Source organism: Micromonospora sp. NPDC047620 (assembly GCF_043205005.1).
Classification (GTDB): Bacteria; Actinomycetota; Actinomycetes; order Mycobacteriales; family Micromonosporaceae; genus Micromonospora.
Map to the genome: position 1 here is coordinate 1 of NZ_JBIDDG010000036.1, position 57298 is coordinate 57298.

Genomic DNA, 57298 nt, shown 5'->3' on the forward strand with positions numbered 1-57298 from the left:
GCGGCGGTGGCGGGGCCGGCGATGGCGCCGCCGGTGAAGGCGAGGCCGGCAGCGGTCAGGGCGGCCTTACGGATCAGATCGGTACGCATGATGAAGCACCTTTCGATCGGGGGTACGCGGCACACACCGGAAGGGGGCGGGTGTGCTGCGGGTAAGGAAAGGTCACGCCGGAAGGGGGGTGCGCCCTCTCGCTCGGGGGGCGCGGTCCCGGGGGGATGTAACCGGCTGGGCGGGCCGCATATTCCAGCGGGCCATCACTCCAGCGATCCCGGTCCGGGGATGTAACGACGCGGGCCCGGCCGGCATTCCGGCCGTCGCCCCGGGCCGCCGAAACGGTCCCGGGGTCACGCGCTCACGATGGTTACAACGCCCCGGCCCCCCGACCCATGCCCGGCGGGCCGGTGGCCCCCGCCACCGCAACCCACCACGAACCCGACATGACGCCCCAGGCCACACCCTGGTGCCGTCGCGGAACCGGACACGCGGCGCAGGCAGGCATGCACCCGGCAGCCGCCATGATGGGGTTCATGGGGTGCGGCGCCCCTGTGTGGCGTCGGCTGCACGCTGTGACCCATCTGTGAGGGCAGCTCGACAGGGCCGGGCAGCGGTACTCCGACCTGGATCGTCTGCGACGTCGTCCGGCTCCCGGCCCCGATCTGGCCAGCGAGACGTGTCGGGTGACGATCCGCCTGGCGTTGTCGACCGGACCCGTCTGCGACATCGCCGGTCAATCCCAACGCGGGCACAGCCCGTAACGACCACCCGCTGCGCCCGCCAGCCGGCGGGGCCCGCGCCCACCGTGGCCGGTGGGAGAGCGCTGACCAGCAAGCCGCTGCGGCGAGCACGCGTCCGCCGCGCCCGCCGCCGGCCGGAAACGGGACTGCTGCGACCATGACGGCATGGAGATCTGGAACAACCCGTCCTGCTCGAAGTGCGCTGCCGCGCGGTCGGCGCTGGACGAGGCCGGTGTGGGCTACGGGGTGCGCCCGTACCTGGACCGGCCGCCGAGCGCCGCGGAGCTGATCGAGGTGCTGCGCCGGCTCGGCGCGCGCCCCTGGGACGTCTGCCGGACGCAGGAGCCCGCCGCGGTCGCCCTGGGCATGGCCGACTGGCCGCGGGACGAGGCAGCCGAGACGCGCTGGATCGACGCGATGGTCGCCGCCCCGGAGCTGATCCAGCGGCCCCTGCTGCTGCTCGACGACGGGAGCGCGCTCGTGGGCCGTACGCCGGAGGCGGTGGCGGAGGCGGTGCGCCGCAGCGGCGCGGCGCCCGGCGGTGGCGCGGAGCCGGGCCGCCCCCAGCCCCGGTGAACGGGTGAACCGGTGACGCGTTTTCCGCCTGACCTCACCCTCGCCGAGGGGCGGGCGGACTCGCCGACCGGGTGGAACGAGGACACGCCGCCGCCCGGCGCGTCCTTCGGACCGCCGGCCGCGCCGCCGGTCCGAGCCGGTATCACTGTCAACGCGGCGGTCGACTCCGCGACGGTGCGGGGCAACCGCGTCTGGGACCACCGCGACGAGCAGAGCCAGACCCACGCGTTCTGGATCACGCCCGACGGCAGTTGCGTGTCCTGCCGGATCGAGGACAACGACTTCGCCGGCAACGCGGTCGGGCCGGTGCGGCTCGACACCCCGCCGGTCGGCGGCCGGTGGGACCGCAACCACCACGACGAGAACTGACGGCCGCCGGTCGTCAGCGCGCGTCGTCGGCGGGCGCCGCCGCCTCCGCGTGCCGGTCGCGCAGCCGGGCCCGGATCTCCTCCGGGGTGTACGCCCGGCGCCGCCGTTCCGCCCGCGCGATCACCACGCCGGTCGCCGCGACCCCGGCGAGACCCGCGAGCCCGAGCACCTTCCACCACCGCATCCGTTGCCGCATCGGCCTAGGGTAGACCCCCATGAGCATCAGCCTGGACGAGGCAGTGGAGCTGACCCGCACCGGCGACGTGTGGGTGTTCCGGGGCCGCAGCGTGCCGGACCGGGCCATCCAGTTGACCACCAACAGCCCGGTCAACCACGTCGGCATGGCGGTGGTGCTGGACGACATGCCGCCCCTGATGTGGCACGCGGAGCTGGGCAGGTCGCTGCCCGACATGTGGTCCGGCACCCACCAGCGCGGCGTGCAGTTGCACGACCTGCGGGACGCGGTCTGCGTCTGGGCCAACCGGTACGGCCAGCGCGCCTGGCTGCGCCAGCTCGACCCGCCGGCCGACGCGGAGATGGAGAACGCGGTGCTGCGCACCGTCGCCCGGCTCGACGGCACGCCGTTCCCCTCGACCGCCCAGCTCGCCTGGCGCTGGGTGCGCGGTCGGGTGCCGGCGATGCGGGTGCCGACGCTGCCCGGGCGGGGCCGGGACCACTCCGGGGTGTCGGTGCGCGACCGCGCGCTGGAGACGGCGTACTGCGCGGAGGTCGTCGCGGTGACCTACGAGGCGATGGGGCTGCTCCCCGCCGGGCGGCGTCCGAACTGGTACGACCCGGGCCGGTTCTGGAGCGGCGACGACCTCGGCCTGGCCGGCGACGCCCGCCTCGGCGCCGAGATCGAGGTGCGCGTCCCGCCGCGCTGAGGTTTGGCCCGGTGGCCGGCAGGCAAATGCTGTCCCCGTGAGAGCCTCCACCGATCTCGACACGCTGACCGACTTCTTCGACCGGTACGGCGTGGCGCTGACCACCGGCGACCTGCCCGCCATCGCCGGCTGTTACGCGCTGCCGGGGCTGGTGGTCGCCGACACGTACAGCTTCTCGTTCACCTCCCCGGCGGCGGTGGCACTGTCCTTCGTGGGCGCCGCCCCCGACTACCAGGAGCGCGAGCTGGTCGCCGCGCACGCGGCCATCGAGGATGTGCAGCCGATGTCGGCACTGCTGACGATGGTGGCCGTCGAGTGGGAGTTCCTGGACAGCCGGGGTCGAGCGGTGCCCGGCGAGCGTTACCGCTACCTGCTGCGCGCTACCGACGACGGCCCGGTCATCTGCACGGTCCTGCGCGCCGCCTGACCGTCCCGTCCGGTGGGCCCGTTCCGGCTCCTACGTTCCTTGCCAGCGACCGCTACGCTTCTTCGGACGACTGCTGGAGGAGGCATGTCCGGCATGCGCCGAGCATCGAGCAAGTCCTACGGCACGGCCGTCATCGCGTCCTCGCCCTGGATCGTGGTGTCCGTCGGCGCCGGGGTGATGGTGGTGCTGTTGGTCATCGCGCTCGGCGCCTACCGGGGACGCGGCCCCGCGTCGTTCGACGCGCGGCCCGGCCCGCCCGAGCCGACCCTCGCCCTGCCCGACCAGTGGCCCTCGAGCGCGACGGCCACGGCCGCGTCGCCGTCGCGGCGGGCGTCGCCCACGCCGTCCGGCCGCGTCACCAGCCGGTCCACCCCGGAAGGGCCCACGCCGGCGCGTTCCAGCCGTACGCCGTCTCCGGCCCCTGGCGGAGACGAGGGCGCGGTGCTGCTGCTGCCGCCGACCGCGTCGCCGCTGAGCGGGCGGTACCGGGTGGTGGACGAGTCCCGCGGCGGGTTCGTCGGCGAGGTGCTGGTCAGCAACGCCTCCCGGGACGGCCGGGCGTGGACGGCCCGGCTCGCCTTCCCGGGCGGTCGGCTGGGCAGCGCGTGGATCGAGGGCGCGCCACAGGGGACGGCCACCCGGACCGACGACGGCTTCACCTACCGCAGCGGCCAGGATCTGGCCGGGGGAGCGTCGTTGGCGCTGCGGTTCTACGTCCAGCACGCGGGCAGCCGCCCGGCAAGCTGCACCGTCGACGGCGTCGCCTGCCACGGGCTGTAGCTCACCGGTTTCGCAGGGCCCGGCGCGAACGCGCCGGGCCCTGCTTTTGCAAGCGCACTGCTTTGTTGCGACTCTGTTTGCAAGGTATTGCAGAATGTTTCGGCAAGGGTTAGCGTGCGGGCCAATCAGCGACCAGAGGAAGGCCGTCGATGAAACCCCCGCCGATACCGCGCAAGGCCCTGCTCGCCCTCGTCTCCCTGCTCGCCCTCACCCTCGTGGGCACCCCGGTCGCCGTACACCAGCTCGGCGCCGACGCCACCGACGGCACCGGCCCGCTCGCCGCGGCCGGCGCGACCCAGTGGCGCGCCGAGCCCCCGGCGGAGGCGCTGCTGGAGGCCGGCAGCAACCAGGCCCGTGCCGAGCAGTTCTACTTCGTCCTGCCGGACCGGTTCGCCAACGGCGACCCGCGCAACGACGCCGGCGGCCTCACCGGGGACCGGCTCTCCACCGGGCTGGACCCGAAGGACAAGGGCTTCTACCACGGCGGCGACCTCAGGGGCGTCACGGACAGGCTCGACTACATCCAGGGGCTGGGCACGACGGCCATCTGGCTCGCCCCGATCTTCAAGAACCGTTCCGTGCAGGGCACCGGGTCCGACGTCTCGGCCGGCTACCACGGCTACTGGATCACCGACTTCACCCAGGTCGACCCGCACTTCGGCACGAGGGACGACCTGAAGCGGCTGGTGAGGCTCGCCCACCAGCGCGGGATCAAGGTCTACCTCGACGTCATCGTCAACCACACCGCCGACGTCATCAAGTACGCCGAGGACAAGTACACCTACGTGGACAAGGCGACCTCCCCCTACACCGACGCGCAGGGGCGGGCCTTCGAGGACCGCCACTACGCCGACGGCAGCCGGGACTTCCCGAAGGTCGACACCACGTCGTTCCCGTACACCCCGACGTTCGACACCCCGGCCGACACGAAGGTCAAGGTCCCGGCGTGGCTGAACGACCCGACCATGTACCACAACCGGGGTGACTCCACCTTCGCCGGGGAGAACAGCGAGTACGGCGACTTCTTCGGGCTCGACGACCTGTGGACCGAGCGACCCGAAGTGGTGCGCGGGCTCACGAAGGTCTACTCCGAGTGGGTGGAGTCCACCGGTGTCGACGGCTTCCGGCTGGACACCGTGAAGCACGCCAACCTCGACTTCTGGCCGCAGTTCAGCCAGGGCATCGAGCGCGCCGCGGACCGCGCGGGCAAGAAGGACTTCTTCATGTTCGGTGAGGTCTACAGCGCCGACCCGGAGATCACCTCGACGTACGTGCGGCGCGGCGGCCTGCCGGCCACCCTCGACTTCGCCTTCCAGGAGGCCGCGCGCGGCTACACCGCCGGCGACGGCTCCGCCAAGGCCCTCGCCGACGTGTACGCCCGCGACGACCTCTACCGCTCCCGGGACACCGACGCGCGGCGGCTGACCACCTTCCTCGGCAACCACGACATGGGCCGGATCGGCTCGTTCATCGCCGGTGGTGGCACCGACCCGGCCAGCCACCTGCGCCGCGACCGCCTCGCCCACGAGCTGATGTTCCTCACCCGGGGCCAGCCGGTGGTCTACTCCGGCGACGAGCAGGGCTTCACCGGCCCGGGCGGCGACAAGGACGCCCGGCAGGACATGTTCGCCTCGAAGACCCCCGACTACCTCGACGACGACCTGCTCGGCACCGACCGGACGCACGCGGTCGACCAGTTCGACCCGACGCACCCGCTCTACCGGGCCATCGCCGACCTGGGCGCGCTGCGCCAGGCGCACCCGGCCCTGCGCGACGGTGTCCAGGTCACCCGGTACGCCGCCGACGGACCCGGCGTCTTCGCGTTCTCCCGGATCGACCCTAAGCAGCGCACCGAGTACGTCGTCGCGGTAAACAACGCCGCGACCGCGCAGACTGTCACCGTGGACACCTGGTCGGCCGGCGCCACCTTCGCCGGCGTCTACGGCGGCTCGGCCACCCCGGTCGCCGCCGCCGACGGCAGGCTCACCCTGACCGTGCCGCCGCTGTCGGCGGTGGTGCACCGGGCCGGCACCCCGATCGCGCTGCCCGACGCCGCGCCGAAGATCACGATCACCGCTCCGGCACCCGGCGAGCCCGTCGCCACGAAGGCCGCCGTCACCGCCCAGGTCACCGGCGACCCGCTGGCCACCGTCACCGTCGCCGCCCGGGCCGCCGGCGGGAGGTGGACCCTGCTCGGCAGCGCCGACCGGGCCCCGTACACCGTCCACCACGACCTGACCGGTCTGGCCGGCGGCACGACCGTCGAGTACAAGGCCGTCGTGCGCGACGGCAGGGGCCGGACCGCCACGGCCCGGTCCACGGCCACCGTCGGCACCCCGGCCCGGTCCGCCTCCCGGGACTGGGCGGTGGTGCACTACCAGCGCCCGGCCGGCGGCTACGACGACTGGGGGCTCTACGCCTGGGGCGACATCGACCCCGCGTACGCCACCGAGTGGCCCAAGGGACAGCCGTTCGCCGGCGAGGACTCCTACGGCCGGTTCGCCTGGGTGAAGCTCAAGCCGGGCGCCAAGTCGGTCGGCTTCCTGGTGGTCGACAGGAACGGGAACAAGGACGTCGGCCAGGACCGCACCATCGACGTGACGCAGACCGGCGAGATCTGGGTCAAGCAGGGCGACCCGGCGATCTACCCGACCCGGCAGGCCGCCACCGGCGAGCCCGACCCGCCCGTCGAGGACGGCACCGCGCTCATCCACTACCGCCGCGCCGACGGCAACTACGACGGCTGGGGCCTGCACCTGTGGGACGGCGCCGCCAACCCGACGGACTGGGCGAAGCCGCTCGCCCCGGCCGGCGTCGACGCCTTCGGCGCGGTGTTCCGGGTGCCCCTCGCAGCCGGAGCCACCGGGCTGAGCTACATCATCCACTCCGGTGACGAGAAGGACCTGCCGGAGGACCAGCGGCTCGACTTCGCCACCGCCGGCCGCGAGGTGTGGCTGCTCGCCTCCACGCCCGGGCGGCTGCTGCCGTCCACCGCGTCCGGCGCCGCCCGGGACGTCGACATCACCAGGCAGAAGGCGCACTGGATCGACCGCTCGACCGTCGCCTGGCAGACCGGGCCCACCGACGGCAGGACGTACGCCCTGGTCGCCGCCCCGGCCGGCGGGGTCACCGTCGCCGACGGCGAGCTGGCCGGCACGTACACCACGCTGCCGTTGACGGCGCAGCGCAACGGGCTCACCGAGGCCCAGCGCGCGGCCTTCCCGCATCTGTGGGCGTACCGGAGCTTCGCCCTGGACCGGCGGGACCTGGCCAAGGTCCCCGCGGCCCTGCGCGGGCAGCTCCTGGTGACCGAGCGGGACGCGGAGGGCACCCTGCTCGCCGCGACCGGCGTGCAGATCCCCGGGGTGCTCGATGACGTCTACGCCCGGGCCACCGGCGCGAAGCTCGGGCCGACCTTCGCCGGCAGGGTGCCGACGCTCGCGGTCTGGGCGCCGACGGCCCGGCAGGTGTCGCTCCAGCTCTTCGACTCGCCGACCGGGCAGCCGAAGGCGGTGGCGATGCGCCGCGACGACCGCACCGGCGTCTGGTCGGTGCGCGGCGCCCGCGACTGGCACGGCAAGTACTACCGCTACCAGGTGCAGGCGTGGCAGCCCGCGACGCAGCAGATGGTCACCGCCGCGGTGACGGACCCGTACTCGCTGGCGCTGGCGCCGAACTCCACGCACAGCCAGATCGTGGACCTGGCCGACCCGGCGCTCGCGCCGGCCGGCTGGGCGGCGCTGCGCAAGCCGGCGGCCGTGCCGTCGACGAAGGTGCAGATCTCCGAGCTGTCCGTGCGGGACTTCTCCGTCGCCGACACCACCGTGCCGGCCGAACGGCGGGGCACCTACCTCGCCTTCACCGACCCCCGGACCGCCGGCATGGCGCACCTCAAGGCGCTCGGCGACGCCGGGGTGACGCACCTGCACCTGCTGCCCGCGTTCGACTTCGCGACCATCCCCGAGCGCCGCGCCGACCAGCGGCAGCCCGGCTGCGACCTGGCCGCGCTGCCGCCGGACTCCGAGGAGCAGCAGCGGTGCGTCGCGGCGGTGGCGGACACCGACGGCTACAACTGGGGGTACGACCCGCTGCACTACACCGTGCCGGAGGGCGGCTACGCCGTGGACCCGGTGGGGGCGCGGCGCACCACGGAGTTCCGGCAGATGGTGGCCGGGGTCAACGGCGCCGGGCTGCGCGTGGTGATGGACGTCGTCTACAACCACACCTCGGCGGCGGGCGCCGACCCGAAGTCGGTGCTCGACCAGGTCGTGCCCGGCTACTACCACCGGCTGCTGGAGGACGGCAGCGTGGCCAACTCGACCTGTTGCGCCAACACCGCCCCGGAGCACGCCATGATGGGAAAGCTCGTGGTGGACTCGCTGGTCACCTGGGCCCGGGCGTACAAGGTGGACGGCTTCCGGTTCGACCTGATGGGCCACCACCCGAAGGCGAACATCCTGGCCGTGCGCGAGGCGCTCGACGAGCTGACCGTGGCCCGCGACGGCGTGGACGGGAAGAAGATCCTGCTCTACGGCGAGGGCTGGAACTTCGGCGAGGTCGCCGGCGACGCCCGGTTCGTGCAGGCCACCCAGGCCAACATGGCCGGCACCGGGATCGGCACCTTCAACGACCGGCTCCGCGACGCGGTGCGCGGCGGCGGGCCGTTCGACGCCAACCCGCGGGTGCAGGGCTTCGCCTCCGGCCTGTTCACCGACCCCAACGGTGATCCGGTGAACGGGTCCGCGGCCGAGCAGCGGGCCCGTCTGCTGCACCAGCACGACCTGATCAAGGTGGGGCTCACCGGCAACCTGCGCGGCTACCGGTTCACCGACTCCGCCGGGCGGCAGGTCACCGGCGGCCAGGTCGACTACAACGGCTCGCCCGCCGGCTACACCGCCGCGCCAGGGGAGGCGGTCACCTACGTCGACGCGCACGACAACGAGATCCTGTACGACGCGCTGGCGTACAAGCTGCCGCAGGACACCCCGGCGGCGGACCGGGCCCGGATGCAGGTGCTGGCGCTGGGCACCGTGGTGATGGGGCAGGGGTCCGGGTTCGTCACCACCGGCACCGAGCGGCTGCGCTCGAAGTCGCTGGACCGCAACTCGTACAACTCGGGTGACTGGTTCAACCAGATCCGCTGGGACTGCGCCCAGGGCAACGGGTTCGGCGCCGGGCTGCCGCCCGCGCAGGACAACCGGGACAAGTGGCCGTACGCCAAGCCGCTGCTGGCCGATCCGGCCCTGGTGCCGGACTGCGCGGCGATCAACATGACCGACGCCCGGTACGCCGAGCTGCTGAGGATCCGGGCCTCCTCGCCGGTCTTCGGGCTGGCCACGGCGGAACAGGTGCAGAAGCGCGTCGCCTTCCCGCTCTCCGGCGCGGCCGAGACGCCCGGCGTGATCACCATGACGCTCGACGGCCGCGGCCTCGACGGACGCTGGAAGTCGGTGACGGTGGTCTTCAACGCCACCCCGGAGGCGGCGACGCAGCAGCTGACCGGGCTGCGTGGGGCGGACGTGGCGCTGCACCCGGTGCTGCGGACCTCGGCGGACGAGGCGCTGCGCATGGCCTCGTTCGACCGGGCGAGCGGCACGTTCACGATGCCGGCCCGCAGTGTGGCGGTGTTCGTGCAGAGCTGACGCGCGACGCGAACCGGCCCCCTCCCGCGAGTGCGGGAGGGGGCCGGTTCGGTGTTCGTCCGGTCCGTGCGGCCGGTGCTGGTCCGGTCCGTGCGGCCGGTGCTGGTGGCGCCGGCCGCACGTCACCCGAGTGTGATCAGCCGAAGCAGTTCTCCACCGGAGTGGGGCTGCCCTCGCAGTTGGTCGGCTTGTTACCCCTGATCGCCGACTTGTCGTCCACGTCGACGTCGCCCTGGTAGTTGAAGACGCCGCCCGGCTTCAAGGTGGAGAAGTTGTCCGCCACCTTCGTGTCGTGCAGGTTGACCTCGCCGCGGACGTTGAAGATGCCGCCGGCGATGCCGATCGGGCCGACGGCCCGGTTCCGGACGATCGCACTGTCGCGGAACGTGACCTGGCTGAACAGGTTGAACACGCCGCCACCGAAGAACCCGGCGACGTTCTCCGCGATCTCGCTCTTCTCGACCGTGGCGTTGGTGCCGAAGCCGAGCGCGAGGCCGCCGCCCACGCCGACGGTGGTGTTCTTGGCGACCAGGACGTGCTTCAGGTCGAGCTGGCTCTCAGCCGTCGCGATACCGCCACCCGCGACCCCCGCGAAGTTGTCGGTGATCTTGGAGTCCTTGACGGTGGTGTCGCCCTCGATGTCGAGCAGGCCGCCGCCGAAGCCGAGCGTCTCGTTGCGGCTGATCTCGCTCTTGTCGACCCAGACGGTGCCGCCGTCGATGTCGTCGTGCCGGTGCAACTCCGGGGCGCCGTTGGCGATGCCACCGCCGCCGATGATGGCCTGGTTGTGCGTCACCTTGGACTCTTCGACCTTGAGCAGGCCGGCGTTGAAGATGCCGCCGCCGAAGAGGAAGGCGGTGTTGTCCTCGACGGTCGTGTGGCGCAGGTTGGTCTTGCCGTAGTTGGCGATGCCGCCACCGTTGCCGCCCGACTGGTTGCCCACGACGTGGGTCTTCTCGAGGTCGGCCTTACCGCCTGGCTGCACCAGGATGCCGGCCCCGTCGTGCGTCTGCTTCTTCTTCCGCTTCTCCTCGGCGGAGGCCTCGGTGCCGGGGGCGGCGTCGGCGTTCGCCGCCGCCGCGCCCTTGGGCGCGGCCTGGAGCAGCTCCAGGTACGGCTTGCCGGCCTGGGCCGCGGCGGCCGCCTCGACGGAGTTGGCGTACCGCGACCACACCGCCTCCGGCGTCATCCGCGGCTGCTTCTTGCGCTCGACGGTCTGGCCGTTCTTGATGGTCAGGCCCTTGAGCGTCAGGTCGCCGCCGCTGCCGACGTTGAAGATCCGGAACTGCTCGGCGGTGGCGTCCCGTTCGATCTTGGTGTTGTGACCCTTGAGCGTGATCTTCTCCTTGATCACGGGCAGGCCGTTGCCGTGGTTGTCCGAGCGGGTCAGCTTGTAGGTGCAGTCCTTGGCGAGCTTGAACTCGCCGCCGTGGTTGTTGTTGGCGAAAATGATCGCCTGGATCAGCCTGTCGGAGTCGCAGGGCACCTCCCTCCCGCGGTCCTTGTGGTCCCGGTCCTTGTCGTGCCGGTCCCGATCCTCCTTGCCCTCGCGGCCCTGGTCGCCCTCGCGGCCCCGGTCGCCGTCCTTGGTGACCTGGGCGGTGGACCAGTTCAGGGCGTCCGCGCCGACGGCGCCGGCGCCGGTGGCCACACCCACGGCGGCAATGCTGACCACGCCGGTCAACCCGGCCACACCGCTGGCGAGCCAGAGCTTGCGGCGACGCTTCTGCGCCGCCGGCCGCTCGGAGTCGTTGTTCGTTAGGTAGTTGGACATCGGAGCTCTCTGCCCTCTCCTAGTACCAGACAGGGTCGCGGCGCCACAGGCGAGCGTCCCCTGCTACAAATCGGTTGTAGCTCCCGAACCGACAGTATGAGAATCTTCCTCACCTCGGGGGCATATCCGAAAGAAGCCCACATTCGGTACGGGGACCATCGTGCGCGGCGTGGACGACCCGGGCGGGCCGATCGGTCGCACTGGTGCCGGTAGGTGAGGCGCCCGGCTACGGTACGTAGTCGGCGCAGATCGTCTAGATCGGCGCGGGAACGGTCAAGAGGGCCCAGGCGGATGGCGAGGGCTCCTCCGGGGCCGCCGGGGCGGCGCGGAGGAGCCCTCTCTATGTGGTCGTGCTGTCCGGTGTTCAGCCGAAGCAGCGGTCCGGGATGACCGGGCTGCCCTGGCAGTTCGTCGGCCGGTTGTCGGTGACGGCCGACTTCCGGTCGATGAAGACGCGGTTGTTGTTGGTCCAGATGCCGCCCGGCGGCTCGGTGGCGACGTTGTGCGCCACCTTCGTCTCGACCAGCCTCGTCGTGCCGAAGTCGTTCACGATGCCGCCGCCCACCGCGCCCGGGCTGACCGCCTGGTTCGCCACGACCTCGGTGTCCCGCAGCGTGGTGGTGCCGAAGTCGTCGGTGTAGACGCCACCGCCACCAAACCCCTCGGCGACGTTCTCCCTGATCACGCTGTCCTCGATCACGGCGTGGGAGTCCCTGCCGACCCCGACGCCACCGCCTTCGCCCTCGGTGTGGTTGTTTGCCACCACGACGTGTTCCAGGCTCAGCCTGCTGTCGTGGAGGGCGATCACGCCACCGACGTCCGTGCGGCCGACGTTGTCGGTGATGTGGCTCTGCGTGATCGTGGTCTCGCCGTCGTTGTCGAAGACGCCCCCGCCGAGGCCGGCGGTCCGGTTGTGGCTGATCGTGCTCTTCCACACCCAGACGGTGCCGCCGTCGGCCGTGCTGCCGCTGACGTTCGTGCCGTTGGCGATGCCGCCGCCGCCCAGCCCGGCGCTGTTGTACGTCACCTTCGACTCCTCGACCCGCAGCACCCCGACGTTGAAGATGCCGCCGCCGAAGCCGTCGGCGCTGTTGTTCTCCACCGAGGTGTGGCGGACGTTCGTGGTGCCGAAGTTGGCGATCCCCCCGCCGTTCCCGCTCGCCTGGTTCTGCTTGAACGTGCTGTGCTCGATGTCGGCATGGCCGCCTCGCTGGACGAGGAGGCCCGCTCCGTCGGCGCTGACCATCCCGGGCGCGGCCGTCGCCGTGCCGTCGGGCTGCGCTTCCGCCGTGGCCGGCTCGGCGAGAGTGGCCGGCGTCCCCGGTGCGGCTGCCGACGGCGTGGGTGCCGCCATGGCCGGTCGGGCCGGGGCCGCAGCGGCAGTGGTCGAGCCCGACAGCCCGAACGTCGCCACGGGCGGTGGCGGCGGGGCCATCTTGCGGGCGACGGTCTGTCCGCCCTTGATGGTCACGTTCTTCAGCGTCAGGTGACCACTGCTGCCGACGTTCAGGATCCGGAAGCGCGCGGTGTCGGCCGCCCGGACGATCTTGGTGTCGTCGCCCTTGAGGACGATCGGCTGCTTGATCACCGGCAGGCCGTTGCCGTGTGCGCTGCGGGTCAGCTCGTAGGTGCAGTGCTTGGCCAGCTTCAGCGTCGCGCCGTGGTTCTTGTTGGCGTCCGTGATCGCCTGGATGAGCTTGTCGGTGTCGCAGGGCACCTCCTTCTCCCGGTCGTTGTGCTTCCGGTTGCCCTGGCCGCTCCAGTCGCCACCGGACCAGCCGTCCTCGCCCTGGCCGGTCTTCTCGCCGCCGGCCCCGTCGGCCTTGCCGGTGTCGCTGACGTTCTGCCTGGGTGCCGTCGACCGCGCGTCGGAGAGCCGGTCGGCGTCGCCGGACTTGTCGTCCCTGGATGCCAGGCCGCCCAGCGCAGCCAGGCCGACGACGCCGGTCAGCCCGGCCACGCCGGCGGCGACCCAGAGCTTGCGCCGCCCCCGCGTCGGTGTGCCCGCGGGCGGGCCACCGTCAGGTGTCGTTACGTCATCGGACATCAGAGCCTTCCGCCCTTTCCTGCTACCAAAGGGGCCGCGCCGCCCGAAGCGGAGCGACCAGCTACAAATGGGTTGCAGCCTCTGATGACCACCGTATGAGAAGGATCCTCGCGACAAGGACGTATCTGAAAAAAGCCCACATTCGCCTCGGATCCGGCAGGGAACGGGGGTAACCGGGTGGCCGGGTGAATTGGGCTCTGGCCAGGTCAAAGGCCGACGGGCCCCGCCCACCGGAACAGCGACGTCGAAACGTCGCGTGCCGGCGGGCGGGGCCTGTCGTGTGGTCGTACCTCGGGATCAGCCCGGCAGGCGCGGCCCCGCCTCGCGCTGCTCGGCCAGCCAGGTCTCCACCTCGTCGGCCCGGCGCGGCAGCCCGGCGGAGAGGTTGACCGCGCCGGTGGCGGTGACCAGGATGTCGTCCTCGATCCGCACGCCGATGCCGCGCAACTCCTCGGGGACCAGTTCGTCCTCCGGCTGGAAGTAGAGCCCCGGCTCGACGGTGAGCACGTAGCCCTCGCCCAGGACGCCGTCCCGGTACTTCTCCTTGCGGGCGTCGGAGCAGTCGTGCACGTCGATGCCGAGCATGTGGCCGAAACCGTGCAGCGTCCAGCGCCGGTAGATCGTCGACTTCTCGTCCATCGCCTCGTCCACGCTCACCGGGAGCAGGCCCAGGTCGGCCAGGCCCTCGGTGAGAGCCCGCATGCAGGTCAGGTGCACGTCGCGGAACCTGACCCCCGGCTTGATCACGTCGATGCCGGCCTGCTGCGCGGTGTGCACGACGTCGTAGACCTGGCGCTGCAACGGGGTGAACCGGCCGTTGACCGGCAGCACCCGCGTCACGTCGGCGGTGTAGAGGTTGCGGTTCTCCACGCCCATGTCCATCAGCAGCAGCTCACCCGGGCGGGTGGCGCCGTTGTTGTGCACCCAGTGCAGGATCGTCGCGTGCTCGCCCGCGCCGACGATCGAGCCGTAGCCGACGTCGTTGCCGTCGTGCCGGGCACGCAGGGCGAAGACCCCCTCCAGCAGGCGCTCGGAGACGCCCCGGTCCGCCGGCAGCACCCGGGCCACGTCCTCGAAGCCCCGTACGGTGGCGTCGATCGCGTCCTGGAGCTGGGCGATCTCCCACTCGTCCTTGACCAGCTTGTGCTCCGCGATCGTGACCGCCAGCTCCCAGTCGCGCGCCGGCTGGCCCTCCGCGCGGGGGCCGTCGTACGGGCGCACGGCCGCGTCCACCCGCGCGTCGAAGCCGCGCAGCACGCGGGTACGCCCCGGCGCCAGGTCGGCCAGCGCCGCGTCCAGCTCGGTCAGGTCGGCGGTCGGCAGGCCCAGCTCGGTCGACTTCTCCGTCAGCGTGTGCCGCCGGCCGACCCACAGCTCGCCGTGCCGGCTGCGGAAGAACTCGTCGTTCTGCCGGGACGACCGGGGACGCATGTACAACGTGGCGTCGTGGCCGGACCCGTTCGGCCGCAGCACGAGCACGCTGTCCGGATCGTGGTCGCCCGTCAGGTAGGCGAAGTCGCTGCCCGGCCGGAACGGGTAGGTGGTGTCGTTGGCACGTACCTTCTCGCCACCGGTCGGGATCACCAGGGTCTCGCCCGGGAAGGCCGCCGAGAGCGCGGCACGGCGCTTGGCGTAGTTCGGCACCTCCGGCCGCGGGCCGACCGGCAGCGTGGTGTCGTGCCAGCCCTGCCGCATGAACGCCAGGAACGCCTCCGGGAACTCCGGGTCGTGCGACTCGGTGCCGTCCACCGGCTTGTTGTCGGTGCGTTCCTCGGTCATGCTCCGCTCCCTCCGCGTCGTTGCTGGTCCTGACGGTACCCCGCGCCGTGTCGGCCCGGCCGTCCCGGTAGGCCGGCGGCCGGGCCTGCGCGTCGGCCGGCCCGCCCGCCGCCGGGTGCCCGCCTGGAGCGCGGGAGAGCCTGCGGTGCCGCGACGCCCGCCCGGGACGCGTGGAAAGATGACCACCATGTGCGGACTCCTGGCCTTCTTCAGCGCGCGCGGCGACGCCGCCGCCCACCGCGACAACATCGCCGGGGCGTTGGAATGCCTGCACCACCGCGGACCGGACGAGACCGGTGTCGAGGTGGTCGGCGACGCCTCCGGCCGGTACGCGGACGGGGTGTTCGCGCACAAGCGGCTGGCGATCATCGACGTGGCCTCCAGCCACGAGCCGCTGCCCTACGCGGGCGGGCGCTACCTGCTTACGTTCAACGGCGAGATCTACAACTACATCGAGCTGCGCGAGGAGCTGATCCGGAACTTCGGCGCCCAGTTCGCCACCGCCGGTGACGGCGAGGTGATCGTCGCCGGCTACCACTACTGGGGCGAGCAGGTGCTCACCCGGCTGCGGGGCATGTTCGCCTTCGTCATCTGGGACCGGCAGGAACGGCGCGCGTTCGGCGGCCGGGACTACTTCGGCATCAAGCCGATGCACTACCTGGAGACCGCCGACGGCCTCTACCTCGCCTCCGAGAAGAAGGCGCTGCTGCCCTTCGCGCACTCCAGCTACCAGGGCGACGCCGGCATCGACACCGCGAACCTCAGCCACTACCTGACGCTGCAGTACGTGCCCGAGCCCGGCACCCTGCACAAGGGGATCAACCGGATCGGCTCGGGCGAGTACCTCACCTGGACCCCGGGCGGGCGGATCGACGTGCGGCGGTGGTACAGGCCGGTGTTCCGGCCCACCCCGGTCGCCGACGAGCAGCGGCTCTACCACGAGATCCGGGAGACGCTGCGGGAGAGCGTCCGGATGCACATGCGCTCCGACGTGCCGGTCGGCTCGTTCCTCTCCAGCGGCATCGACTCGACCGCCGTGGTGGCCCTGGCCCGCGAGTTCAACCCGAACATCCTCACCTTCACCGTCGGCTACGACGTCCCGGGCTACTCGGAGATCGACGTCGCCCAGGACTCGGCCCGGCACCTCGACGTGACCACCATCCCGACGAAGATCGGTCCGCAGGACATGATCGATGCGCTGCCGAAGATCGTCTGGCACCTGGACGACCCGGTGGCCGACCCGGCGCTGGTGCCCCTCTACTTCGTGGCCAAGAAGGCCGCCGAGCACGTCACCGTGGTGCTCTCCGGCGAGGGCGCCGACGAGTTCTTCGGCGGGTACACCATCTACCGCGAGCCGCTGTCGCTGAGTTCGGTCAACGGGCTGCCCGGCGGGGTGCAGAAGGGGCTGCGGGCCGTCTCCAAGGCGATCCCGCAGGGCGTCAAGGGCAAGAGCTTCCTGGAGCGCGGCACCACCCCGATCGAGCAGCGCTACTACGGCAACGCCCGGATGTTCACCGAGGAGGAGAAGCAGCACCTGCTGCGCCGCTACGACCCCTCCGTCCGCTACACCGACGTCACCGCGCCGATCTACGCCGAGTGCACCGAGCTCGACGACGTGACCAAGATGCAGTACGTCGACCTCTACACCTGGCTGCGCGGCGACATCCTCGTCAAGGCCGACCGGATCTCGATGGCCCACTCGCTGGAGGTGCGGGTGCCGTTCCTGGACCGTGAGGTCTTCGACGTGGCGTCGCGGATCCCGGTCGACCTCAAGCTGCCGCCGCGCTCCGAGGCCACCAAGTACGCGATGCGCCAGGCCCTCCAGGGCGTGGTGCCGCCGGCCATCGTCAACCGCAAGAAGCTCGGCTTCCCGACCCCCACCCGGGTCTGGCTGCGCGGCGAGATGTACGAGTGGGCCCGCTGGGTGCTGTCCAACTCCGGCGCGGGCGAGCTGATCGACCTGTCGTACGCGATGCGGCTGCTCGAGGAGCACAAGCGGGAGGAGGCCGACCACTCCCGCAAGGTGTGGACGGTGCTGATCTTCTGCATCTGGCACGCGATCTTCGTCGCCAAGACCCTCGACCCGGGCATCCAGCGCAACCAGTCCGCCCTGCTCACCAAGCCCGTGGTCGGCTCCATGGTCCGCTGACCCCGGGCGCGCCTCGGGCGGCCCCGGTCCGCGTCGCGGTCCGCTCCCGCCCGTGTGGATCAAGAGGTTTGCGTCGCCGGAAGCGTTCCCGGACGACGCAAACCTCTTGATCACTTCGGGCGTGCGCCGACCCAGGCGGCGGGATGACGCGCGACAGCCCTTCTCCGGGTGTCAGTAACGCTCGGCGAGGTGCTCGCGGCCGGGCGGCGGCTCATAGGCCTCCGGCCAGAACTCCGTGACCTCGCGGACGAGACCGGCGTCGTCGAAGTCGAAGAAGCTCGTGGCGGGAAGCTCCGCGCCCTCGTAGGCGCAGGTGATCCACGTGGCGGCGTGTCGGCCGGAGGCGACCGCCCGGGTCACCGCGAGGTGCCAGCCGTCGGGGTACTCGCGGTTGAAGCGCACGAACGATTCCCGGCCGACGATCCGCTCCCGGGTCTGCGGCATGTGGTAGACGACATCGTCGGCGAGCAGCCCGCCGAAGGTGTCCCAGTCCCTCGCCTCCAGCGCCGCCCAGTAGGCCAATACGGTGACTTCGGCGCTCGTCATGGCACGTACTGTGCCAGCCTGGTGCGACGAAATGCGGTCGGCGCGGGCACGGACGGAGGCCGGAGATGGGATACGCGGTGGTGCTCGGCGAGGCACTGGTCGACCTGCTCGACGCCGAGTGCGACGGGGAGCAGGTCTACCGGCAGGCCGTCGGCGGTGGGCCGCTGAACGTGGCGGTCGCCGTCGCCCGGCTCGGCGGCGCGGTGCAGTTCGTCGGGTCGCTCGGCGACGACGTCCTGGCCGGGCGGATCCGCGACTTCCTGAGCGGGGTCGGCGTCGGGCTGGCCGGCGCGGTCACCGTGCCCGTCCCGACCGCGCTGGCGGTGGCCACCTTCGCCGGCCCGGAGCCCGACTTCCGGTTCTACGGCGAGCCACCCTCCTACGGCCTGCTCGGCCCCGACGACCTGGACGCCGACCTGGTCGCGGGCGCCGACGTGCTCTACTGCGGCTCGATCGTGCTGCTCCAGCCGCCGGTGCTGGCCGCCGCGCGCCGGGCCTGGGCGCTGGCCGGCAGCCTGCGGGTCTTCGACCCCAACGTCCGCCACCGGCTGCTCGACGGGCCCGCGGCGCTGGCCGGGCTGCGCGAGGTGGTGGCCGAGTTCGCCGCCGGCGCCCACCTGGTCAAGCTGAGCGCCGCCGACGCCAAGCTGCTCTATCCGGGTGAGCCGGAGGAAGGGGTGGCGGCGTACCTGCGGGAGTTGGGCGCCGGGACCGTCGTGGTCACCCTGGGCGCCGCCGGCGCGGTGGTCGCCGCGGCCGGCGCCGATCCGGTACGCGTACCCGCGCCGAAGGTCGAGGCGGTGGACGCCACCGGCGCCGGTGACGCCGTGATGGGCGCGCTCGTCGCGGACCTGCTGGTCGACGGCGAGCCCGCCGCCCCGGCGGGCTGGCACGAGCGGGTGGCCTTCGCGCTGCGGGTCGCCGCCCTGGTCTGCGAGTCGCCCGGCGGCGCGACCGCCATGCCCACCCGCGCCGAGGTCCTCGACCGGTTCGCCCACTGACCCACCCCACCCCCTTCTCCCCGCGATCTTGCACTTTGTGCCCGCGATGTGGGGGATATGCCGCTTCTGTCGGGGCGACAACTGCAAGATCAGCGGGTGCGGGTGCGGGTGCGGGTGCGGGTGCGGGTGCGGGGGTCAGGCGGTGCCGTCTAGTTCGGCGTAGCCGCGGCGGGCGGCGTGCAGGGCGGGCCGGGCGCCGAAGGGCGCCTCGGCGGCGACGCGCTCGGGCGGGGCGCCGCCGGTGTGCCCGGCGCGGATGAGCCAGGCCAGCTCGACGAGCTGCTCGTGCTGCGCGCGGACGAACGCGGCGTCCACCGGGTCGCCGTGCCCCGGCACGACGACGGTGGCCGGGGTGGTCATCCGGAGCAGCTCGGCCACCGTGTCCGGCCACTGCAACGGGTAGGACTCCTCGAAGGCGGGCGGACCGCTCTGCTCCACCAGGTCCCCGGCGACCAGCACATCGGCGTCCGGCACGTGCACCACCAGGTCACCGGCGGTGTGCCCGCGACCGGGGTGGCGCAGCACCACCCGCCGGCCGCCCACATCGAGGACGGTCTCGCCGTGGACGGTGTGCGTCGGCGCCAGCAGCGCGGTGCCGGCCAGCTCCTCGGCCAGCGCGGGGTGCTCGTCGCGCATCTCCGCGTACGCCTCCCGGCGCAGCCGGTCCGCCTCCTCGCGCATCGCCTCGGCGGCCACCTCGTGGGCGTACACCGGGCGGGGTGGGTCGGCGGCGAGGGTGGCGTTGCCGAAACAATGGTCGAAGTGGTGGTGGGTGTTGACCACGGTCCACGGGTGGGTGGTGACCGCCCGGGCGGCGGCGGCCAGCTCGGCGGCCTGCCCGGCGGTCGAGAGCGTGTCGACCAGCAGCGCGGCCCCGTCGCCGACGACCAGCGTGACGTTGACGTGCAGCAGCGGCTCGCGCAGCACGTGCACCCCGTCGGCGACCTGCACGAAGCGGCCGGTCACGACGACCGGGCCGCGCGTTCCACGAAGCGCTGCCGGTCGACCAGCACCCGCTCCACCCGGCCCTCGGCGACCGTCTCGTCGCCGTCGCGCACGCTCACCTCGAAGTGCAGCCGTCGCCCCTCGACCGCGGCCAGCCGGGCCTGCGCCACCACCGTCCGCCCCACCGGGGTGGCCGCGCGGTGGTCGAGCTCCACGCGGGTGCCGACCGTCGTCGACCCGCTGGGCATCCGGGGGGCGGTGGCCGCCACCGTGGCCGCCTCGGCGAGGGCGAGCACCCGGGGCGTGCCCAGCACCGGCACGTCCCCGGAGCCCACCGCCTGGGCGGTGTCGGTGTCGGCGACGGTCAGCTCCACCCGGGCGGTCAGGCCCGGCGTCAGGGCGGGCTCCGGCTGCTCCTGCATGGCCAAAGCCTAGACGAGGCGGGCCGGGGCCGGCGGGCGTCCGTGCCGCGCCGACGGTTCACCGGTTCCGGGCCGAGCGCCGGTCCGAGGTTCGCGCGCCGTCCACCACCGGCCGACCACCCGCCGCGCCCCAGGCGGCGCGGCGGGTGGTCGGCGTCGGTCGATGCCGTCCGCGCCGTTAACCTTGACCGCGATGTCTGTCGCGACCGACCCCCAGCCCCCCGCCCGGACCGGCCCGCCCGCCTCGCCCGACGGCGGGCGTCGTCGCGTGGTCGCGATGACCGTCTGGGGGGTCGCCTTCGTCGCCGGCTGGCTCGGCATCGGCCTGCCGACCGACCCGGCGTACGCGTTCCTCTGGATCTGGGCGGCGACGGTCGCCTGGAACAGCAGCCGGCCGTGGCGCAGCCACCTGCGCTTCGCCCGGGACTGGGTGCCGGTGGTGCTGCTGCTCGCCGTCTACAACCTCTCCCGCGGCTTCGCCGACAACGGCGCGACCCCGCACGCGTACGAGCTGATCGTCGCCGACCGGGTCATGTTCGGCTGGGCGACCGGTGGCGAGGTGCCGACGGTCTGGCTCCAGCAGCACCTCTACCGGCCCGAGGTGCACTGGTGGGACGTCCTGGTCAGCTGGGTCTACTTCTCCCACTTCGTGGTGGCGCTGGCCGCCGCGGCGGTGCTCTGGCTGCGCGACCGGGGGCGCTGGGCGGCGTTCATGCGTCGCTGGGGCTTCCTGTGCGCCACCGGCCTGGTCACCTACTTCCTCTACCCGGCTGCCCCGCCCTGGTGGGCGGCGCAGAACGGGCTGCTGGAGGAGGTCGCCCGGATCTCCACCCGGGGCTGGAAGGCGTTCGGCATGCACGGCGCCGGCAACCTGCTCAACGCCGGGCAGATCGCCTCCAATCCGGTGGCCGCTATGCCGTCGCTGCACACCGCGTTCGCCCTGTTCGTGGTGCTGTTCTTCCTCCGGCAGACCCGCCGCCGCTGGTGGCCGCTGCTGTTGGCGTACCCGCTGGCGATGACCTTCACCCTGGTCTACAGCGGCGAGCACTACGTCATCGACGTGCTGGTCGGCTGGGCGTACGTCGGGATGACCTTCCTGGTGGTCGGCCTGGCGGAGCGCTGGTGGGCGGCGCGCCGGGCCCGCCGGGCCGTGGCGGAGGGCGACCCCGAGCCGACCGAACCGCCCACCTCCGCCGAGCCGCCGGCGGTGCCGGCGGCGCGCTGAGCGTCGACCTCGCGGCGGCCCGCGACCTGTGCGTGGCCGGCCGGGTGACCACGGACCCGCGCGGCGGCCGGTGCGGCGGTCGGCCGGGCGGCTGGGCGCCGATGCGGGAAGCGGTCAGCCGGCCTGCCGGGCGGCGCGCGCCCGGGCCGTCAGCTCCGCCGCCAGGGCCCACGCCTCGGCCAGGTCCCGGTCCCGCGCGGCCGCGCCGGCGCCGCCGGCTGTGTCGGCGTGCACCGTCGCCAGCCGCAGCCGCCGCTGCGCCGGCCCCTGCACCACCCGCACGCTCTGGATCCGGGCGTACGGCACGAGCGCCACCTGCCGCGTGAGCAGGCCGGACCGGACCGCGAAGACCCGGGCGTCGAGGCCGGCGCCGAGCACGCCCCGGCTCAGCGGGTTGAGCCAGCGGGCTCGCTCCGGCGGCGGGGTCAACGGCAGCGTGGTCAGGCGCACCCCGGCCAGCACCTCGGCCACGATCGCCTCGCCGGTCGGCAGGTCGCCCACGGGGAGCAGGCGGTCCGGACGGTTGCGGTCGTCGCTCTCGCCGCCGGAGTAGCCGGCCACCTCCAGGCGCAGCCGCAGCCACCCCTTGACCCGCCACAGCAGCGGCCAGGTCGCCCCGACGGTCTGCACCCGGTCCAGCGGGACAGTCTGGGCGCGGGTCTCCAGCAGCCCGTTGCGGATCCGCAGCGTGCCCTCGTCCCGGGCGAGCCGGAAGTTCCAGTCGTCGAGCACCCGGCGCACCGGTTGCAACAGCACGCCGGCCATGGCGGTGAGGGTGCTCGCCACCGCGATGAACGACCACGAGTCCTCGGAGAGAAACTGCGCCAGCACGAACGCCACGCCGAACGGGATCATGAAGGCCTGCGGGGTCAGCAGCTGGCTGACCAGCAGGTCCTTGTTCGCGATGGTGTGCAGCGGCCGGCCGGGCGGCGCGGGCGCCTCGGCCGGGACCGCCCCGGTCGCCGCCGTCGCCCCGGCCGGCGCCGGCGCGGGCCCGCCGGCGGCCGCCCGCCCGGCGAGGGCGAGCAGCCGCCGACGCAGCGCGGTCGCGTCGGCGACGCTCAGGTACGCCAGCGGCGCCTCGGTCTTGCCGCCGCCGACCACCTCCAGCCGCAGCTCGGCCAGGCCGGTGAGCTGGGCGAGCAGCGGGCGGACCACCTCGACGGCCTGGAGCCGCTCCAGCGGGATCGCCCGGGTGCGCCGCCAGAGAAGCCCCTCGTGCACCCGAAGTTCACGGCCGACCACGTGGTAGCCGGTGTGGTACCAGCTGACGACTGCGAGCACGGTGGCGCCCAGGGCCAGCACGACCGCCATCAGGGCGAACCAGCCGAAGCCGACCCGGGAGAGGGTCGACCAGGACAGGCCGGCGATCACCACGACCAGCGACTTGGCCCCGTGCAGCGCGGGACTGAGCGGGTGCAGCCGCTGCCGGGGCTCGGCGTGCTCCGGCGTACCACCCGGCACTGGTCCGGCGACCGGGGGAGGCGCCGGCGGGCCGGGCGGTGGGGGCGGGGCGTCCGGCGCCGTGCCCGGCCCGGCCGGCGGGCCCGCGAGTCCGTGCGGGGTGTCCGGCGCGGGGCCGGCGGGCGGGTGCGGGTCGTGCGGCGCCGGTCCGGGTGCCACGGCAGGGCCCTGCGCGGCGGGCGGCATCGCCGCCGGCCGGAGGCCGGGCTCCACCCGGGGCGGCTCGGTCCGGTCCGTCGCGCGGCCGGCCGGGTCGTTCACAGCCCCTCCGCCCGGTCCTCGCCGAGCGCGGTGAGCCGGTCGCGCAGCCGGGACGCCTCCGCCGGGCGTAGCCCCGGCACGCGGGCGTCGCTGGCCGCCGCGGCCGTGTGCAACTGGACGGTGGCCAGGTTGAACGCCCGCTCCAGCGGTCCGGCGCTGACGTCCACGAACTGCATCCGCGAGTACGGCACGATGGAGAGCCGCCGCACCAGCAGGCCGTGCCGGACCAGCAGGTCGTCCTCCCGCTCGGCGTACCCCCAGGCCCGTACGGCCCGGACGATGGTCACGACCCGCAGGGCGCCCAGCAGCAGCACCGCGCCGCCCGCCGCGCCGAACGGCCAGGCCCCGCTGAACGCCCAGCCGACGCCCAGCCCGAGCAGGACGACGACCAGCACCATCGCGAGCCGGAGCAGCTCCACCCAGATCAGGTCGGGTGAGATCGGCTGCCAGCGGACGGTGTCCGGCCACGGCTCCAGGGGGCCCGCCGGAGGGCGGGGCGGTGCCGGCGGCGGGCCGGCGAATCCGTCACCGCTCACCGAGGGAATCCGTTGTGCGCGCTCACCCTTCGAGGGTAGGCGATCCGACCACCGGTACGACCTCCCGCAGGAACCCGCGGGCGTCCAGAAAGTCGCCGAGGGAGGAGCGGTGCTCGGCGCAGGCCAGCCAGGTCTTGCGCCGGTCGGTGTCGTGCAGCCGGGGGTTGTTCCACCGCAGCGCCCACCGGGTGGGGGCACGACAGCCGCGGGACGAGCAGATCAGCGGCTCGTCGGCGGGAAGGGGGTCGCTCATCCCGCCCAGTCTAGGGCGGCGGGAGGGCCGAAGAGGTGAGCGCCGGGCGGCCACGGGGGGAGCCGCCCGGCGACGGGGTGAATCGTACACACGCCGGGGCCGTCCGTGTCCACCTGTGAACGGCGATTCCGCGACGTGGGACGGCGTGGCGGGCCGGCGATCCGGCGACTCGGGACGGCGCGGCGATAATCGGGTTCTCCCCACCTCGGCACCCAGCCGGGCATGCGAGTCTTGACACGCACCACGCCGCACGACAACCGATCATGCTGTGGAGGACCGGTGGCCCAGCCGACCACGCCCGACGCCCCGACGCCCAACGGGACGGGCCCGCAGACACCCGTGCCGGTGACCACGCCGGCCGAGGACGCGACCCTGCTGGAGCGGGCGCTGTTCGAGATCAAGCGGGTGATCGTCGGGCAGGACCGGATGGTGGAGCGGATGTTCGTCGCGCTGCTCGCCCGGGGCCACTGCCTGCTGGAGGGCGTCCCGGGGGTGGCCAAGACGCTCGCCGTGGAGACGCTCGCCAGGGTCGTCGGCGGCTCCTTCGCCCGGGTGCAGTTCACCCCGGACCTGGTGCCGGCCGACATCATGGGCACCCGCATCTACCGGCAGTCGAGCGAGAAGTTCGACGTCGAGCTGGGCCCGGTCTTCGTCAACTTCCTGCTCGCCGACGAGATCAACCGGGCGCCGGCCAAGGTGCAGTCGGCGCTGCTGGAGGTGATGAGCGAGCGGCAGGTCTCGATCGGTGGCGAGACGCACCGGGTGCCCGACCCGTTCCTGGTGATGGCGACGCAGAACCCGATCGAGCAGGAGGGGGTCTATCCGCTGCCCGAGGCGCAGCGGGACCGCTTTCTGATGAAGATCCTCGTCGGCTACCCGACCGACGCCGAGGAGCGGGAGATCGTCTACCGGATGGGGGTCGCCCCGCCGGAGCCGGCGCCGGTGTTCACCACCGCCGACCTGGTCGCCCTCCAACGCAAGGCGGACCAGGTCTTCGTGCACAACGCCCTGGTCGACTACGCGGTCCGGCTGGTGCTGGCCACGCGTGCCCCGGCGGAGCACGGGATGCCGGACGTCGCCCAGCTCATCCAGTACGGCGCCAGCCCGCGTGCCTCGCTCGGCCTGGTCCGGGCGACCCGCGCGTTGGCGCTGCTGCGGGGCCGGGACTACGCCCTGCCGCAGGACGTGCAGGACATCGCGCCGGACATCCTGCGTCACCGGCTGGTGCTCAGCTACGACGCGCTCGCCGACGACGTGCCCGCCGACCACGTCGTGCACCGGGTGATGTCCACCATCCCGCTGCCCTCGGTCGCGCCCCGTCAGCAGGCCACACCGACGCCGACCGCCGCGCCGCCGGGCGCCGGTTGGCCCGGGCAGCGGCCGTGACCTCACCCGTCCGGCGGCCCGCCGACATCCCCTCGGACCGCACCGAAGCCGTCCTGTCGCGGCTGCAACTGCTGGTCACCCGCAAACTCGACGGCCTGCTCCAGGGCGACTACGCCGGCCTGCTGCCGGGCCCGGGCAGCGAGGCGGGGGAGTCCCGCGAGTACCGCCCCGGCGACGACGTACGCCGGATGGACTGGCCGGTCACCGCCCGCACGACGATGCCGCACGTCCGGCGTACGGTGGCCGACCGGGAACTGGAGACGTGGCTGGCGGTGGACCTCTCGGCCAGCCTGGACTTCGGCACCGGCCGGTGGCTCAAGCGCGACGTCGTGGTGGCGGCCACGGCGGCGCTGACCCACCTGACCGTGCGCGGTGGCAACCGGATCGGCGCCGTGATCGGCAGCGGCGGCGGCACGAGCGCCCCGGCGCGCCGGTGGCGCAGCGCGCCGCCGGTCCCCGGTCCGGACGTGTTCACCCGGGTGCCCGCCCGCTCCGGTCGCAAGGAGGCCCAGGCGTTGTTGCGGGCGGTCGCCGGCACCGAGATCCGTCCGGGGCGCAGCGACCTGGGCACGCTGGTCGACATGCTCAACCGGCCGCCCCGGCGGCGCGGGGTGGCGGTGGTCATCTCCGACTTCCTCGCCCCGATCGACCGCTGGGCCCGGCCGCTGCGCAAGCTGCGCGTGCGGCACGATCTGCTGGCGATCGAGGTGGTCGACCCCCGGGAGCTGGAGCTTCCCGACGTCGGGGTGCTGCCGGTGGTCGACCCGGAGACCGGCGGGCTGCACGAGGTGCAGACCGCCGACCCGCTGCTGCGGCACCGCTACGCCGAGGCGGCAACCGCCCAGCGGGCGGAGATCTCCGCCGCGCTGCGCGGCGCGGGCGCGGCCCACCTGCGACTGCGTACGGACCGAGACTGGCTGCTCGACATGGTGCGCTTCGTGGCCGCGCAGCGGCACGCCCGCACCAGGGGGACGACACGATGATTCGTTTTCTGCAACCGTGGTGGCTGCTGGCCGTGCTGCCGGTGCTGGCCCTCGCCGCGCTCTACGTCTGGCGGCAGCGCAACCGCCGGGCGTACGCGATGCGGTTCACCAACGTGGACCTGCTGCGCACCCTGGCGCCGAAAGGGCTGGGCTGGCGTCGGCACGTGCCGACGACCGCGTTCCTGCTCTGCCTGCTGGTGCTGGCGACCGCGTTGGCCCGGCCGGCGGTCGACACCCGGGAGCCGCTGGAGCGGGCCACCGTGATGCTGGCCATCGACGTGTCGCTGTCCATGCAGGCCGACGACGTCGCGCCGAACCGGCTGGAGGCGGCGCAGGAGGCGGCCAAGCAGTTCGTCGGCGAGCTGCCGGAGAGCTACAACCTGGGGCTGGTCTCGTTCGCCAAGGCGGCGAACGTGCTGGTGCCGCCGAGCAAGGACCGGGAGGCGGTGACCAGCGCGATCGACGGGCTGGTGCTGGCCGAGGCGACGGCGACCGGGGAGGCGGTCTTCACCTGCCTGGAGGCGATCCGGTCGGTGCCGGCCGACGGCGCGGCGGAGATCCCGCCGGCCCGTATCGTGCTGCTCTCCGACGGCTACCGCACCTCGGGGCGGTCGGTGGAGGAGGCGGCCTCGGCGGCGCAGGCGGCCAACGTGCCGGTCTCCACGATCGCCTTCGGCACCGACTCGGGGCAGGTGGACATCGGCGGGCAGTTGCAGCGGGTGCCGGTGGACCGGCTGGCCCTGGCCGACCTGGCCGAGGCCACGGAGGGCTACTTCTACGAGGCGGCCTCGGTGACCGAGTTGAAGCAGGTCTACCAGGACATGGGCAGCTCGATCGGGTTCCGGACGGAGCCCCGCGAGGTCACCCAGTGGTACGCGGGCGTGGCCCTGCTGTTGGCGCTGTGCGCCGGCGCGCTCAGCCTGCTGTGGTCCTCCCGCATGCTCTGACGCCAGGGACTCCGGCGGCGGGCGGTCGACGCCCGCCGCCACCATGGACGCGGACTCTGCCGGTGGCCACGCCGCACGCCGAGGACGACGGGCGGCACCGGGTGGTCGCGCCGGCGCGGACGAGGACGAGGGTGGCGGGTGGCCGGTGCCGACCGCCGGCGCGGACGACCACGGCCGGCGGCGGGTGTCAGTGGCCGGCGAGGACGAAGATGACGGCCACCCAGACGGCGGCGAGGGTGAAGCCCAGCGGGGCGACGTAGCGGCTCATGGACGGCTCCGGGTGGCGACTGGACGGTCCGCGAGCGGGGAGCGGACCGCAGGGGTGGATCAGGACGCGCACACAGAAGTCGTGACCGGGGGCGGCTCCCGGCGGGCCGCCCGGGCGGCGGGCGGCACGGCGCGGTCACCCGGCGCGGGGCCGGGGACCGGGCGGGTGCGGGGAGCGGAGCTGGGTCAGCTCACCTGCTGAGTCGTGGCTCAGCGGGGCTGACGGACGGCCCGGCCACGACTCGGAGGATCGCTATCTCGCACAGCGATCACCTCCTGCGGTCGGCGGGGCCCGGAACGCGGGCCACGACGGGCCCGCAAACGAGGATGATCGTACACCCGCCGGCGTCCGTTGCCGCACTCGGCCCATCGGCTCCGGTCGACCGCCCGTCCGGCTCGGGCCGCCGCCGTCGCCGCCCTCGCGGGGCGGCGAGTGTCCGCCGGCGGTCCGCCGACAGGGTTCCGCCGGGCGAACCCGCTTCCGGCAGCCCCCGGCGCGACGCGGCCGGGAACGGGCGGTCCGTGCGTCGTGACCCGGCCTGACGTGCCCGCCGTTAGCGCTTACCTGCCGGTAACGCCTAGGCTCCGACCGACCGGGAGATCACTGAGCAGAGGGGGACCCGTGGCCCGTACCGTCCTGGTGACCGGCGGCAACCGGGGGATCGGCCTGGCGATCGCGCAGGCCTTCGCCAAGCAGGGCGACCGGGTGGCGGTGACCCACCGCAGCGGCGACGTCCCCGAGGGGCTGTTCGGGGTGCGCTGCGACGTCACCGACTCCGACTCGGTCGACGCGGCCTTCACCGCCATCGAGGCCGAGCTGGGGCCGGTCGAGGTGCTGGTCGCCAACGCCGGCATCACCGACGACACGCTGCTGATGCGCATGTCGGAGGAGCAGTTCACCCGCGTGCTGGACACCAACCTGACCGGCGCGTTCCGGTGCGCCAAGCGCGCCTCGACCAAGATGCTCCGCGCGAAGTGGGGCCGGATGATCTTCATCTCCTCGGTGGTCGGCCTCTACGGCGGCCCCGGCCAGGTCAACTACGCGGCGAGCAAGGCCGGGCTGGTCGGCGTGGCCCGCTCCATCACCCGCGAGCTGGGCAGCCGCAACATCACCGCCAACGTGGTCGCGCCCGGCTACGTCGAGACCGACATGACCGCCGCGCTGCCCGAGGACCGCAAGACCGAGTACCGCAAGGTCATCCCCGCCGGCCGCTTCGCGCAGCCGGACGAGGTCGCGGGCGCGGTCACCTGGCTGGCCGGGGACGCCGCGGGCTACATCTCCGGCGCCGTCATCCCCGTCGACGGCGGCCTCGGCATGGGTCACTGACAGCGGTCACTGAAGAAACTATGGAGGAATCCCTGCATGTCCGGACTGCTCGCCGGTAAGCGGCTGCTCGTCACCGGCGTCATCACCGACGCCTCGATCGCCTTCTCGGTGGCGAAGCTCGCCCAGGAGAACGGGGCGCAGGTCGTGCTCACCGGCTACGGCCGGCTGTCCCTGGTCGAGCGGATCGCCAAGCGGCTGCCCGAGCCGGCGCCGGTGATCGAGTTGGACGTGACCAACGCCGAGCACCTCGCGGGGCTCGCCGACCGGGTGCGCGAGCACGTCGACGGCCTGGACGGGGTGGTGCACTCGATCGGCTTCGCCCCGCAGAGCTGCCTCGGCGGCGGCTTCCTCGACGCGCCGTGGGAGGACGTGGCGACCGCGTTGCAGGTCTCCACGTACTCCTACAAGTCGCTGGCCATGGCGGCGCTGCCGCTGATGTCCGCCGGCGGCGCGGTGGTCGGCCTGACCTTCGACGCGACCAAGGCGTGGCCCGTCTACGACTGGATGGGCGTGGCCAAGGCCGGGCTGGAGTCGGCCTCCCGCTACCTGGCGCTGCACCTGGGCAAGCAGGGCATCCGCAGCAACCTGGTCGCCGCCGGGCCGCTGCGCACCATCGCCGCCAAGTCGATCCCGGGCTTCGAGCAGTTCGAGGACGCCTGGACCGAGCGCGCGCCGCTGGGCTGGAGCCTCACCGACCAGGAACCGGCCGCCCGGGCCTGCCTGGCGCTGCTGTCCGACTGGTTCCCGGCCACCACCGGCGAGATCGTCCACGTCGACGGCGGCTACCACGCCATCGGCGCCTGAGGCGCGAGGAAGGGTCCCTGCGGTCGCCTCCGGCACGGCAGGGGCCCTTCCACGCAGGCGGGGCGAGGGGCCCTTGCCCGGCGGGGACCGCCGACCGGGAAGAATGGCCCCATGGCGTACGACGCGGTGGTCCTGGTGTCCTTCGGCGGGCCGGAGCGACCCGAGGACGTGATGCCGTTCCTGCAGAACGTGACCCGGGGGCGGGGCGTGCCGCCGGAACGGCTGGCGGAGGTCGCCGAGCACTACCAGCACTTCGGCGGCGTCTCCCCGATCAACCAGCAGTGCCGCGAGCTGCTCGCGGCGATCCGGGAGGACTTCGCCGCCCACGGCGTCGACCTGCCCGTTTACTGGGGCAACCGGAACTGGGATCCGATGCTCGCCGACACCGTGGCGCGGATGCGCGACGACGGCGTCCGGCACGCCCTGGCATTCGTCACCAGCGCCCTCGGCGGCTACTCCTCCTGCCGCCAGTACCAGGACGACATCGCCGCCGCCCGGGCGGCGGTCGGCCCGGACGCCCCGCTGATCGACAAGATCCGCCAGTTCTGGGACCATCCCGGGTTCGTCGAGCCGCACGTCGACGCGGTACGGGCGGCGCTGGCGCAGCTCGACCCGGCGAAGCGGGACAGCACCCGGCTGGTGTTCACCGCCCACTCGATCCCGAACTCGATGGCCGCCACCGCAGGCCCCCACGGCGGTCGGTACGAGGCGCAGCTCGCCGAGGTGGCCCGGCTGGTGCACGCGGCAGCCGCCCCGGACCTGCCCTGGGACCTGGTCTGGCAGAGCCGCTCCGGCCCGCCGCACGTGCCGTGGCTGGAGCCGGACGTGAACGACCACCTGGCCACGCTGGCCGAGACCGGCACCACCGGCGTGGTGGTCAGCCCGATCGGGTTCGTCTCCGACCACCTCGAGGTGGTGTGGGACCTGGACACCGAGGCGCGCCAGACGGCCAGGCACCTCGGCCTGGACTTCGTCCGGGCCGCCACCCCGGGCACGGACCCGCGGTTCGTGGCGATGGTCCGCGAGCTGGTCCGGGAGCGGACCGAGCCGGACGGGGTGAACCTGCGCCGCCGCCTCGGTGACCTGCCGATGTGGGACACCTGCCCGACGGTGTGCTGCGTCCCCGCCCGCCGCCCCGCCGCCCCGGCCCCGGGGCGGCCCGGCTCCTGACCGCCGCCGACCCCGCCCTCGGCGGCCCGGCTCTTGACGGCCGCCGATCCGACCCCCGAATCCGACTCCTGACCGCCGCGCCGGCTCCGCCGGCGTCCCCGACACCCCTGGAACGAGTGACGATGCAGGACCGCAAGCCGGTGGAGAGCTGGCTGACCGACATGGACGGCGTGCTGGTGCACGAGGGCCAGCCCGTGCCCGGCGCGCCGGAGTTCGTCTCCCGGCTGCGCGCCTCGGGCAAGCCGTTCCTGGTGCTCACGAACAACTCGATCTACACGCCGCGGGACCTGCAGGCCCGGCTGAGCCGGATGGGCCTCGACGTGCCCGAGCACGCCATCTGGTCGTCCGCGCTGGCCACCGCCCAGTTCCTGGCCGACCAGCGGCCGGGCGGCACCGCGTACGTGATCGGGGAGGCCGGGCTGACCACGGCGCTGCACGCGGTGGGCTACGTGCTGACCGACTACGCGCCGGACTACGTGGTGCTGGGGGAGACCCGCACCTACAGCTTCGAGGCGATCACCAAGGCCGTCCGGCTGATCAACGACGGGGCGCGGTTCATCTGCACGAACCCCGACGTGACCGGGCCGTCGGTGGAGGGCGCGCTGCCGGCCGCCGGTTCGGTCGCCGCGATGGTCTCGAAGGCGACGGGGGTGGAGCCGTACTTCGTCGGCAAGCCCAACCCGATGATGATGCGCTCGGCGCTGAACACGATCAACGCGCACTCCGAGACGACCGCCATGATCGGCGACCGGATGGACACCGACATCCTCTGCGGGCTGGAGGCCGGCCTGGAGACGATCCTGGTGCTGACCGGGATCAGCAGTCGCGCCGAGGCGGAGCGCTACCCGTACCGCCCGTCGCGGATCGTCAACTCGGTGGCCGACCTGGTCGACGAGGTCTGACGCGCGGGCGCCGGCGCGCCCGACGCCGGCCACCCGCCCGCAGCGGTACGCCCGCCCGCCGTCAGGGGCGCAGCGGGGCGTTGCAGGCGGCCACCAGGGCCTGCCGGCAGGCGGTGGTCAGCGGGCGCAGCGCGGCGTCGCGCTGCTGGGCCTCGTAGTTGTTGATGGCGCCGCCGGGCGCGGCGTGCCCGGCCAGGGCGAGCACCCGGTCGAGCACGGCGGCCCGGGCGAAGAGCCGCCGGGCCCGCGGGTCGAACCCGGGCGGCAGGTCGGTGGCGCCGTTGGGTCGGCGCAGCTCCTCCAGTGCCCCGGCCAGCTCGGGTCGCCACTGGGCGACGTCCAGCCGGGTCAGCGCGGCGGTGGTGTGGTGCAGGGCCGCCGCCAGTTCCGCCTCGGCCTCGGCCGCGCCGGGCAGCGCGAGCGACGCGGCCGGGGCGTCGGCCGGCAGCGGGTAGACCCGCCAGAGCACCGTCTCGAAGGTGTCGCCGGAGCCGGACGTGTGCGTGCGCACGTGCGGGATCAGACCGAGGTCGCCCGCGACGACCGCCTCGCCGGCCAGCAGCGCCGCGCCGGCGAAGTCGCCCGGGCCGGGCAGCCCGCGCGGATCGCCCGGTGCGGGCAGCACCAGGCGGATCTCGTCCGGCGAGAGCTTCGCCAGGGTGGGCAGCGCCTGCGGCAGCGGGACGTCGGTCCAGGTGCCGGGCGCGTCCGCGACCAGGTGCTCCTCGTCGCCGGTGATGGCGTCGGCGACCTCGTCGAAGGGCACCAGCCCGGCGCGCCACGCGCGCACCCAGGCAACGAACCGGCTGGACCGGCGCGGCGCGAGAGTGGCCGCGCCCGCTGCGGGGGTGGACATGCCGAAAGGGTACGTGGTCATCGCCGCCCCTGTCTCGACTGCCGCTCCGCCCGTCCCCCGCCTGTCGATCATGCGATGGTGTGGGCGGAACGCCGAACCGTGCGGCGTGTGCGGGCGCCACGACGGCATGGTCGGCGTGCCGGGGGCGTCGCGGCGTGTCGGGTGCGGGCGTGGGGGCGGGCGGATAGCGTGATCTCCATGGGGCGGCGGTATGCGGACGACGTGCTGGCGGGGGACTGGCGGCGACGGAAGGTCACCCCCGAGGTGGACGCCGAACCGGACCTCGTGGTCGAGGACGCCGACTCCGGCTTCTGCGGCGCGGTGGTCGGCTTCGAGGCTGGCGCGGTGGTGCTGGAGGACCGGCACGGCCGGCGGCGCAACTTCCCGCTGCTGCCGGCGGCGTTCCTGCTCGACGGGCAGCCGGTGACGCTGCGCCGGCCGGCCCGCGCCCCCGTCCCGGCGGCCCGCCGGCGCACCGCCTCCGGCTCGATCGCCGTGGACGGGGTCCGCGCCCAGGTCGCCAAGGCCAGCCGGATCTGGGTGGAGGGCATCCACGACGCGGCTTTGGTCGAGCGGATCTGGGGCGACGACCTGCGTATCGAGGGCGTGGTGGTGGAGCCGCTGGACGGCATCGACGCCCTCGACGCCGAGGTGCGCGCGTTCGCACCCGGCCCGGGTCGCCGCCTCGGTGTGCTGGTCGACCACCTGGTCCCCGGCTCCAAGGAGAGCCGGATCGTGACGAAGGTGACCTCCCCGCACGTGTTGGTCACCGGTCACCCGTACGTCGACGTGTGGCAGGCGGTCAAGCCGGCGGCGCTGGGCATCCGGGCGTGGCCCGTGGTGCCGCCGGGGCAGCCGTGGAAGGAGGGGGTCTGCGCCGCGCTCGGGGTCGCCGAGCCGGCAGACATGTGGCGGCACATCCTGTCCCGGGTGGACAGCTTCGCCGACGTGGAGACCCCGCTGATCAACGCGATGGAACGCCTGATCGACTTCGTCACCGAGCCCGCCTGAGCGTGGTCACGGCCGGGGCCGGGGGCCGCCGTGCCCGGCTCCGGGCGGTCAGGCTCGATCCCTCCGTCGGGCACGGCGGCCCCCGGCCCGTCGGGTGACGGCCTCGCACGTCCGTCCTGCCTCGCGTCCGGACTGCGGACTGCCGCGGGTCCGAACGGGCGTGGTCAGGGCTCCTGGTCGGGGGTGCGGGTCAGGACGAAGGTGGCGATGTCCAGCGCCACCGCCCGCCCCGCCTCGTCGCGCAGCACGGAGAGGATCTCGCCGTTCTCCGGGCCGGAGCGGCCCCGCCAACGGTCCGGTCCCTCCGGGGCGAAACAGCTCATCCGCTCCCCGTGCACGTGCGCCATCAGGCCGCCCGTGGCGGCGTCCCAGGTCAGGTCGACGGGCACCCCCATCCACCACCAGCGGCCGGCGAGCTCGGCGGTCCCGGCGGGCGGGGCGGCGGCGTTCGGCCGCCAGGGCCGCGGCAGCGCCGGCTCGGCGTCCAGCACGGCGGTGAGGATCTGCTGCGCGAGCCCGCCGATCCCGCCGGTGCGGAAGCCGTACGAGTTGGCGAAGCCGATCACGGCCGTGCGGGACGGGCGGTGCACGGTCAGGGCGGCCACGTAGCCGGGCATCGAGCCGCCGTGCCCCACGTACACCCGCTCGCCCTGCCGGTAGAGCTCCAGCCCCAGGCCGTGCCCGCCGGTCCACGAGTCGAGGTCGCTGATCACCACGGGGGCGCACATCTCGGTCAGCGTCTCCGCCGCCAGCACCTCCGGCGCCGGGTCGGCCAGGAAGGCCGCCCACCGGGCCAGGTCCTCGGCGGTCGACCAGAGCTGCCCGGCCGGGGCCATCGCCCCGGTGTCGGTACGCGGCTCCTCCCGCAGCGTGTCGTGCCACGGGTGCACCACGTAGCCGCGGGCGAACGGCTCGGTCGCCGCGTACGTCGTCCGGCGCATGCCGAGCGGCGCCAGGACGCGCTGGCGGAGCAGCTCGGCCCACGGCGTGCCGGTGATCCGCTCCAGCACCCCGCCGAGCAGCCCGTACGCCAGGTTGGAGTAGTGGTAGGACCGGTGCGCGGGGTAGGCGATCTTCTCGGCGGTCACCCCGGCCACCAGGGTCTCCAGGCCGACGCCCTCGGCGCGTTCCCACCACGGCCCCTCCGGCTCGCGTTGCAGGCCGCTGGCGTGGCCGAGCAGTTGCCGCAGCGTGAGCGTGCCGACGGCGGTGCCGGGCAAATGCTGCTCCAGCGGGTCGTCCAGGGCCAGCCGGCCGGCGTCGCGCTCCTGCATGACCAGGGTCGCGGTCATGGTCTTGCTGATCGATCCGAGCCGGTACTGCAGGTCGCCGTCCGGGCGCGGGTGCTCGCCGGCGGTGGCGAGGTGCGCCAGCGCGCCGTCACGTACCACGCCGATCACCAGCGACGGCGTGCGGCCGGCGGACTGCGCCTCGGCGACGAGCGTGTCGACGTGGCGGGCGGTGTCGGGCAGCAGGGACACGGGCGTTCCTTCCTCCGGGGCCCGGTGGGCGGGCCGCTGGCGTGCCGCCGAGCTTACTGATCTTCAGGGGTGGGCCGCGCGTGCGTTACCGTGTCACGATCGTGTGGTGGACGCCGTGCTGTGGATCGTGCTGGGTGTGGTGCTGGCGGTCGCCGAGATCTTCACGACGACGCTGTTTCTGATCATGTTCGCGGCCGGGGCCTTCGCCGCCGCCGGAGCCGCGGCGCTCGGCGCGCCGGTGGGCGTGCAGGCGATCGTCTTCGCCGGGGTGTCCGCACTGACGGTGCTGGGCGTACGCCCGACGCTGCGCAGGCACCGGCGTTCCGCCCTGGAGAGCGGCGAGCAGCCGTTCGGCGTGGAGGCGATCGAGGGCAGCACGGCGCTGGTGCTGGAGCGGATCGACGCCGGGCAGGGCATGGTCAAGATCGACGGAGAGCTGTGGCAGGCCAGGTCCTACGACGCCAGCCAGGTCTTCGCCCCCGGTGAGCGGGTGCAGGTGATCCAGATACGGGGTGCCACCGCCCTGGTCTGGCGGGACGACGTTTCCCCCTCCGACGAGCTACCCGAAGCGAAAAGGTGAGTACATGGAACTCGTGATCCCGGTCCTGTTGATGGCCGTGGCGCTGATCGGGGTGATCACTTTGGCCAAGGCGGTGCGGATCGTGCCGCAGCAGCGCCAGGACGTGGTCGAGCGGCTGGGTCGGTACAAGCGCACCCTGAACCCGGGGCTGAACCTCCTGGTCCCGTTCATCGACGCGGTCCGCACCAAGGTCGACATGCGCGAGCAGGTGGTCAGCTTCCCGCCGCAGCCGGTGATCACCTCCGACAACCTGGTGGTCTCGATCGACACGGTGCTCTACTTCAAGGTCGTCGACTCGGTCCGCGCCACGTACGAGATCTCGAACTTCCTCCAGGCCATCGAGCAGCTCACCGTCACGACGCTGCGCAACGTCATCGGCTCGCTGGACCTGGAGCGGGCGCTGACCAGCCGCGAGGAGATCAACCGGCACCTCTCGGGCGTGCTGGACGAGACCACCGGCCGGTGGGGCATCAAGGTCACCCGCGTGGAGATCAAGGCCATCGAGCCGCCGCCGAGCATCCGGGACTCGATGGAGAAGCAGATGCGCGCCGAGCGGGACCGCCGGGCGGCGATCCTGAACGCCGAGGGGCACAAGCAGTCGCAGATCCTCACGGCAGAGGGCGAGAAGCAGGCCGCGGTGCTGCGCGCCGACGGTGACCGGCAGGCGCGGATCCTCCAGGCCGAGGGTCAGGCGAAGGCGATCCGGACGGTGTTCGACGCGATCCACCAGGCCAACCCGAGCCAGAAGGTGCTCGCCTACCAGTACCTCCAGGCGCTGCCGCAGATCGCCAACGGCACCGCGAACAAGGTCTGGATCGTCCCGGCCGAGCTGACCAAGGCCCTCGAGGGGATGGGTGGCGCGCTCGGCGGGCTGAGCCGGATGGTCGGCGACGAGCCGGCGCCGGAGGCGGCCGACGGCGCGAGCGAGGTGGAGCGCGAGGCGGCCGCGGCGGCGCAGGCCGCGGCGGCCGCCGCCCAGCAGATCCACGACGAGGTACGCGTCGCCGAGGCGCAGGCGACCGGCGGTAAGCCGCAGGGGCTGCCGGCGCCGGAGCCGGTCTCGCCGGAGAGCCTGCTGAACGACCCGGCCGACCAGCGCGAACGGGGCTGAGCGGCGCGGGCCGACGAGCCCGGAGAAATGCGAGAAATGCTCATGGGGCGCTCCGGTGCCTGCCACCATCGGTTCTAGGACGGGTGGTGACCAGGCATCGGGGCGCCCCGGCGCGTCCCGCACCGCTCGCGGACGAGCGAGGTGACGCATGAAGGATCCGGCGAAGCGGGTGTGGTCCTCGGCCCCGGTCCCGGGCGCGCACGACCCCACCGGGCCGCTCGGCAGCCGGCGTACCGGCGGGGGGTTCGGGGTGCTGCCGTTCGTCGGGGAGCCCACGCCGGCCGGGCCGGCCACCAACGCCAGCTGGGCCTGGTCGCTGCGCCGGTTCGCCCGGGCCGCGGTGTGGCTGCTCCCCGCGTACGCCGTGCTCTACGGCGTCGTGGCGATGGCCAGCGACGGCGGGGTGGGCAACGACCCGTACCCGGCCGACGGCCGACCGCTCTACCTGTTGGGCTGGGTGGCGTCGGTCTGGCTCGGGCTGCTCGCCCTGCTGGCGCTGGCCGGGCTGCTGGCCGCGACGCGCAGCCGTCGGGTCGCCGTCGCCGGCCTGCTGGTCTCCATCGCCGGCACGGTGCTCATGCTGCCCTTCGCGGGCCTGGCGGAGCAGACCCCGGTCTTCGGCACCACCGCCCGCGGGCTCGTGCTCGTCGGCGCCACCTGCTACACCCTGGGCTGGCTGCTGACGGGCTGGTCGGTGGCCCGCTCCGGGGCGTTCAGCATCGGCGACGGCACGATGCTGATGATCGCCGCCCCGCTGCTGGGCCTCGGCGGCGCGTTGATCGGCTCGTTGCAGACCTTCGGTGCGATCTTCGTGCTGATCGCCGGCATCGGCATCGCCTACCGCTCCGGGCGCCTGGTGCCCCGGGACATCGCGCGCGACGCCGCCAGCGCCAGCCTCGCCACCGCCGCGCCGACCGGCCCGGGCCCGAACGGCCCGCTGGCCACCGGCTGAGCCCCTCGCCGGCCGCCCTGACCGGCCCCGGGCGGCTCTGGCCGGCGGGACGGGTGGGGCGGCGAGGGGCCGCCGGGGCCGCTGGGATGGGAAGTTGCTGGCAGCGGGCGGTGAAGTTGCTGACAGGAGGGCCGCGGGGGTGGTCGGTTGGCGGCTTTCACGGCAATCCTGGGGACCATGGCCCCACCCCGCTCACCGCTGTCGCGGCTGTTCACCGTGCTGCTCGCCGGCGTGCTCGCCGGCCTCGTCCTGGCGGTCGCCGCGCTGCCGGGCAACCTGCTGCTCGGGTGGGGCGCCAAGGCGGCGCTGGGTTCGTACGCCGCGCTGCCCGAGGCGCTGCGCACCCCGGCCACACCACAACGCTCCTACCTCTACGCCAACGACGGCAAGACGCTCATCACCACGTTCTACGACGTCAACCGCACCGACGTCGGGCTGGACGAGATCGCCCCGGTGATGCGGCAGGCGATCGTCGCGGCCGAGGACCGGCGGTTCTACGACCACAGCGGCGCCGACCTGCGCGGCCTGCTCCGGGCACTGGTGGCGAACGTGTCCGGCGGCGGCACCGCGCAGGGCGGCTCGACGCTGACCATGCAGTACGTCCGCAACGTGCTCAAGACCGACCCGGGCCGCACGGCCGAGGAGCGCGCCGCGGCCACCGAGCAGACCGTCGGGCGCAAGATCCAGGAGATCCGGTACGCCACGGCGCTGGAGCAGCGCCTGAGCAAGGACGAGATCCTCAACCGCTACCTGAACATCGCGTACTTCGGCTCCGGGGCGTACGGCATCGCGGCGGCCAGCCAGCGCTACTTCGCCAAGGCCCCTGCGGACCTCACCCTCGGCGAGGCGGCCCTGCTCGCCGGCCTGGTGCAGTCGCCGGAGGCGTACAGCCCGATCGACGGCGACGCGGACGCCGCGCTGGAGCGCCGCGGCTACGTGCTGGACGCGATGGTCGAGACCGGGGCGATCACCGCCGACCAGGCGGCGCGGACCAAGGCCGAGAAGCTGGCGCTCAAGCCCACCGCGCAGCCCAACGGCTGCACCGCCGTCGCCGAGGGCCACGACGACTGGGGCTTCTTCTGCGACTACCTGCGGCAGTGGTGGCTCGCCCAGCCGGCGTTCGGCGACAGCGTCGAGGAGCGCGAGCAGGCGCTGCGCCGGGGCGGCTACACCGTGGTGACCTCGCTGGACCCGCAGGTCCAGGCCACCGCGCAGAAGCAGGCCACCAGCGTCTACGGGTACGGCAACAAGCGCGCCCTGCCCATCGCCGCCGTCGAGCCGGGCACCGGCCGGGTCCTCGCCATGGCGGTCAACCGGCACTACAGCCTCGACGCGAACCCGGACGGGCAGCCCAACCGCCCGAACACCGTCAACCCCCTGATCTCCGGCGGCGACAGCGTCGACGGATACCAGGCCGGCTCGACGTTCAAGCTGTTCACCATGCTCGCCGCGCTGGAGGCCGGCAAGCCCCTCGCGACCGGCTTCGACGCGCCCAGCCGGCTGCCCACCCGGTACGCGGCCGAGGGCGAGGGGAGCTGCGAGGGCCGGTGGTGCCCGGCCAACGCCAACCCCGAGTGGATGGACGGGTACCGGATGATGTGGGACGGCTTCGGCCGCTCGGTGAACACGTACTTCGTCTGGCTGGCCGAGCAGGTCGGGCAGGAGAAGGTGGTGGAGATGGCGCAGCGCCTCGGCATCACCTTCCGGGCCGACGCCGACGCCGCCTTCGCCGAGGAGGACGCCGCCAACTGGGGCTCGTTCACCCTCGGCGTGGCCGCCACCACGCCGCTCGACCTGGCCAACGCGTACGCCACCGTGGCCGCGGAGGGGACGTACTGCGCGCCGCTGCCGGTGGTCTCGGTGACCACCCCCGACGGCGAGCGGGTGCCGGTCGGCGACCCGTCCTGCCGCCGGGTGCTCGACGCCGACGTGGCCCGGGCCGCCACCGACGCGGCGCGCTGCCCGGTGGGCCAGCAGTCCGCGTTCGGGCAGTGCAACGGCGGCACGGCCACCTCGGTGAACCGGATCCTCGACGGCCGCCCGGTCGCCGGCAAGACCGGAAGCTCGGAGCGGAACGCGACGGAGACGTTCGTCGGCTTCACCCCGCAGGTGGCGGTCGCCGGCATCGCCGCCAACCCGGACGACCCGACCGACTCGGTGGGCGCCGCGGTGCAGGCCAAGGTGATCGACGCGGTCGCCCGGGTCATCGTCACCGCCGTCGACGGGCAGCCGGAGAAGAGCTTCGCGGCCCCCAGCCGCGAGCTGGTCGGCGACCCGCGCCGCCCGGTGGAGCGCCGCCCGGCCGAGGAACGGCAGCGCACCGACGAGCGGCGGCCCTCCGACGAGCGGCGGCCCTCCGACGAGCAGCGCCTCTCCGACCTGCGACGCTGGCTCCAGGGCCGCGGCTGACGCCCGCCGGGCGGGTCAGTCCGCCTCGACGGGGGGTCGGTCGGAACGGGCGACGGTCGCCCGCACCGCCCGGTCGAGGACGGTGCGCACCGCCCGGTCGAGGGCGGCGCGGACCTCGGCCGGCCCGCCGTCCGCGTCGACGACGGCGAAGGTGCCGAACTCCGGCAGCTCCCGGTAGCCGGCGTCCAGCGCGCGCAGGTAGGGCAGTTCCTCGGTGTCGATGCCCCGGGCCAGCACCCGCTGCTGCGCCCGCTCGGGCGAGACCGCCAGGAAACAGACCAGGCTCGGCGGCGGGAAGATCCCGTACGCCAGGCGGACCAGCCGCCCGCCCCGGTCGCGGCGGACCCGCATCACCACGTACTGGCACCAGGACCACCGGTCCATCACCGCCGTCCGGCCCGTCAGCCGGGACACCAGCACCGCCCGGGCGATCGCGAGCCAGCGTACGGTCGCCTCCAGCGCCGCGTAGCCGGTGCGGCCGAACAGGTGCGGGCCGTCCCGGCGGCCCAGGGCGCGAGCGAGCCGGTTCCACAGCGGCCGGCCGCCGGCGTTCTCGAAGTAGGTGGCCGGCACTCCCGCCGCGCGGAGCCGGCCGGCCAGCGCCTTCGCCTGGGTGGTCTTCCCGGCCCCGTCGATGCCGACCAGGGCGATGATCGTCGGGCGCACGAGCGGCACGTTAGCGGCGGCGGGCAACCCGGCAAGATTCCTAAAGAAGTTCGGCCAGAGCTGTCGGATCCGGCGACGCCGCTCCGACCACGTGGCGAGTACGCCCACGACGGGCGTCCGACGCCAGGAGGAACAATCGTGCGGAAGATCGCCTACGGGGTGCACCAGTCGCTCGACGGGTTCATCGAGGGGCCGAACGGCGAGTTCGACTGGCCGGAGATGGGCCCGGAGCTGTCCGCGTACTCGCTGGAGCAGTGCGACCGAGCCGGCGCCTTCCTCTACGGCCGCAAGGTCTGGGATTTCATGGCCGCCTACTGGCCGCAGGCGGAGTCGATCTCCGACCACCCGCACGACCTCGCCTTCGTGCCCATCTGGCGGCGGACGCCGAAGGTGGTCGTCTCGCGCACGCTCACCGAGGCCGACCACGGCGCCCAGGTGGTCGGCGGCGGCGACCTCGGCAAGGAGGTCACCGCGCTCAAGGAGCAGCCGGGCGGCGACCTGCTGCTCAACGGCGGTGCCGATGCCGCCGCCGCGCTGACCGAACTCGGCCTGATCGACGAGTACCAGATCTTCGTGCACCCGGTGGTGCTCGGCGGCGGCAAGCCGGTCTTCTCGGTCACCGAGCGGCTGAACCTCCGTCTCGTGGAGTCGCGGACCTTCGACGGCCGGTCCGTGCTGCTGCGGTACCACCGGGCCGGCTGACGCCGGCCTGCCGGTCCCTCCGTCGGTCCGCCTCCGGTCGCGATTCCCCTTCCTCTCCGGACAAAGCTCCGCCGGCTGTTCCGGGTGGGACGGGTCCGGGGACGCTTTCCGCGCGTCCGGCAGAATCGTGCGGGTGCCCATCCACCAGATCACCGACCCCGACGACGAGCGGATCGCCGACTACCGCGCGCTGACCGACGTCGAGCTGCGCACCCGCTGGGAGCCACCCCACGGCCTGTTCATCGCCGAGGGTGAGCTGGTGCTGCGCCGGGCGCTGCGGGCCGGCTACCCGGCCAGGTCGTACCTGGTGGACGCCAAGCGGGTCGGCCAGCTCGCCGACCTGGACACCGGCGACACCCCCGTCTACGCGGCCACTCCGGACGTGCTGCAACGGGCCACCGGCTTCCACGTGCACCGGGGGGTGCTGGCGTCGTTCCGGCGCAAGCCCCTGCCGGCCGCCGCCGAGGTGCTCGCCGCCGCCCGCCGGGTGGTCGTCCTGGAGGACGTCAACAACCACACCAATCTGGGTGCGGTCTTCAGGGGGGCCGCGGCGCTCGGCATCGACGCGGTGCTGCTGTCGCCGTCCTGCGCCGATCCCCTGTACCGGCGCAGCGTGCGGGTCAGCATGGGGGAGGTCTTCGCGGTGCCGTACGCCAGGATCGAGCGCTGGCCGGCAGGCTTGGAGCAGGTGCGGGAGGCGGGCTTCACCGTGCTCGCCATGACGCCGGCTCCGGACGCCGTGCCGATCCAGCGGTTGACTCCGGCGCAGCGCGAGCGGGCGGCGCTGCTGCTGGGAGCCGAGGGCCCCGGCCTCACCGTGGCGGCCCAGTCCGCCAGCGACGTGCGGGTGGTCATCCCGATGCGGCGCGGGGTGGACTCGTTGAACGTCGCCGCTGCCGCGGCGGTGGCGTTCTGGGAACTGGGTCGCGCCGATCCACCGTTCGGCGACGGGTAGCCAGGGTCGACCTGAGGTCTCCACCAGCACCGCCGATCACGTCCGCTTGCATGGTCATGCGCAATGCTGAATAATCATCCTCGTGTCCAAGGTTCTCACCTCCCTCCCCATCGGCGAACGTGTCGGCATCGCCTTCTCCGGCGGCCTCGACACCTCGGTCGCGGTCGCGTGGATGCGCGACAAGGGCGCCGTTCCCTGCGCCTACACCGCCGACATCGGCCAGTACGACGAGCCCGACATCGCCTCGGTGCCCGGTCGCGCGCTCAGCTACGGCGCCGAGGTCGCCCGACTGGTCGACTGCCGCGCCGCCCTGGTCGAGGAGGGCCTGGCAGCGTTGACCTGCGGGGCTTTCCACATCCGCTCGGGCGGGCGGGCGTACTTCAACACCACCCCGCTGGGCCGGGCCGTGACCGGGACCCTGCTGGTGCGGGCGATGATCTCCGACGACGTCCAGATCTGGGGCGACGGCTCGACCTTCAAGGGCAACGACATCGAGCGGTTCTACCGATATGGCCTGCTGGCCAACCCGCAGCTGCGCATCTACAAGCCGTGGCTCGACACCGACTTCGTCACCGAACTGGGTGGGCGTAAGGAGATGTCGGAGTGGCTGCTCGAACGCGGCCTGCCGTACCGGGACAGCACCGAGAAGGCATACTCCACCGACGCCAACATCTGGGGCGCCACGCACGAGGCGAAGACCCTCGAGCACCTCGACACCGGCATCGAGACGGTCAACCCGATCATGGGAGTCCGGTTCTGGGACCCGTCGGTGGAGATCCCGACCGAGGACGTCACGATCGGCTTCGACCAGGGTCGCCCGGTGACGATCAACGGCAAGGAGTTCGGCAGCCCCGTCGACCTGGTGCTGGAGGCCAACGCCATCGGCGGCCGGCACGGCCTGGGCATGTCGGACCAGATCGAGAACCGCATCATCGAGGCCAAGAGCCGGGGCATCTACGAGGCGCCCGGCATGGCGCTGCTGCATGCCGCGTACGAACGGCTGGTCAACGCCATCCACAACGAGGACACCCTGGCGAACTACCACAATGAGGGCCGCCGCCTCGGTCGGCTGATGTACGAGGGGCGCTGGCTGGACCCGCAGGCGCTGATGCTGCGCGAGTCGTTGCAGCGCTGGGTCGGCACGGCGGTCACCGGCGAGGTGACGTTGCGGCTGCGCCGGGGCGAGGACTACTCGATCCTGGACACCACCGGCCCGGCGTTCAGCTACCACCCCGACAAGCTGTCGATGGAGCGTACCGAGGACTCGGCGTTCGGCCCGTCGGACCGGATCGGCCAGCTCACCATGCGCAACCTGGACATCGCCGACTCGCGGGCGAAGCTGGAGCAGTACGCCACCCTCGGCATGGTCGGCGGCGCGACCCCCCAGCGGATGGTCGGCGCCGCGCAGGCGGCGTCGACCGGGCTGATCGGTGCGATGCCGCAGGGCGGCGCGGAAGCCATCGCCTCCCGGGGCGTCTCCTCCGCCGCCGACGAGGCACTCGACCGCGCCGCGATGGAGCTCGGCGTCGACTGAGCCCTTGCGTTCGGCAGGTGGTCGAGAATCAGGATCACGGACGGTAGCGTGTCGCCCGTGTTCCCTACCGTCCGTGAGGTCCTCGCGCTGGACCCCGTCCGCCACGGCGCTCCGCGCCTGGTCGCCGGGGACGCCGGCCTCGACCGTCCGGTGCGCTGGGTGCACGTGGCGGAGGTGCCCGACATCGCCACCCTGCTCGGCGGCGGCGAGCTGGTGCTCACCACCGGCATCGGGCTGCCCGCCGACGACGCCGGGCTGCGCGCCTTCGTCGGCGACCTGGCCGACGTGGGGGTCTCCGGCCTGGTCGTCGAGCTGGGCCGCCGGTACGTCAGCGGGGTGCCCCGGGTGATGGCGGCCGTCGCCGAGCGGCGCGGGCTGCCGCTGGTCGAGCTGCGGCGGGCCACCCCGTTCGTGCGGATCACCGAGGCGGTGCACGCGCTGATCGTCGACGCCCAGCTCACCGAGCTGCGGGCGACCGAGGAGATCCACCAGCGCTTCACCGAGCTGTCGGTGGAGGGCGCCGGCCCCGGCGAGGTGGTCCGGCAGGCCGCCGAACTGTCCGGCTGCCCCGTGGTGCTGGAGAACCTCTCCCGGCAGGTGCTCGCGTACGACCCGGCGGGGGAGAGCGCCGAGCTGCTGCTGGACGGCTGGGAGCAGCACTCCCGCCGGATCCGGCCGGCGGGGCGGACCGCGTACGACGCGGACAGCGGCTGGCTGGTGACCACCGTCGGCGCCCGGGGGCACGACTGGGGCCGGCTGCTGCTGCGGTGGCCGGGCGGTGGCGACCTGGCCGCCGGCCGGCGGGTGCTCGACCCGGCGGCCGAGGGCGGGGTGGGCGTCGCCGGTGCCCCGCCGGCCGGACTGCCCACCCGGCTGACCATCCTGGTCGAACGCGCCGCCTCGACGCTGGCGCTGGGCCGGCTGATCCGGCGCGACGCCGAGGGACTGGAACGGCAGATCCACCGGACGCTGCTCACCGCCCTGCTCGACCACTCCCGCCCGGTGGACGAGGTGGCCCTGCGGTCCCGGGCGCTCGGCGTGGTGCTGGAGCGGCGGCACCTCGTCGGCGTGGTGGTCCGGCACCGGGCCGACGACCCGGCGGGGGAGGGCGGCCCGGCCGGCGAAGCCGGACACCCGGGCGACCCGGGCGCGGGTGACCCGGAGTCGGGTCCGGCGCGGCTGCGCGACCTCGCCGAGGCCGTCGGCCAGGCGCTGCACGAGGCGAAGCTGACCGGGCTGACCAGCGCCGTCGACGACCATGCCGTCGGCGTGCTGCTCGCCCTGCCCGACCCGGCCGTCGAGGAGCGGGCACTGGCCGCGTTCGCCGCCGCGCTGCGCCGGGGCCGCCCGGACACCGCCGCGCCGACCGACCGGGTCGGTGTCGCCGCCTCCGGACGCCTCGACGGCCCGCCCCGGGACGTCCCAGGCAACGGCGCGGCCCGGCCGCCGTCGGGCGGCGCGGTGCTGATCGCGGCCGGCTCCGGGGTGGGCAGCCTGCGGGAGGCGCGCCGGTCGCTGGTCGAGGCCCGGCAGGTCGCCGACGCCGCCCGGCGGGACCGGCGGGACCTGCCGATCTTCCGGTTGCCGCACGTCGGGTTGGCCGGGCTGCTGCACCTGTTGCGCGACGAGCCGCGGGTGCAGACCTTCGTGGAGCGGGAACTGGGCGCCCTGCTGACGTACGACGCGCAGCACCCCCGCGAGCACCTGCTCGGCACCCTGCGGGCGTATCTGGAGCAGGGCCGGAACAAGTCGGCGGCGGCCGCCGCGGCGCACCTGTCCCGGCCGGCGTTCTACGAGCGGCTGGCCCGGATCGGCCGCGTGCTCGACGTCGACCTCGACTCGGTCGAGGCCTGTCTCTCCCTCCACGTCGCCCTGCTGGCCCTGGACGCCATCCGAACCCCCTGACGGTCACCGCCGACCACGCCGTTGATCATGAAGTTGTTGCGCTCCGCCTCGGCGTGTCGCGGCAACAACTTCATGATCAACGGGCCTGGCGGGGCGGGCGTGGCCCGGGGCGGGCGTGGCCCGGGCGGGGTGGCCGAGTCAGGTGAGGGTGGTGAGGGCCTTGGCGTACGGCGGGGGGACGTGGTTCGGGCCGCCCGGGGTGAAGACGTCGGAGTTGGCGGCGGCAGACCAGGCCGTGGCCGGCACCGCGTCGACGAGGGCGCGGACGACCGGGGCGTCGCGCCACTCGTCCTGCTCGGCGAGCAGGCTCAACGCCACCACCGACTCCTCCACCTCGCCGACGCACTCAAACGGCTTGTGCCCGTCCACGCCCAGCAGCTCCCGGTAGCCGGGCACCTGCGCGGGGTCGGCGAGCAGGTCGCCGCCGAAGATGTGGGTGATCCGCCCGCGCGACATGAACGGCGCCATGGCCAGGAAGACGAACCGGCACTTCGGGCAGTCGCGGCACCAGCGCTCGCTGGCATCACGCAGCTTGAACGCGGCGTTGCAGCTGGTCACCACGTCGTCGTAGCGGTCGATCTCGGCGAACAGCCGGGCGATGTGCAGCTCCGACAGCGAGCGCAGCAGCGAGAAGTACGGCTCGGTCAGCCCGGCGTGCTCCGCCAGCGCCGCCCGCAGCAACCCTTCGGCCTCCACGCCCTTGGACCACTGGTGGTTGATCTCGTGGCCGTTCCAGACCAGGTTCGGGTCCGACGCCGACCGCTCGTTGGACATCACCACCGGGCCCAGCCCGTGCAGCACCGCGGTGGCGACCGCGATCAGCGAGTTGATCGCGGTGACCGGGATGTGGCCGTTGAGCGCCCCGGCGGCGTTCAGCTCGAACAGCACCGGGTCGATGCGCCGCCGGGCGGCGAGCGGGGTGAGCCCGGACGCCTCGTTCACCGAGACGATCACGTGGTTGGGGTTGACCGAGAACGGCACCGGGTCGAACCCGGCCCGACGCAGCGCCTCCAGGCTGACGATCGAGTCCTTGCCGCCGCCCACCGCCGAGAGCGGACGCCGGTCGGAGTCGTCGTACACCCGGGCCGGGGAGACCGTGCCGGCCGGCACCTCCGGGCGCAGCTCCAGCACGTGCGGCAGTTGGTTGCGGTACGCGTACTCCGCGAGGCCCTTGGTGTAGATGGCGGTGACCAGCTCGGCGGCGGCCGCGCCCAGCGGCGCCGGCAGCACCACGCGGGGCGGCGCGGCGGCCTTGTAGTAGCTGACCCCGGCGACCACGTGCAGCAGCTCCAGGACCCGGCCGAGGGCCGCCACGGTCTCGTCCGACGGCGGCGCGTCGGGCAGCGGAAGGGTGATCACCTCGGTGAACCGCTGCTCGCCGTCGGGGCCGGTGAGGGCGTAGTCGAACAGGACCTCCCCGGTGGAGAGATCGATCGAGTAGGACGGGAAGGTGAAGGCGTCCATCCGCCGGAGCTGCTCGTTGGGCACACGCCATACTAGGCCCTGGTTCGTCCGGCCGTGTCCGGCTGCGCCGGACCCCGCCCCTGCCACGACCCGCCGACACCCCCTGAGGAGAGCCCCGTGCGCCTGTCTGACCTGCGCGGACGTACCGTCGCCGTCTGGGGCGCCGGCCGGGAGGGCCGGGCCGCCGTGACCGCGATCGCCGCGCACGGCCCGGCTGACCTGGTCGCCGTCGACGACAGCGCCAACTTCCTCAGCCTGCCCTGGGAGGGGGCGCTGGCCGAGGCGGCGCCGCTGGTCACCGGCGAGGACGGCTTCGCCCGGCTGGCCGCCGCCGAGGTGGTGGTCCGCTCGCCCGGCGTGCCGCAGACCCACCCGTGGCTGGTGGAGCTGCGTCGGCGTGGTGTGACCGTCACCCAGGGCACGGCCCTGTGGATGGCCGACCACGCCGAGCGCACGGTCGGCGTCACCGGCAGCAAGGGCAAGAGCACCACCTCCAGCCTGATCAGCCACCTGCTCGCCGCCGTGGACCGGCCGAACGTCTTCGGCGGGAACATCGGCGTGCCGACGCTGGACCTGCCGGAGGCGGAGCTGTACGTGCTGGAGCTCTCCAGCTACCAGTGCAGCGACCTGACCGACTCGCCGCGCGTGGCGGTGGTCACCGCCCTCTTCCCCGAGCATCTCGACGCGCACGGCGGTGAGGCCGAGTACTACCGGGACAAGCTCAACCTCCTCGCGCACGGGCCGCGCACCGTGGTGGTCAACGGCGCCGACCCGCGACTCGCCCTCGAGTTGGGCGACCGGGCGGCCGTACGCGCCGGCCTGCCCGACACCGCCCACGTGGCCGGCGGCCCCGACGGCGCGCCCTGGTTCCACCTCGGCGACCGGCCGCTGTTCCCGCGTGCGGTGCTGCCGCTGGTCGGCCGGCACAATGAGGGCAACCTCTGCGTGGCCCTCGCGGTGCTCGACGCGCTCGGCGTCGACGTGGTGGCCCGCAAGGACACCCTGGCCGTGGCGGTGGCGGGGTTCCAGGGGCTGGCCCACCGGCTCACCGAGATCGTCGACCCGTCCGGCCTCACCTTCGTCGACGACACCCTCGCCACCAGCCCGTACGCGGCGATGCACGCGATCGACGCGTACGAGGGGCGGCCGTTGACGGTCATCGTCGGCGGCACCGACCGGGGGCTGGACTACACGCCGCTGCGCGAGCACCTCGCGGAGCGCGAGATCACGGTGATCGGCATCCCGGACAGCGGCGCCCGGATCGTCGAGGCGCTCGCCGGGCTGCCGAAGGTGCGCGCCGAGGTGGTCGACGACCTCGTGGACGCGGTCCGGCTGGCCCGCGGGCTGACCCCGGCCGACGGGGTGGTGCTGCTCTCCCCGGCCGCGCCCAGCTACGGGCGGTTCCGCAACTTCGAGCACCGCTCCGAGGTCTTCGCCCAGGCCGTGCAGGACACCGCCGCCGGCTGACCGCCCGAGGCGCGGAGCGCACGCCTCGGCGCCCGGCGCCCGGTCATCCCCGTCGCGGCACCCGACGGTCGGTCAGGCCGGGACGAGGGCGGCGTGCAGGGCGCGCATCGACCGGATCGCCGAGCGGATCTCCTGGAGGTAGCGGCCCGGGGTGAGAGCGGGCTCGGGCAGCCCGGCCAGGTCGGGCAGGGTCGGGTCGACGCCGACGGTCTCGATCCCGCAGCCGTACGGCACGGCGAGGGTGCGCAGCGCGTCGCAGTGCTGGAACGGCACGTAGATCGGTGCGGTCACCATGAGCACCGGGTCGCCGGTGCGCAGGTGGACGTGTTCCGCCCAGAACCGCTGGGTGTCGGCGGTGTGCGCCCGCCGCCGCGCGGGATCGCTGGACGGGGCGGCGAGCACCCGGACCGGCGGGCCGCCCGCGGGCCGGTAGGTCCGGGACGACCAGGAGTGGTGTGGATGGTCCCCGTCGTGACCGTCCTCCTCGGCCGGGGCGGCCACCCCGAACTCGCGCCGCACCGCCGCGTCCAGGGCCTCCACCTCGGTGTCGCAGGGCGGGACGCCGGCCGCCGCCAGCCCCGCGCACTCCACCTCGGACAGCGGGCGGAAGCTGCCCAGCACGGCCACCTCGCCGGCGACCCGGGTGCCGGCGCGCAGCAGGTGCGCCGCGTACGCGACCCGGCGCTGACAGGCGTCCGACAGCCCGCCCAGCACCACCAGGTGGGCGTACTCGGACCGGGCCGGCGGCACCGGGTGGACCAGGCCGAGCGCGGCGGCGGCGCCGAGCACCAGGCCGGCGGTGGCCGGGTCGAAGGCGGGTTCCCGGGCGTCGGGGCGTTCCCGGCCGCCCCGGAAGTCCCAGTGCCGGGCGGAGAACTCGTCGAGGCCGGCCAGCACGGCCGCCAGGTCCCCGCCCGGCCAGTCGCCGCCGAAGTGCCCGACCAGGGCGCGCAGCGGCGCCGAGTCCACCCAGGCCCGTACGCCGGCCGTGATCTCTTCGGCGCCGGTGCCCGCCGCACCGGTGGGCAGCGCCACCTCCCCGATCCGCACCGCCGGATCGTACCGGCGGCCGGGCGCCGGAGCCGGTAGGGACGCGCGTCATCGTGGACCACGCTTACCGGATGCGGAATGAGTCGTGTGAGCCCACACAGGCCACCGAAAACCGGGTGCCGGACCGTCCCGGCCCCGGAAACCGCAGCACCCGGGTTGACGCGCTGTCAGGCGGGGACCGCCGCTGCGCTACACAGTGACAGTTGTCCCTGCCGCCCGGTGATGAGAGCGTGCGGGTTACCGCCAACGCCGCTGAGAGGGTGCGACGATGACCGCCGACGATCTGCTGGCCCGGCACCGGGCCGTGCTCCCGTCCTGGATGCCGCTCTACTACGACGAGCCGATCGAGCTGGTCTCCGGCTCGGGCCGCCGGGTCACCGACGCCCGGGGCCGCACCTACCTGGACTTCTTCGGCGGCGTGCTCACCTCGATGGTCGGTTACGACATCCCGGAGATCCGGGAGGCGGTCGAGCGGCAGATCCGCACCGGCATCGTGCACAGCTCCACGCTCTACCTCATCCGGCAGCAGGTCGAGTTGGCCGAGAAGGTCGCGCGGCTCTCCGGCATCCCGGACGCGCGGGTGTTCTTCGCCAACTCCGGCACCGAGGCGAACGAGGCGGCGCTGCTGTTCGCCACCAACCACCGCCGCTCCGCGCAGATCCTCGCGGTGCGCAACAGCTACCACGGCCGGTCGTACGCGACGATGGGCGTGACCGGCAACCGCGGCTGGTCGGCCAGCGCGCTCAACCCGCTCCAGGTGGCCTGGCTGCACTCGGGGGAGCGGCTGCGCGGCCTGCTCGCCCGGCTCGACGAGTCGCAGCGGGTCGACGCGGCGGTGGAGGACCTGCGCGAGGTGCTCGCCACCCAGACCACCGGCGACGTGGCCTGCCTGATCGCCGAGCCGATCCAGGGCGTCGGCGGCTTCGTGCACCCGCCGGACGGGCTCTTCGCCGCCTGGAAGAAGGTGCTCGACGAGCACGGCATCCTGTTCGTCTCCGACGAGGTGCAGACCGGCTGGGGGCGCACCGGCGAGCACTTCTGGGGCTACCAGGCGCACGGCGTCACCCCGGACCTGCTCACCTTCGCCAAGGGCATCGGCAACGGCTTCGCCCTGGCCGGTGTCGTCGGCCGGGCCGAGGTGCTGGAGTCCGTGCCGGCGATCAGCTTCTGCACGTTCGGCGGGAACCCCGTCTCCACCGCAGCCGGCAACGCGGTGCTGGACTACCTGCTCGACCACGATCTGCAGGCCAACGCGGCCCGCACGGGCGCGATCCTCGCCGACGGCCTGCGGGCCGCCGTGGGCGGTCTCGACTGCGTCGCCGAGGTACGCGGCAAGGGGCTGATGCTCGGCGTCGAGTTCGTCCGCCCGGGCACCGCGGAGCCGGACCCGGCGCTGGCCGTCCGCGTCCTCGAGGCGTGCAGGGCGGGTGGGCTGCTGGTCGGCAAGGGCGGCCTGTACGGCAACGTGCTGCGGATGGGCCCGCCGCTGACGCTGACCGAGGACGAGGCACGGGAGGGCCTGGCCGTCATTGTCGACGCCATCCGCTCCTGCGCCGCGGCGGAGGTCCAGGCGTGAGCGCGGCGAACGGCGGGTCCGGCATGGACCGGGCGACCACCACGGACCTGGCCACGGTGTCGCACTTCGTCGACGGCAAGCGGTTCGGCGGCACGTCGGCCCGGCACGGGGACGTCTTCGACCCGGCCACCGGCCGGCGTACCGGTCAGGTGGCGCTGGCCTCGGCGGCGGACGTCGCGGTCGCGGTGGAGGCCGCCGAGCGCGCGGCCCGGGCCTGGCGGGACGCGTCGCTGGCCCGGCGGACGGCGGTGCTCTTCGCCTTCCGCGAGCTGGTCAACGCCCGTCGCGACCGGCTGGCGGAGGTGATCACCGCCGAGCACGGCAAGGTGCTCGCGGACGCCGCCGGCGAGGTGCAGCGCGGCCTGGAGGTGATCGAGTACGCCTGCGGCATTCCCTCGGCGCTGCGCGGCGGGTTCAGCGAGAACGTCTCCACGGAGGTCGACTCGTACAGCCTGCGCCAGCCGCTCGGCGTGGTCGCCGTGATCTCCCCGTTCAACTTCCCGGTCATGGTGCCGCTGTGGTTCGTGCCGGTGGCGGTGGCCTGCGGCAACGCGGTGGTGCTCAAGCCGAGCGAGAAGGACCCGAGCGCGGCGCTGCTGCTGGCCGAGTGGTTCGCCGAGGCCGGCCTGCCCGACGGGGTGCTGAACGTGGTCAACGGGGACGCCGAGGCCGTCGACGCGCTGCTGGACCACCCGGGCGTGAAGGCGGTGTCGTTCGTCGGGTCCACCCCGGTCGCCCGGTACGTCCACCAGCGCGGCAGCGCCGCCGGCAAGCGGGTGCAGGCCCTCGGCGGCGCGAAGAACCACATGGTGGTGCTGCCGGACGCCGACCTGGACCTGGCCGCCGACGCGGCGGTCAACGCCGGGTTCGGCTCGGCGGGGGAGCGGTGCATGGCGATCTCGGCGCTGGTCGTGGTGGAGCCGGTCGGCGACGCCCTGGTCGCCCGGATCGCCGAGCGGATGGCCCGGCTGCGCACCGGCGACGGCCGGCGCGGCTGCGACATGGGCCCGCTGGTCACCGCCGCACACGCCGAGAAGGTCCGCTCGTACGTCGCGGCCGGGGTGGCCGCCGGCGCGGTGCCGGTGGTGGACGGCCGCGACGTCGAGCCCGACGGCGACGCCGACGGGTTCTGGCTGGGCCCGACGCTGTTCGACCGGGTCACCCCGGACATGTCGATCTACACCGACGAGATCTTCGGCCCGGTGCTCAGCGTCGTGCGGGTCGGCTCGTACGACGAGGCGGTGGACCTGGTCAACGCCAACCCGTACGGCAACGGCACGGCGATCTTCACCAACGACGGCGGCGCGGCGCGGCGCTACCAGCACGAGGTGGAGGTCGGCATGGTCGGCATCAACGTGCCGATCCCGGTGCCGATGGCGTACTACTCCTTCGGCGGCTGGAAGTCCTCGCTCTTCGGTGACCTGCACGCGCACGGCGAGGACGGGGTGCGCTTCTTCACCCGGGGCAAGGTGGTGACCAGCCGCTGGCTGGACCCGCGCCACGGCGGGGTCAACCTCGGCTTCCCCACCCAGACCTGAGCAGCCGCAGGGCGCCGGCCCCGGCCAGGTAGGCCGCCAGCGCCGAGGCCGGCACCCCCAGCGGCTCGGGGGCCGACTTCGGCGTCTCGGCGTTGACGGCCAGGGCGTACACCACGGCGGCGAAACCGGCGGCGGTGACCGCGGCGCGGGCGGTGCCTCGCCACCCCGGACCGGCGGGCTGACCGGCGTCGTGCGGCTGACCGGCGTCGCGCGGCTGACCGGCGTCGTGCGGCCGGCCGGTCGGCTCGGGGCCCTGGGCGGGGGCCCCGCCGCCGTCGGCCCGCCGGCGGTCCCGGCCACGGCCGGTCGGGCCGGTGCGGGCCTCGACGGGGCCGAAGACGGCGACCAGGGCGGCCAGCACCACGGTCAGCATCAGCACCCAGGGCACCCGCCAGGCCAGCCAGGCGGCCGAGCCGACGGGCGGGGTCGGCAGTTCCCCGGCCGCGTCCAGCGCGCCGACCAGCAGGATCGCGGCCGTCAGGTGCCAGAGGAAGACGGTGAGCACGACCGCGTTCACCGCGATCACCGCCTGCCAGGGACGGGAGCGGCGCAGCCAGCGTTCCGCCGGGTCGCGCAGCAGCAGGATCAGTCCGAGCTGGGCCGTGGTCAGGGTCAGCAGCGCGAGGCTGGGCGGCGCGGCGTTGTCCAGCCGCTCGCCGGGCACGTTGAGCATGCTGACCGGGTACGGCCCGACGGTCAGCAGCACCGTCGCGGCCAGACCGCCGAGCAGCGCCGTGCCGCCGGCCCGCCGCGACAGCGGCAGCCGGTGGGTCAGGACGCCGCGCCGCGTGGGCGCGCCGGGGCCGGTGGGTGTGTCGGGGCGGGCGGGCGGCTCGGCGCGGGCGTCGCGCCACGCGAAGCCGAGCTGGTGGACGGCCAGCCACCCGAAGACGTAGTTCGGCAGCGCCAGCTCGGCCGGCCCCAGCGCGCGCCCCAGGTCGCCAGCGGCGACCAGCACGGCCAGCGCGAGCGGGACGAGCAGGCCGAAGCGCCGGTGCAGGGCGTACATCGCCGGGGTCAGCGGCACCACCAGCAGGTAGGCCGCGAGGAACCACAGCGGGATGGTGGCGAACCAGGCGACGGTACGCACCAGCGTCGCCTCCACGCCGACCAGCGACGCGACGGCGGAGCCGGCGGCGATCACCAGCAGCAGGGCGGTGGTGGGGCGCAGCAGCCGCGCGCCCCGGCCCAGCAGCCAGGAGACGGCGTCACCGCCGGCGGCCCGGCGGGCGGTCAGCGAGGCGGCGTTGGCGTAGCCGCCGACCAGGAAGAACACCGGCATCACCTGGGCCACCCAGGTCAGCGGGTACGCCCAGGGCAGGTCGGGCAGCGCCGAGCGGGCCGTCGGTCGGCCGGTAGGGTCCTCGCCGATGGCGGCCACCGCCCAGTGGCCGAGTACGACCATGACGATCGCTAGCGCCCGGAGCAGGTCGACGTAGCGTTCCCGACCAGCCGGCGTGCGCGCGGCGAGTTGCCGCAGACGGCGCATGGCTCCGAGGGTATGCCAGGCGCGAACCGGCCGGTGGTGATAACGGTTCGGTCTGCGGTCTTGAAGTCCGCCGGTTACTGCCGTAGAAATTCTTCAGCAACACGTAACAAACTGAAGACAACTTCCCCCTGGCCTCGTGCGGCGGCGCCTTCCCCCATCCGGCGCCCGCCCGGACCCGATCCGAGGAGAGACCATGAACAGGCGTGACATCCTGCGGCGCAGCGCCGCCGCCGGCCTGCTGGCCACCCCTGCCGCCGGCCTGCTCGCCGGCTGCGCCACCGGCGGTGGCGACGACAAGGGCGACGCCGGCACCTACAAGGGCACCAAGAGCGAGCAGAACCCGCTCGGGGTCAAGGAGGACGCGCCCCTGGAGGTGGTGATCTTCAACGGCGGCTTCGGCGAGGAGTACGCGAAGGCCCACGAGGCCATGTACACCGAGAAGTACCCGAAGGCGAAGATCAACCACTCGGCGACGCAGGAGATCGGCAAGACGCTCCAGCCGCGCTTCGTCGACGGCACCCCGCCCGACGTGGTCAACAACTCCGGCAAGGACCAGATCGACTTCAACGGCCTGGTCTCCCAGAACGCCATCGCCGACCTGGGCGAGCTGCTCACCGCCCCGAGCCTCGACATCCCCGGCAAGACGGTCAAGGACACGCTGCTGCCGGGCGCCGTCGAGGTCGGCTCGTACGACGGCAAGTTCATGGTGATGAACTACACCTACACCGCCTACGGCATCTGGCACTCCACCAAGCTCTTCGCCGACCGGGGCTGGGAGTACGCCAAGACCTGGGACGAGCACATCGCGCTGTGCAAGAAGATCAAGGCGGCCGGCATCGCGCCGTGGACGTACGCGGGCAAGCACCCCCGTTACATGAGCTGGCCGCTGATCGCCACGGCCATCAAGTTCGGCGGGGCGTCCGTCGCCACGGCGATCGACAACCTGGAGCCCAACGCGTGGAAGTCCGACGCGATGAAGGCCGCGGCGGACGCGTGGCACCAGATCGTCAAGGACGGCTTCGTCCTCGCCGGCTCGCCGGGCCTCGACCACGTGCAGTCGCAGACCGCGTGGTGCCAGGGCAAGGCCGCCTTCATCTCCTGCGGCTCCTGGCTGGAGAGCGAGCAGAAGAAGGTCACCCCTGAGGGCTTCAACATGACGATCCAGCCGACGCCCAGCCTGGGCAGCGGCGACAAGCTGCCGTTCGAGGCGATTCGCGGCACCGCCGGCGAGCCGTTCATGGTCCCGGCCAAGGCGAAGCACCTCGCCGGCGGCCTGGAGTACTTCCGCATCATGCTGTCGAAGAAGGGTGCCCAGGACTTCACCAGGAAGGTCTCCAGCCTGACCGTGGTGGCCGGGTCGACCGAAGGCATCGAGCTGCCGTTCGGCCTCAGCACCGTGAGCAAGGCGCTGGAGGCCTCCGGCAGCAACGGCTTCAACTGGGTCTACAACAACTACTACCGGAAGCTGGAGCGTGAGCTCGTCGACGCCGCGTGCGGCGAGTTCTTCAGCGGTCGGATCGGCCCGGCCGAGTTCCTCGACCTGTGCCAGAAGGGCGCCGACTCGATCGCCCAGGACAGCTCGATCAAGAAGTACAAGCGGGCCGCGTGACATCCGGCCGGTGGGGACGGGTCCGCGCCGTCCCCACCGGCCCACGGCTGTGGGAGTAGGTCCTTTCTCGTGAAACATGGCAAGTACCCGCTGATCGTCACGTTCCTGGTGCCGCCGCTGCTGCTCTACGGCATCTTCGTGCTCTCGCCGTACCTGCAGGCCTTCCAGATCTCGACCACCGACTGGCTCGGCTACTCGGCCGAGGCCAACTCCGTCGGCCTGGCCAACTTCGAGAGGCTGCTGGACGACGACCGGGTGTGGAGTGCCCTCAAGAACAACGCGTGGCTGCTCGCGGTGGTGCCGGTGGTGACCATCGTGCTCGGCCTCTTCTTCGCCACGATGCTCAGCATGGGCGGTCGCAAGGGCCGGGCGGGGGTGACCGGCGTACGCGGCACGTCCGTGTACCGGATGGTCTACTTCTTCCCGCAGGTGCTCTCCGTGGTCATCATCGCCCTGCTGTGGAAAGAGGTCTACCACCCCAACAGCGGCCTGCTCAACGGTGCCCTCGGTGCCGTCGGCCTGCCCACGCCGGCCTGGCTGGGTGATCCCCGGTTCGCCTTCTGGTGCGTGCTGGCGGTGATGGTCTGGAGCAACGTCGGCTTCTACGTGGTGCTCTTCGGCGCGGCGATGTCGGCGATTCCGCGCGACATCTACGAGGCGGTGATGCTCGACGGGGCGTCGCGGTGGACCACCCTGCGCAAGATCACCATCCCGCTGCTCTGGGACACCGTGCAGGTCGCCTGGATCTACCTCGCGATCGCGGCCCTGGACGGGTTCATCCTGATCCAGCAGATGACCAACGGCGGCCCCAACTTCTCCTCCGACGTCATCGGCCTGCGGATGTACGAGACCGCGTTCGGCAGCGAGAGCAAGTTCGGCTATGCCTCGGCGATCGGCGTGGTGCTGTTCTTCCTGACCCTCTCGGTGGCGGCGCTGGCGCTGCGGGCCGCCCGGCGTGATCGGATCGAGTACTCGTGACAACCCTCGACAGGACCGCGCCCGACGGCACGGCCGCAGCGAACCGGCCGGCGCCGCGGGACCGGAAGCTCCGCCGCGACGTCGGCGTCGCCAACATCTTCTCGCACTGGTTCCTGCTGCTCTGGGGCGCGTTGACCGTGCTGCCACTGCTCTGGATGTTCCTCAGCTCGTTCAAGAGCGACGGGGAGATCCTCTCCGACCCGTGGGGGCTGCCCGGTGCGCTGCGGTTCGAGAACTGGGCGCGTGCCTGGACCGAGGCGCACATCGGCCAGTACTTCCTGAACAGCGCGATCGTGGTGACCGGATCGCTCACCCTGACCATGCTGATGGGCGCCACGGCGGCGTACGTCTTCGCCCGTTACGAG

48 protein-coding genes (1 of these 48 cut by a window edge) are annotated in these 57298 nt (G+C 73.5%); 31 read left to right on the forward strand and 17 right to left on the reverse strand.

What is annotated here, in order from left to right; genetic code table 11:
- Positions 1 to 899: 899 nt before the first annotated feature.
- The gene (locus ACGF5C_RS29825; protein WP_393306971.1) at positions 900 to 1310 is read left to right on the forward strand and encodes an ArsC/Spx/MgsR family protein; all 411 of its coding nucleotides are present in this window, start codon (positions 900 to 902) and stop codon (positions 1308 to 1310) included.
- Positions 1311 to 1322: 12 nt separating this feature from the next.
- Positions 1323 to 1679, forward strand: a complete 357-nt coding sequence (locus tag ACGF5C_RS29830; protein WP_393306973.1) for a hypothetical protein — start codon at positions 1323 to 1325, stop codon at positions 1677 to 1679.
- A gap of 13 nt (positions 1680 to 1692) precedes the next feature.
- Here the strand turns inward: ACGF5C_RS29830 and ACGF5C_RS29835 are convergent, their stop codons facing one another.
- Positions 1693 to 1875, reverse strand: a complete 183-nt coding sequence (locus ACGF5C_RS29835) for a hypothetical protein (protein WP_393307062.1) — start codon at positions 1873 to 1875, stop codon at positions 1693 to 1695.
- Between the two features lie 19 nt (positions 1876 to 1894).
- Between ACGF5C_RS29835 and ACGF5C_RS29840 the strand changes: the two genes are divergently transcribed.
- The 4 genes from ACGF5C_RS29840 (at position 1895) to pulA (ending at position 9412) form a co-directional block, all read left to right on the forward strand.
- Complete coding sequence (locus ACGF5C_RS29840; RefSeq protein ID WP_393306975.1) at positions 1895 to 2563, forward strand: hypothetical protein; 669 nt, start codon at positions 1895 to 1897, stop codon at positions 2561 to 2563.
- A gap of 37 nt (positions 2564 to 2600) precedes the next feature.
- The gene (locus ACGF5C_RS29845; RefSeq protein WP_393306977.1) at positions 2601 to 2990 is read left to right on the forward strand and encodes a hypothetical protein; all 390 of its coding nucleotides are present in this window, start codon (positions 2601 to 2603) and stop codon (positions 2988 to 2990) included.
- 93 nt (positions 2991 to 3083) lie between these two features.
- The gene (locus ACGF5C_RS29850) at positions 3084 to 3770 is read left to right on the forward strand and encodes a cellulose-binding protein (protein ID WP_393306978.1); all 687 of its coding nucleotides are present in this window, start codon (positions 3084 to 3086) and stop codon (positions 3768 to 3770) included.
- Between the two features lie 149 nt (positions 3771 to 3919).
- A complete protein-coding gene (pulA, locus tag ACGF5C_RS29855; protein ID WP_393306980.1) occupies positions 3920 to 9412 on the forward strand; it encodes a pullulanase-type alpha-1,6-glucosidase in 5493 nt (1830 codons plus the stop codon).
- 136 nt (positions 9413 to 9548) lie between these two features.
- Here the strand turns inward: pulA and ACGF5C_RS29860 are convergent, their stop codons facing one another.
- From ACGF5C_RS29860 to ACGF5C_RS29870, 3 genes are all read right to left on the reverse strand, one after another.
- A complete protein-coding gene (locus ACGF5C_RS29860) occupies positions 9549 to 11186 on the reverse strand; it encodes a hypothetical protein (RefSeq protein WP_393306982.1) in 1638 nt (545 codons plus the stop codon).
- Between the two features lie 364 nt (positions 11187 to 11550).
- The gene (locus tag ACGF5C_RS29865) at positions 11551 to 13233 is read right to left on the reverse strand and encodes a right-handed parallel beta-helix repeat-containing protein (RefSeq protein ID WP_393306984.1); all 1683 of its coding nucleotides are present in this window, start codon (positions 13231 to 13233) and stop codon (positions 11551 to 11553) included.
- A gap of 297 nt (positions 13234 to 13530) precedes the next feature.
- Entirely contained in the window at positions 13531 to 15012 is a 1482-nt protein-coding gene (locus ACGF5C_RS29870; protein ID WP_393306986.1) for an aminopeptidase P family protein, read from the reverse strand.
- A 187-nt stretch (positions 15013 to 15199) separates the two neighbouring features.
- Between ACGF5C_RS29870 and asnB the strand changes: the two genes are divergently transcribed.
- Positions 15200 to 17161, forward strand: coding sequence for an asparagine synthase (glutamine-hydrolyzing) (asnB, locus tag ACGF5C_RS29875; protein ID WP_393306988.1), 1962 nt, complete (start codon positions 15200 to 15202; stop codon positions 17159 to 17161).
- Positions 17162 to 17332: 171 nt separating this feature from the next.
- On the opposite strand, the gene ACGF5C_RS29880 is transcribed toward asnB, so the two are convergent.
- Positions 17333 to 17707, reverse strand: coding sequence for a nuclear transport factor 2 family protein (locus ACGF5C_RS29880; protein WP_393306990.1), 375 nt, complete (start codon positions 17705 to 17707; stop codon positions 17333 to 17335).
- A 65-nt stretch (positions 17708 to 17772) separates the two neighbouring features.
- Here ACGF5C_RS29880 and ACGF5C_RS29885 point away from each other — a divergent pair, with 65 nt between their 5' ends.
- Complete coding sequence (locus ACGF5C_RS29885) at positions 17773 to 18708, forward strand: PfkB family carbohydrate kinase (protein ID WP_393306992.1); 936 nt, start codon at positions 17773 to 17775, stop codon at positions 18706 to 18708.
- Between the two features lie 135 nt (positions 18709 to 18843).
- Here ACGF5C_RS29885 and ACGF5C_RS29890 read toward each other — a convergent pair whose 3' ends face one another.
- A complete protein-coding gene (locus ACGF5C_RS29890; RefSeq protein ID WP_393306994.1) occupies positions 18844 to 19674 on the reverse strand; it encodes an MBL fold metallo-hydrolase in 831 nt (276 codons plus the stop codon).
- Positions 19671 to 20075 carry a thioesterase family protein gene (locus ACGF5C_RS29895; protein WP_393268030.1) on the reverse strand — a complete coding sequence of 135 codons (405 nt, stop codon included), beginning with the start codon at positions 20073 to 20075 and terminating at the stop codon, positions 19671 to 19673. Before ACGF5C_RS29895 ends, ACGF5C_RS29890 begins: the two co-directional genes overlap by 4 nt.
- 193 nt (positions 20076 to 20268) lie before the next feature.
- Here ACGF5C_RS29895 and ACGF5C_RS29900 point away from each other — a divergent pair, with 193 nt between their 5' ends.
- Positions 20269 to 21300 carry a phosphatase PAP2 family protein gene (locus ACGF5C_RS29900; RefSeq protein WP_393306996.1) on the forward strand — a complete coding sequence of 344 codons (1032 nt, stop codon included), beginning with the start codon at positions 20269 to 20271 and terminating at the stop codon, positions 21298 to 21300.
- Positions 21301 to 21414: 114 nt separating this feature from the next.
- Here the strand turns inward: ACGF5C_RS29900 and ACGF5C_RS29905 are convergent, their stop codons facing one another.
- The 3 genes from ACGF5C_RS29905 to ACGF5C_RS29915 all read right to left on the reverse strand — a co-directional run bounded on the left by ACGF5C_RS29905 (position 21415) and on the right by ACGF5C_RS29915 (position 23814).
- Entirely contained in the window at positions 21415 to 22950 is a 1536-nt protein-coding gene (locus ACGF5C_RS29905; RefSeq protein WP_393307056.1) for a PH domain-containing protein, read from the reverse strand.
- 71 nt (positions 22951 to 23021) lie between these two features.
- Positions 23022 to 23561, reverse strand: coding sequence for a PH domain-containing protein (locus tag ACGF5C_RS29910; protein ID WP_393306998.1), 540 nt, complete (start codon positions 23559 to 23561; stop codon positions 23022 to 23024).
- A gap of 22 nt (positions 23562 to 23583) precedes the next feature.
- Positions 23584 to 23814, reverse strand: coding sequence for a hypothetical protein (locus ACGF5C_RS29915; protein ID WP_393307000.1), 231 nt, complete (start codon positions 23812 to 23814; stop codon positions 23584 to 23586).
- Positions 23815 to 24093: 279 nt separating this feature from the next.
- Between ACGF5C_RS29915 and ACGF5C_RS29920 the strand changes: the two genes are divergently transcribed.
- From ACGF5C_RS29920 to ACGF5C_RS29930, 3 genes are read left to right on the forward strand one after another with little or no spacing between them, the layout of a single operon-like run.
- Entirely contained in the window at positions 24094 to 25200 is a 1107-nt protein-coding gene (locus ACGF5C_RS29920) for an AAA family ATPase (protein ID WP_393307002.1), read from the forward strand.
- A complete protein-coding gene (locus tag ACGF5C_RS29925; RefSeq protein WP_393307004.1) occupies positions 25179 to 26183 on the forward strand; it encodes a DUF58 domain-containing protein in 1005 nt (334 codons plus the stop codon). The genes ACGF5C_RS29920 and ACGF5C_RS29925 overlap by 22 nt, the downstream gene beginning before the upstream one ends.
- Positions 26180 to 27130 (forward strand): VWA domain-containing protein, encoded by a 951-nt coding sequence (locus ACGF5C_RS29930; RefSeq protein ID WP_393307006.1) that lies wholly within the window; start codon positions 26180 to 26182, stop codon positions 27128 to 27130. Before ACGF5C_RS29925 ends, ACGF5C_RS29930 begins: the two co-directional genes overlap by 4 nt.
- 187 nt (positions 27131 to 27317) lie before the next feature.
- Here ACGF5C_RS29930 and ACGF5C_RS29935 read toward each other — a convergent pair whose 3' ends face one another.
- A complete protein-coding gene (locus tag ACGF5C_RS29935; RefSeq protein ID WP_350711404.1) occupies positions 27318 to 27470 on the reverse strand; it encodes a hypothetical protein in 153 nt (50 codons plus the stop codon).
- Between the two features lie 549 nt (positions 27471 to 28019).
- Between ACGF5C_RS29935 and fabG the strand changes: the two genes are divergently transcribed.
- From fabG to ACGF5C_RS29955, 4 genes are all read left to right on the forward strand, one after another.
- Complete coding sequence (gene fabG / locus ACGF5C_RS29940; RefSeq protein ID WP_393307008.1) at positions 28020 to 28724, forward strand: 3-oxoacyl-ACP reductase FabG; 705 nt, start codon at positions 28020 to 28022, stop codon at positions 28722 to 28724.
- A 36-nt stretch (positions 28725 to 28760) separates the two neighbouring features.
- The gene (fabI, locus tag ACGF5C_RS29945) at positions 28761 to 29528 is read left to right on the forward strand and encodes an enoyl-ACP reductase FabI (protein WP_357699289.1); all 768 of its coding nucleotides are present in this window, start codon (positions 28761 to 28763) and stop codon (positions 29526 to 29528) included.
- A 111-nt stretch (positions 29529 to 29639) separates the two neighbouring features.
- A complete protein-coding gene (locus ACGF5C_RS29950; protein WP_393307010.1) occupies positions 29640 to 30698 on the forward strand; it encodes a ferrochelatase in 1059 nt (352 codons plus the stop codon).
- Positions 30699 to 30820: 122 nt separating this feature from the next.
- Complete coding sequence (locus ACGF5C_RS29955; protein WP_393307012.1) at positions 30821 to 31600, forward strand: HAD-IIA family hydrolase; 780 nt, start codon at positions 30821 to 30823, stop codon at positions 31598 to 31600.
- Between the two features lie 61 nt (positions 31601 to 31661).
- Here the strand turns inward: ACGF5C_RS29955 and ACGF5C_RS29960 are convergent, their stop codons facing one another.
- Positions 31662 to 32456 (reverse strand): hypothetical protein, encoded by a 795-nt coding sequence (locus ACGF5C_RS29960; RefSeq protein ID WP_393307014.1) that lies wholly within the window; start codon positions 32454 to 32456, stop codon positions 31662 to 31664.
- 198 nt (positions 32457 to 32654) lie between these two features.
- On the opposite strand from ACGF5C_RS29960, the gene ACGF5C_RS29965 reads away from it, so the two are divergent.
- Positions 32655 to 33467, forward strand: a complete 813-nt coding sequence (locus ACGF5C_RS29965; RefSeq protein ID WP_393307016.1) for a DUF3097 domain-containing protein — start codon at positions 32655 to 32657, stop codon at positions 33465 to 33467.
- 164 nt (positions 33468 to 33631) lie between these two features.
- Here ACGF5C_RS29965 and ACGF5C_RS29970 read toward each other — a convergent pair whose 3' ends face one another.
- On the reverse strand, positions 33632 to 34948 hold the full coding sequence (locus tag ACGF5C_RS29970) for a serine hydrolase domain-containing protein (RefSeq protein ID WP_393307018.1): 1317 nt from the start codon (positions 34946 to 34948) through the stop codon (positions 33632 to 33634).
- A gap of 106 nt (positions 34949 to 35054) precedes the next feature.
- Here ACGF5C_RS29970 and ACGF5C_RS29975 point away from each other — a divergent pair, with 106 nt between their 5' ends.
- From ACGF5C_RS29975 to ACGF5C_RS29990, 4 genes are all read left to right on the forward strand, one after another.
- Positions 35055 to 35528, forward strand: coding sequence for an NfeD family protein (locus tag ACGF5C_RS29975; protein ID WP_393307020.1), 474 nt, complete (start codon positions 35055 to 35057; stop codon positions 35526 to 35528).
- Positions 35529 to 35532: 4 nt separating this feature from the next.
- Positions 35533 to 36639: an SPFH domain-containing protein gene (locus ACGF5C_RS29980; protein ID WP_393307022.1), complete on the forward strand. Its 1107-nt coding sequence runs from the start codon at positions 35533 to 35535 to the stop codon at positions 36637 to 36639.
- A 148-nt stretch (positions 36640 to 36787) separates the two neighbouring features.
- A complete protein-coding gene (locus ACGF5C_RS29985) occupies positions 36788 to 37591 on the forward strand; it encodes a hypothetical protein (RefSeq protein ID WP_393307024.1) in 804 nt (267 codons plus the stop codon).
- A gap of 177 nt (positions 37592 to 37768) precedes the next feature.
- Positions 37769 to 40000 carry a transglycosylase domain-containing protein gene (locus ACGF5C_RS29990; protein WP_393307026.1) on the forward strand — a complete coding sequence of 744 codons (2232 nt, stop codon included), beginning with the start codon at positions 37769 to 37771 and terminating at the stop codon, positions 39998 to 40000.
- Positions 40001 to 40015: 15 nt separating this feature from the next.
- Here the strand turns inward: ACGF5C_RS29990 and ACGF5C_RS29995 are convergent, their stop codons facing one another.
- Entirely contained in the window at positions 40016 to 40666 is a 651-nt protein-coding gene (locus tag ACGF5C_RS29995) for a dTMP kinase (protein WP_393307028.1), read from the reverse strand.
- Between the two features lie 138 nt (positions 40667 to 40804).
- Here ACGF5C_RS29995 and ACGF5C_RS30000 point away from each other — a divergent pair, with 138 nt between their 5' ends.
- The 4 genes from ACGF5C_RS30000 to ACGF5C_RS30015 all read left to right on the forward strand — a co-directional run bounded on the left by ACGF5C_RS30000 (position 40805) and on the right by ACGF5C_RS30015 (position 45762).
- Entirely contained in the window at positions 40805 to 41368 is a 564-nt protein-coding gene (locus ACGF5C_RS30000; RefSeq protein ID WP_393307030.1) for a dihydrofolate reductase family protein, read from the forward strand.
- Between the two features lie 133 nt (positions 41369 to 41501).
- Positions 41502 to 42323, forward strand: a complete 822-nt coding sequence (locus ACGF5C_RS30005) for a TrmH family RNA methyltransferase (RefSeq protein ID WP_393307032.1) — start codon at positions 41502 to 41504, stop codon at positions 42321 to 42323.
- 82 nt (positions 42324 to 42405) lie between these two features.
- The gene (gene argG / locus ACGF5C_RS30010) at positions 42406 to 43857 is read left to right on the forward strand and encodes an argininosuccinate synthase (RefSeq protein WP_357699264.1); all 1452 of its coding nucleotides are present in this window, start codon (positions 42406 to 42408) and stop codon (positions 43855 to 43857) included.
- Between the two features lie 27 nt (positions 43858 to 43884).
- Positions 43885 to 45762 carry a PucR family transcriptional regulator gene (locus ACGF5C_RS30015; protein WP_393307058.1) on the forward strand — a complete coding sequence of 626 codons (1878 nt, stop codon included), beginning with the start codon at positions 43885 to 43887 and terminating at the stop codon, positions 45760 to 45762.
- 138 nt (positions 45763 to 45900) lie between these two features.
- On the opposite strand, the gene ACGF5C_RS30020 is transcribed toward ACGF5C_RS30015, so the two are convergent.
- The gene (locus tag ACGF5C_RS30020; protein WP_393307034.1) at positions 45901 to 47250 is read right to left on the reverse strand and encodes a hypothetical protein; all 1350 of its coding nucleotides are present in this window, start codon (positions 47248 to 47250) and stop codon (positions 45901 to 45903) included.
- A gap of 93 nt (positions 47251 to 47343) precedes the next feature.
- Between ACGF5C_RS30020 and murD the strand changes: the two genes are divergently transcribed.
- Positions 47344 to 48693 (forward strand): UDP-N-acetylmuramoyl-L-alanine--D-glutamate ligase, encoded by a 1350-nt coding sequence (gene murD / locus ACGF5C_RS30025; RefSeq protein WP_393307036.1) that lies wholly within the window; start codon positions 47344 to 47346, stop codon positions 48691 to 48693.
- Positions 48694 to 48765: 72 nt separating this feature from the next.
- On the opposite strand, the gene ACGF5C_RS30030 is transcribed toward murD, so the two are convergent.
- Complete coding sequence (locus ACGF5C_RS30030; protein WP_393307038.1) at positions 48766 to 49743, reverse strand: hypothetical protein; 978 nt, start codon at positions 49741 to 49743, stop codon at positions 48766 to 48768.
- Positions 49744 to 50011: 268 nt separating this feature from the next.
- On the opposite strand from ACGF5C_RS30030, the gene ACGF5C_RS30035 reads away from it, so the two are divergent.
- Both ACGF5C_RS30035 and ACGF5C_RS30040 read left to right on the forward strand, forming a co-directional pair.
- Positions 50012 to 51319 carry an aspartate aminotransferase family protein gene (locus ACGF5C_RS30035; RefSeq protein ID WP_393307040.1) on the forward strand — a complete coding sequence of 436 codons (1308 nt, stop codon included), beginning with the start codon at positions 50012 to 50014 and terminating at the stop codon, positions 51317 to 51319.
- A gap of 23 nt (positions 51320 to 51342) precedes the next feature.
- Positions 51343 to 52857 carry a CoA-acylating methylmalonate-semialdehyde dehydrogenase gene (locus ACGF5C_RS30040; protein WP_393307060.1) on the forward strand — a complete coding sequence of 505 codons (1515 nt, stop codon included), beginning with the start codon at positions 51343 to 51345 and terminating at the stop codon, positions 52855 to 52857.
- Here ACGF5C_RS30040 and ACGF5C_RS30045 read toward each other — a convergent pair.
- Positions 52829 to 54346, reverse strand: a complete 1518-nt coding sequence (locus ACGF5C_RS30045; protein WP_393307042.1) for an acyltransferase — start codon at positions 54344 to 54346, stop codon at positions 52829 to 52831. The genes ACGF5C_RS30040 and ACGF5C_RS30045 overlap by 29 nt on opposite strands.
- A 193-nt stretch (positions 54347 to 54539) precedes the next feature.
- Here ACGF5C_RS30045 and ngcE point away from each other — a divergent pair, with 193 nt between their 5' ends.
- The 3 genes from ngcE to ACGF5C_RS30060 form a co-directional block, all read left to right on the forward strand.
- Complete coding sequence (gene ngcE, locus ACGF5C_RS30050) at positions 54540 to 55955, forward strand: N-acetylglucosamine/diacetylchitobiose ABC transporter substrate-binding protein (RefSeq protein WP_393307044.1); 1416 nt, start codon at positions 54540 to 54542, stop codon at positions 55953 to 55955.
- Between the two features lie 69 nt (positions 55956 to 56024).
- A complete protein-coding gene (locus ACGF5C_RS30055; protein WP_393307046.1) occupies positions 56025 to 56933 on the forward strand; it encodes a carbohydrate ABC transporter permease in 909 nt (302 codons plus the stop codon).
- Positions 56930 to 57298 carry the beginning of a carbohydrate ABC transporter permease gene (locus ACGF5C_RS30060; RefSeq protein ID WP_393307048.1) on the forward strand. The gene runs 540 nt beyond the window's last position, so the window shows 369 of its 909 coding nt (coding positions 1-369); the start codon lies at positions 56930 to 56932; its stop codon lies beyond the right edge, outside the window. The genes ACGF5C_RS30055 and ACGF5C_RS30060 overlap by 4 nt, the downstream gene beginning before the upstream one ends.

What these genes read in the sequence shown, in the direction of transcription:
- ACGF5C_RS29825 (WP_393306971.1), top strand. Translation starts at nt 900, where the DNA reads ATGGAGATCTGGAACAACCCGTCCTGCTCGAAGTGCGCTGCCGCGCGG.
- ACGF5C_RS29835 (WP_393307062.1), bottom strand. Translation starts at nt 1,875, where the DNA reads ATGCGGCAACGGATGCGGTGGTGGAAGGTGCTCGGGCTCGCGGGTCTC.
- ACGF5C_RS29840 (WP_393306975.1), top strand. Translation starts at nt 1,895, where the DNA reads ATGAGCATCAGCCTGGACGAGGCAGTGGAGCTGACCCGCACCGGCGAC.
- ACGF5C_RS29850 (WP_393306978.1), top strand. Translation starts at nt 3,084, where the DNA reads ATGCGCCGAGCATCGAGCAAGTCCTACGGCACGGCCGTCATCGCGTCC.
- pulA (WP_393306980.1), top strand. Translation starts at nt 3,920, where the DNA reads ATGAAACCCCCGCCGATACCGCGCAAGGCCCTGCTCGCCCTCGTCTCC.
- ACGF5C_RS29860 (WP_393306982.1), bottom strand. Translation starts at nt 11,186, where the DNA reads ATGTCCAACTACCTAACGAACAACGACTCCGAGCGGCCGGCGGCGCAG.
- ACGF5C_RS29865 (WP_393306984.1), bottom strand. Translation starts at nt 13,233, where the DNA reads ATGTCCGATGACGTAACGACACCTGACGGTGGCCCGCCCGCGGGCACA.
- ACGF5C_RS29870 (WP_393306986.1), bottom strand. Translation starts at nt 15,012, where the DNA reads ATGACCGAGGAACGCACCGACAACAAGCCGGTGGACGGCACCGAGTCG.
- asnB (WP_393306988.1), top strand. Translation starts at nt 15,200, where the DNA reads ATGTGCGGACTCCTGGCCTTCTTCAGCGCGCGCGGCGACGCCGCCGCC.
- ACGF5C_RS29880 (WP_393306990.1), bottom strand. Translation starts at nt 17,707, where the DNA reads ATGACGAGCGCCGAAGTCACCGTATTGGCCTACTGGGCGGCGCTGGAG.
- ACGF5C_RS29885 (WP_393306992.1), top strand. Translation starts at nt 17,773, where the DNA reads ATGGGATACGCGGTGGTGCTCGGCGAGGCACTGGTCGACCTGCTCGAC.
- ACGF5C_RS29895 (WP_393268030.1), bottom strand. Translation starts at nt 20,075, where the DNA reads ATGCAGGAGCAGCCGGAGCCCGCCCTGACGCCGGGCCTGACCGCCCGG.
- ACGF5C_RS29900 (WP_393306996.1), top strand. Translation starts at nt 20,269, where the DNA reads ATGTCTGTCGCGACCGACCCCCAGCCCCCCGCCCGGACCGGCCCGCCC.
- ACGF5C_RS29905 (WP_393307056.1), bottom strand. Translation starts at nt 22,950, where the DNA reads ATGCCGCCCGCCGCGCAGGGCCCTGCCGTGGCACCCGGACCGGCGCCG.
- ACGF5C_RS29915 (WP_393307000.1), bottom strand. Translation starts at nt 23,814, where the DNA reads ATGAGCGACCCCCTTCCCGCCGACGAGCCGCTGATCTGCTCGTCCCGC.
- ACGF5C_RS29930 (WP_393307006.1), top strand. Translation starts at nt 26,180, where the DNA reads ATGATTCGTTTTCTGCAACCGTGGTGGCTGCTGGCCGTGCTGCCGGTG.
- fabI (WP_357699289.1), top strand. Translation starts at nt 28,761, where the DNA reads ATGTCCGGACTGCTCGCCGGTAAGCGGCTGCTCGTCACCGGCGTCATC.
- ACGF5C_RS29950 (WP_393307010.1), top strand. Translation starts at nt 29,640, where the DNA reads ATGGCGTACGACGCGGTGGTCCTGGTGTCCTTCGGCGGGCCGGAGCGA.
- ACGF5C_RS29955 (WP_393307012.1), top strand. Translation starts at nt 30,821, where the DNA reads ATGCAGGACCGCAAGCCGGTGGAGAGCTGGCTGACCGACATGGACGGC.
- ACGF5C_RS29960 (WP_393307014.1), bottom strand. Translation starts at nt 32,456, where the DNA reads ATGTCCACCCCCGCAGCGGGCGCGGCCACTCTCGCGCCGCGCCGGTCC.
- ACGF5C_RS29965 (WP_393307016.1), top strand. Translation starts at nt 32,655, where the DNA reads ATGGGGCGGCGGTATGCGGACGACGTGCTGGCGGGGGACTGGCGGCGA.
- ACGF5C_RS29980 (WP_393307022.1), top strand. Translation starts at nt 35,533, where the DNA reads ATGGAACTCGTGATCCCGGTCCTGTTGATGGCCGTGGCGCTGATCGGG.
- ACGF5C_RS29985 (WP_393307024.1), top strand. Translation starts at nt 36,788, where the DNA reads ATGAAGGATCCGGCGAAGCGGGTGTGGTCCTCGGCCCCGGTCCCGGGC.
- ACGF5C_RS29990 (WP_393307026.1), top strand. Translation starts at nt 37,769, where the DNA reads ATGGCCCCACCCCGCTCACCGCTGTCGCGGCTGTTCACCGTGCTGCTC.
- ACGF5C_RS30035 (WP_393307040.1), top strand. Translation starts at nt 50,012, where the DNA reads ATGACCGCCGACGATCTGCTGGCCCGGCACCGGGCCGTGCTCCCGTCC.
- ACGF5C_RS30040 (WP_393307060.1), top strand. Translation starts at nt 51,343, where the DNA reads ATGGACCGGGCGACCACCACGGACCTGGCCACGGTGTCGCACTTCGTC.
- ACGF5C_RS30045 (WP_393307042.1), bottom strand. Translation starts at nt 54,346, where the DNA reads ATGCGCCGTCTGCGGCAACTCGCCGCGCGCACGCCGGCTGGTCGGGAA.
- ngcE (WP_393307044.1), top strand. Translation starts at nt 54,540, where the DNA reads ATGAACAGGCGTGACATCCTGCGGCGCAGCGCCGCCGCCGGCCTGCTG.